The organism is Paracoccus broussonetiae (assembly GCF_031854425.1).
Classification (GTDB): domain Bacteria; phylum Pseudomonadota; class Alphaproteobacteria; order Rhodobacterales; family Rhodobacteraceae; genus Paracoccus; species Paracoccus broussonetiae.
Genome location: NZ_JAVRQI010000024.1, coordinates 1 through 49715 on the forward strand (window position 1 = coordinate 1; position 49715 = coordinate 49715).

49 protein-coding genes and 1 pseudogene are annotated in these 49715 nt (G+C 64.8%); 24 read left to right on the plus strand and 26 right to left on the minus strand.

Annotated elements, in window-relative coordinates:
• Positions 1–284 precede the first annotated feature (284 nt).
• Complete coding sequence (dusA, locus tag RM190_RS21645) at positions 285–1289, plus strand: tRNA dihydrouridine(20/20a) synthase DusA (RefSeq protein ID WP_311761560.1); 1005 nt, start codon at positions 285–287, stop codon at positions 1287–1289.
• 13 nt (positions 1290–1302) lie between these two features.
• On the opposite strand, the gene mazG is transcribed toward dusA, so the two are convergent.
• Positions 1303–2142, minus strand: a complete 840-nt coding sequence (mazG, locus tag RM190_RS21650) for a nucleoside triphosphate pyrophosphohydrolase (protein WP_311761561.1) — start codon at positions 2140–2142, stop codon at positions 1303–1305.
• Between the two features lie 201 nt (positions 2143–2343).
• On the opposite strand from mazG, the gene yajC reads away from it, so the two are divergent.
• The 11 genes from yajC (at position 2344) to RM190_RS21705 (ending at position 10605) form a co-directional block, all read left to right on the plus strand.
• Positions 2344–2676 (plus strand): preprotein translocase subunit YajC, encoded by a 333-nt coding sequence (gene yajC, locus RM190_RS21655; protein WP_311761562.1) that lies wholly within the window; start codon positions 2344–2346, stop codon positions 2674–2676.
• 13 nt (positions 2677–2689) lie between these two features.
• A complete protein-coding gene (gene secD / locus RM190_RS21660; RefSeq protein ID WP_311761563.1) occupies positions 2690–4354 on the plus strand; it encodes a protein translocase subunit SecD in 1665 nt (554 codons plus the stop codon).
• A 12-nt stretch (positions 4355–4366) separates the two neighbouring features.
• Positions 4367–5353, plus strand: a complete 987-nt coding sequence (secF, locus tag RM190_RS21665; RefSeq protein ID WP_311761564.1) for a protein translocase subunit SecF — start codon at positions 4367–4369, stop codon at positions 5351–5353.
• Entirely contained in the window at positions 5353–5709 is a 357-nt protein-coding gene (locus tag RM190_RS21670; RefSeq protein ID WP_311761565.1) for an Mth938-like domain-containing protein, read from the plus strand. The genes secF and RM190_RS21670 overlap by 1 nt, the downstream gene beginning before the upstream one ends.
• Positions 5706–6338, plus strand: coding sequence for a heme ABC exporter ATP-binding protein CcmA (ccmA, locus tag RM190_RS21675; RefSeq protein ID WP_311761566.1), 633 nt, complete (start codon positions 5706–5708; stop codon positions 6336–6338). The genes RM190_RS21670 and ccmA overlap by 4 nt, the downstream gene beginning before the upstream one ends.
• Complete coding sequence (gene ccmB, locus RM190_RS21680; RefSeq protein ID WP_311761567.1) at positions 6335–6991, plus strand: heme exporter protein CcmB; 657 nt, start codon at positions 6335–6337, stop codon at positions 6989–6991. Before ccmA ends, ccmB begins: the two co-directional genes overlap by 4 nt.
• Before the next feature lie 55 nt (positions 6992–7046).
• Complete coding sequence (locus RM190_RS21685) at positions 7047–7772, plus strand: heme ABC transporter permease (RefSeq protein WP_311761568.1); 726 nt, start codon at positions 7047–7049, stop codon at positions 7770–7772.
• On the plus strand, positions 7769–7912 hold the full coding sequence (gene ccmD / locus RM190_RS21690) for a heme exporter protein CcmD (RefSeq protein WP_311761569.1): 144 nt from the start codon (positions 7769–7771) through the stop codon (positions 7910–7912). The genes RM190_RS21685 and ccmD overlap by 4 nt, the downstream gene beginning before the upstream one ends.
• Before the next feature lie 13 nt (positions 7913–7925).
• Positions 7926–8444 (plus strand): DsbE family thiol:disulfide interchange protein, encoded by a 519-nt coding sequence (locus RM190_RS21695; protein WP_311761606.1) that lies wholly within the window; start codon positions 7926–7928, stop codon positions 8442–8444.
• A gap of 119 nt (positions 8445–8563) precedes the next feature.
• Positions 8564–9670 (plus strand): histidinol-phosphate transaminase, encoded by a 1107-nt coding sequence (gene hisC / locus RM190_RS21700; protein ID WP_311761570.1) that lies wholly within the window; start codon positions 8564–8566, stop codon positions 9668–9670.
• On the plus strand, positions 9667–10605 hold the full coding sequence (locus tag RM190_RS21705) for a prephenate/arogenate dehydrogenase family protein (RefSeq protein ID WP_311761571.1): 939 nt from the start codon (positions 9667–9669) through the stop codon (positions 10603–10605). The genes hisC and RM190_RS21705 overlap by 4 nt, the downstream gene beginning before the upstream one ends.
• On the opposite strand, the gene RM190_RS21710 is transcribed toward RM190_RS21705, so the two are convergent.
• Positions 10602–11636, minus strand: coding sequence for a DUF2125 domain-containing protein (locus RM190_RS21710; protein ID WP_311761572.1), 1035 nt, complete (start codon positions 11634–11636; stop codon positions 10602–10604). The genes RM190_RS21705 and RM190_RS21710 overlap by 4 nt on opposite strands.
• A gap of 90 nt (positions 11637–11726) precedes the next feature.
• Here RM190_RS21710 and RM190_RS21715 point away from each other — a divergent pair, with 90 nt between their 5' ends.
• The 3 genes and pseudogenes from RM190_RS21715 (at position 11727) to RM190_RS21725 (ending at position 15471) form a co-directional block, all read left to right on the plus strand.
• On the plus strand, positions 11727–12320 hold the full coding sequence (locus RM190_RS21715) for a gamma-glutamylcyclotransferase (protein WP_311761573.1): 594 nt from the start codon (positions 11727–11729) through the stop codon (positions 12318–12320).
• A 249-nt stretch (positions 12321–12569) separates the two neighbouring features.
• A pseudogene (locus tag RM190_RS23485) lies at positions 12570–13463 on the plus strand (hypothetical protein); the annotation flags it as partial.
• A gap of 595 nt (positions 13464–14058) precedes the next feature.
• The gene (locus RM190_RS21725; RefSeq protein WP_311761574.1) at positions 14059–15471 is read left to right on the plus strand and encodes a peptidoglycan -binding protein; all 1413 of its coding nucleotides are present in this window, start codon (positions 14059–14061) and stop codon (positions 15469–15471) included.
• On the opposite strand, the gene RM190_RS21730 is transcribed toward RM190_RS21725, so the two are convergent.
• Entirely contained in the window at positions 15468–16439 is a 972-nt protein-coding gene (locus RM190_RS21730) for a glycosyltransferase family 8 protein (protein ID WP_311761575.1), read from the minus strand. The genes RM190_RS21725 and RM190_RS21730 overlap by 4 nt on opposite strands.
• An 87-nt stretch (positions 16440–16526) precedes the next feature.
• Entirely contained in the window at positions 16527–17078 is a 552-nt protein-coding gene (locus RM190_RS21735; RefSeq protein ID WP_311761576.1) for a LabA-like NYN domain-containing protein, read from the minus strand.
• Positions 17079–17090: 12 nt separating this feature from the next.
• Here RM190_RS21735 and folK point away from each other — a divergent pair, with 12 nt between their 5' ends.
• The 3 genes from folK to RM190_RS21750 all read left to right on the plus strand — a co-directional run bounded on the left by folK (position 17091) and on the right by RM190_RS21750 (position 20258).
• Positions 17091–17684, plus strand: coding sequence for a 2-amino-4-hydroxy-6-hydroxymethyldihydropteridine diphosphokinase (folK, locus tag RM190_RS21740; protein WP_311761577.1), 594 nt, complete (start codon positions 17091–17093; stop codon positions 17682–17684).
• 68 nt (positions 17685–17752) lie between these two features.
• Positions 17753–18109, plus strand: coding sequence for a DNA-directed RNA polymerase subunit omega (gene rpoZ, locus RM190_RS21745; RefSeq protein WP_311761578.1), 357 nt, complete (start codon positions 17753–17755; stop codon positions 18107–18109).
• A gap of 31 nt (positions 18110–18140) precedes the next feature.
• Positions 18141–20258, plus strand: coding sequence for a RelA/SpoT family protein (locus tag RM190_RS21750; protein WP_311761579.1), 2118 nt, complete (start codon positions 18141–18143; stop codon positions 20256–20258).
• Between the two features lie 10 nt (positions 20259–20268).
• Here the strand turns inward: RM190_RS21750 and RM190_RS21755 are convergent, their stop codons facing one another.
• The 3 genes from RM190_RS21755 to RM190_RS21765 are packed head-to-tail and all read right to left on the minus strand — an operon-like array spanning position 20269 to position 23635.
• On the minus strand, positions 20269–21579 hold the full coding sequence (locus tag RM190_RS21755; RefSeq protein WP_311761580.1) for an NAD(P)/FAD-dependent oxidoreductase: 1311 nt from the start codon (positions 21577–21579) through the stop codon (positions 20269–20271).
• Entirely contained in the window at positions 21576–22934 is a 1359-nt protein-coding gene (locus tag RM190_RS21760) for a glutamine synthetase family protein (RefSeq protein ID WP_311761581.1), read from the minus strand. Before RM190_RS21760 ends, RM190_RS21755 begins: the two co-directional genes overlap by 4 nt.
• Complete coding sequence (locus tag RM190_RS21765) at positions 22931–23635, minus strand: type 1 glutamine amidotransferase (protein ID WP_311761582.1); 705 nt, start codon at positions 23633–23635, stop codon at positions 22931–22933. The genes RM190_RS21760 and RM190_RS21765 overlap by 4 nt, the downstream gene beginning before the upstream one ends.
• A 142-nt stretch (positions 23636–23777) precedes the next feature.
• Here RM190_RS21765 and RM190_RS21770 point away from each other — a divergent pair, with 142 nt between their 5' ends.
• Positions 23778–24905: an aminotransferase class V-fold PLP-dependent enzyme gene (locus RM190_RS21770; RefSeq protein ID WP_311761583.1), complete on the plus strand. Its 1128-nt coding sequence runs from the start codon at positions 23778–23780 to the stop codon at positions 24903–24905.
• A 17-nt stretch (positions 24906–24922) separates the two neighbouring features.
• On the opposite strand, the gene RM190_RS21775 is transcribed toward RM190_RS21770, so the two are convergent.
• The 14 genes from RM190_RS21775 to RM190_RS21840 all read right to left on the minus strand — a co-directional run bounded on the left by RM190_RS21775 (position 24923) and on the right by RM190_RS21840 (position 38614).
• Positions 24923–26056, minus strand: a complete 1134-nt coding sequence (locus RM190_RS21775; RefSeq protein ID WP_311761584.1) for an alcohol dehydrogenase family protein — start codon at positions 26054–26056, stop codon at positions 24923–24925.
• Positions 26057–26060: 4 nt separating this feature from the next.
• The gene (locus tag RM190_RS21780; protein WP_311761585.1) at positions 26061–27431 is read right to left on the minus strand and encodes an aspartate aminotransferase family protein; all 1371 of its coding nucleotides are present in this window, start codon (positions 27429–27431) and stop codon (positions 26061–26063) included.
• Positions 27431–28888 (minus strand): NAD-dependent succinate-semialdehyde dehydrogenase, encoded by a 1458-nt coding sequence (locus RM190_RS21785; protein WP_311761586.1) that lies wholly within the window; start codon positions 28886–28888, stop codon positions 27431–27433. The genes RM190_RS21780 and RM190_RS21785 overlap by 1 nt, the downstream gene beginning before the upstream one ends.
• On the minus strand, positions 28882–29907 hold the full coding sequence (gene doeB, locus RM190_RS21790) for a N(2)-acetyl-L-2,4-diaminobutanoate deacetylase DoeB (protein ID WP_311761587.1): 1026 nt from the start codon (positions 29905–29907) through the stop codon (positions 28882–28884). The genes RM190_RS21785 and doeB overlap by 7 nt, the downstream gene beginning before the upstream one ends.
• A gap of 4 nt (positions 29908–29911) precedes the next feature.
• Positions 29912–31093, minus strand: coding sequence for an ectoine hydrolase DoeA (doeA, locus tag RM190_RS21795; RefSeq protein WP_311761588.1), 1182 nt, complete (start codon positions 31091–31093; stop codon positions 29912–29914).
• 10 nt (positions 31094–31103) lie between these two features.
• Positions 31104–32081 carry a cyclodeaminase gene (locus tag RM190_RS21800; protein WP_311761589.1) on the minus strand — a complete coding sequence of 326 codons (978 nt, stop codon included), beginning with the start codon at positions 32079–32081 and terminating at the stop codon, positions 31104–31106.
• On the minus strand, positions 32078–33055 hold the full coding sequence (gene eutB, locus RM190_RS21805) for a hydroxyectoine utilization dehydratase EutB (protein ID WP_311761590.1): 978 nt from the start codon (positions 33053–33055) through the stop codon (positions 32078–32080). Before eutB ends, RM190_RS21800 begins: the two co-directional genes overlap by 4 nt.
• A complete protein-coding gene (locus tag RM190_RS21810) occupies positions 33052–33795 on the minus strand; it encodes an aspartate racemase/maleate isomerase family protein (protein ID WP_311761591.1) in 744 nt (247 codons plus the stop codon). Before RM190_RS21810 ends, eutB begins: the two co-directional genes overlap by 4 nt.
• Complete coding sequence (ehuD, locus tag RM190_RS21815) at positions 33792–34454, minus strand: ectoine/hydroxyectoine ABC transporter permease subunit EhuD (RefSeq protein WP_311761592.1); 663 nt, start codon at positions 34452–34454, stop codon at positions 33792–33794. The genes RM190_RS21810 and ehuD overlap by 4 nt, the downstream gene beginning before the upstream one ends.
• Positions 34455–35111 (minus strand): ectoine/hydroxyectoine ABC transporter permease subunit EhuC, encoded by a 657-nt coding sequence (ehuC, locus tag RM190_RS21820; protein WP_311761593.1) that lies wholly within the window; start codon positions 35109–35111, stop codon positions 34455–34457.
• A gap of 61 nt (positions 35112–35172) precedes the next feature.
• Entirely contained in the window at positions 35173–35991 is an 819-nt protein-coding gene (gene ehuB, locus RM190_RS21825) for an ectoine/hydroxyectoine ABC transporter substrate-binding protein EhuB (protein ID WP_311761594.1), read from the minus strand.
• Positions 35992–36013: 22 nt separating this feature from the next.
• Entirely contained in the window at positions 36014–36799 is a 786-nt protein-coding gene (ehuA, locus tag RM190_RS21830) for an ectoine/hydroxyectoine ABC transporter ATP-binding protein EhuA (RefSeq protein ID WP_311761607.1), read from the minus strand.
• A 99-nt stretch (positions 36800–36898) separates the two neighbouring features.
• Positions 36899–38284, minus strand: a complete 1386-nt coding sequence (gene ehuR, locus RM190_RS21835; protein ID WP_311761595.1) for a MocR-like ectoine utilization transcription factor EhuR — start codon at positions 38282–38284, stop codon at positions 36899–36901.
• A gap of 54 nt (positions 38285–38338) precedes the next feature.
• Positions 38339–38614 carry a hypothetical protein gene (locus RM190_RS21840; protein ID WP_311761596.1) on the minus strand — a complete coding sequence of 92 codons (276 nt, stop codon included), beginning with the start codon at positions 38612–38614 and terminating at the stop codon, positions 38339–38341.
• A 309-nt stretch (positions 38615–38923) separates the two neighbouring features.
• Here RM190_RS21840 and RM190_RS21845 point away from each other — a divergent pair, with 309 nt between their 5' ends.
• Entirely contained in the window at positions 38924–39745 is an 822-nt protein-coding gene (locus tag RM190_RS21845; RefSeq protein WP_311761597.1) for an alpha/beta fold hydrolase, read from the plus strand.
• Positions 39746–39976: 231 nt separating this feature from the next.
• Positions 39977–40588, plus strand: a complete 612-nt coding sequence (locus RM190_RS21850) for a response regulator transcription factor (protein WP_311761598.1) — start codon at positions 39977–39979, stop codon at positions 40586–40588.
• 16 nt (positions 40589–40604) lie between these two features.
• Here the strand turns inward: RM190_RS21850 and RM190_RS21855 are convergent, their stop codons facing one another.
• The 4 genes from RM190_RS21855 to RM190_RS21870 form a co-directional block, all read right to left on the minus strand.
• Positions 40605–42044: a mechanosensitive ion channel family protein gene (locus tag RM190_RS21855; protein ID WP_311761599.1), complete on the minus strand. Its 1440-nt coding sequence runs from the start codon at positions 42042–42044 to the stop codon at positions 40605–40607.
• 114 nt (positions 42045–42158) lie between these two features.
• Complete coding sequence (locus RM190_RS21860; protein WP_311761600.1) at positions 42159–42914, minus strand: SDR family oxidoreductase; 756 nt, start codon at positions 42912–42914, stop codon at positions 42159–42161.
• 45 nt (positions 42915–42959) lie between these two features.
• On the minus strand, positions 42960–43682 hold the full coding sequence (locus RM190_RS21865; RefSeq protein WP_311761601.1) for an alpha/beta fold hydrolase: 723 nt from the start codon (positions 43680–43682) through the stop codon (positions 42960–42962).
• 271 nt (positions 43683–43953) lie between these two features.
• Entirely contained in the window at positions 43954–44538 is a 585-nt protein-coding gene (locus RM190_RS21870; RefSeq protein WP_311761602.1) for a glutathione S-transferase C-terminal domain-containing protein, read from the minus strand.
• Positions 44539–44902: 364 nt separating this feature from the next.
• On the opposite strand from RM190_RS21870, the gene RM190_RS21875 reads away from it, so the two are divergent.
• From RM190_RS21875 to RM190_RS21885, 3 genes are all read left to right on the plus strand, one after another.
• Entirely contained in the window at positions 44903–45382 is a 480-nt protein-coding gene (locus RM190_RS21875) for a carboxymuconolactone decarboxylase family protein (protein WP_311761603.1), read from the plus strand.
• A gap of 201 nt (positions 45383–45583) precedes the next feature.
• Positions 45584–48793: a PAS domain-containing protein gene (locus tag RM190_RS21880; protein ID WP_311761604.1), complete on the plus strand. Its 3210-nt coding sequence runs from the start codon at positions 45584–45586 to the stop codon at positions 48791–48793.
• An 84-nt stretch (positions 48794–48877) separates the two neighbouring features.
• Positions 48878–49240: a response regulator gene (locus tag RM190_RS21885; protein ID WP_311761605.1), complete on the plus strand. Its 363-nt coding sequence runs from the start codon at positions 48878–48880 to the stop codon at positions 49238–49240.
• 321 nt (positions 49241–49561) lie between these two features.
• Here RM190_RS21885 and RM190_RS21890 read toward each other — a convergent pair whose 3' ends face one another.
• Positions 49562–49699, minus strand: a complete 138-nt coding sequence (locus RM190_RS21890) for an XdhC family protein (protein WP_311761608.1) — start codon at positions 49697–49699, stop codon at positions 49562–49564.
• Positions 49700–49715: the final 16 nt, after the last annotated feature.

Here is a 49715-nt window from a genome sequence, read left to right on the forward strand (position 1 = left end):
CAAAGGGCACCGACGTCGACCAGCCGCGAAACCTCGCTAAATCCGTTACCGTCGAGTAGCGGCCTTGCTCCCGCGGGCGCGGACCCCATTTTCCAGAGGTTCCCGCCGTCTCGCATTTCGCAAGGCCATGCTGTATAGACGCCGCGCGCCGCCCTTTCCGGGCGGTGTTCGCCATTGATCGATGCCCAGGTTCTCCTTTGATTCGGAGATCGCGGGATGGCGATGGAATCCGACGACAACCAGCAAGGGCAGGGCCAAGTCAGAGGCCGAAAACAGTGTTCAACATGGCCGATACAGTGAACTTCCCGACCCTGAACGACAGCGCCAGGTTGTCGGTTGCCCCGATGATGGACTGGACCGACAGGAATTGCCGGGTCGTTCATCGCACCCTGTCGCGGCGCGCCCTGCTTTATACCGAGATGGTGACCGCGCAGGCTGTGATCCACGGGGACCGTGGCAGACTTCTGGATTACTCGGCGGCCGAGCATCCTCTGGCGTTGCAGCTTGGCGGTTCCGAACCGATGCTGCTCGCGGAAGCCACGCGGATTGCGTCCGACTGGGGCTATGACGAGATCAACCTGAATGTCGGCTGTCCCAGTGATCGCGTGCAATCAGGCTGTTTCGGGGCGGTCCTGATGACCATGCCGCAACTCGTGGCTGATTGCGTGCAGGCGATGATGCGGGCGACCACGACCGAGATCACGGTGAAATGCCGTATCGGCGTCGACGACCAGATCCCCGAGGATGTGCTGCCCGCCTTTGTCGCGCTGATGCGCGACAGCGGGGTCCGACGCATCGCGATCCATGCCCGCAAGGCCTGGTTGAAGGGATTGTCCCCGCGCGAGAACCGCGAGATTCCTCCGCTCGACTATCCGCTGGTCCATCGCATGAAGGCAGAGTTTCCGGACCTGCATCTTTCCATCAATGGCGGCATCGCCTCGCTTGACGAGGTTCGTGGGCACCTGCAGGTCATGGATGGCGCGATGGTCGGGCGCGCGGCCTATCACCAGCCTTGGGACATTCTCGGCACTGCAGATGCGCTGTGGGAAGAGGAGCCCGCCTTCACCGATCCGCTCGATGCGGCTTTGGCTTTGCGACCGGTGATCGACCGCCATCTGGCCGAAGGGGGGCGCCTTCACCAGTTCGGCCGTCACATGCTGGGGTTGTTCCACGGCCGCCCCGGGGCGCGCAGCTGGCGGCGGCTTCTGTCCGAGGGCGCGTCACGTGCGACCGACCGAACCGAGGCGCTGGCGGTCTATGACGCCGCGCTGGCCGAGGTTCGGGGCTGAGACCGCCGGGCCGTCAGGCCCGTTCGGCCGCCTTGGCTTCGTTCCACAGCGCGTCCATCTCGGTCAGGTCACTGTCCTCGGGGCGACGACCGCTGGCAGCCAGGGCCGCCTCGACCGAGCCGAAGCGGCGGGTGAACTTGGCGTTCGCCAGGCGCAGCGCCTCTTCGGGGTCGATGTCCAGATGCCGGGCCAAATTCGCCATGACGAAAAGCAGGTCGCCGAATTCCTCGGTCAGATGGGCGTGATCGCCGCTGTCCCGTGCCTCGACCAGTTCCGCGGTCTCTTCCTGGATCTTTGCCAGAACCTCGGCCGGGCCGGGCCAGTCAAAGCCCACCCGCGCGGCGCGGTTCTGCAACTTCAGCGCGCGAGTCAGGGCGGGCAGTCCCAGCGCCACGCCGTCCAGCACGCCTTTTTCGGCTTTCGCCGCGCGTTCCTTGGCCTTGATCGCCTCCCAATCCTTAATCTGCTGTTCGGCAGACTTGTCGCGGGATTCGTCGCCGAACACATGCGGGTGACGCGAGATCAGCTTGTCCGACACCGCTGCGACCACGTCGGTGAAGTCGAACATCCCGGCTTCCTCGGCCATCTGGGCGTGGAAGACGACCTGAAGCAGCAGGTCGCCCAACTCTCCGGGCAGTTCGTCCCATGCTTCGCGGGCGATAGCATCGGCGACCTCGTGCCCTTCCTCGATGGTGTAGGGGGCGATGGTCGCGAATGTCTGCTCGACATCCCAGGGGCAGCCGGTCTCGGGATCGCGCAAAGCCGCCATGATCGCCAGAAGCCCGGCAATTCCCGTATCAGGGACCGCCGCGATCCGCTGTGCCAATGCGCCAAGCGCAGCATCCTGAGCCATGGTTCATCCCTTTCTGGTCCGCTTTGCCCTGACCTGCCACAACGGCGGCGGGCTGTCCACGCAAACACCGGTGACAAACCTTTCGGCAACTGGCGCACACGTTATCCCGCAGTTTCTTGCCAACCCACCGGCACATGGCTACGGTGCGCGCCAATTCCGCCGGGGGATCTCCCGGAGAATGATCAGAGAAGGGATCAACCCATGTTCGTGACCCCCGCCTATGCACAAGCGGCTGCCGCTCCGTCGGGCGCTGCCAGCCTTGCTTCTTTCCTGCCGCTGATCCTGATCTTCGTGATCATGTATTTCCTGATGATCCGCCCGCAGCAAAAGCGCGCGAAAGAGCATCGTGCCATGGTCGAGGCGGTGAAGAAGGGCGACGAAGTCATTACCCAGGGCGGCCTGATCGGCAAGGTCACCGCGGTCCGCGAGAACGAGCTTGAGGTCGAGATCGCCCCCGGCGTCAAGACGCGCGTCGTCCGTTCGTCGATCACCGGCGTGGTGAACCGCACCGCCCCCGCCACCGCGAACAGCTGAGGCCGACTGCCCGATGCTTCACATCCCTGCCTGGAAACGCGTGCTGATTCTGGGGCTGATTGCCCTGGGTCTGCTTTATGCGATGCCGAACCTGTTCTACTCGCGGGTCGAATCGCATAACGATGCCATCGCCAACATGGAACGCACGGGTGTCGAGGCACCCGAAGACCTGGCCGCCCGCGCGGGCTGGCCAAGCTGGCTGCCCTCGGGGCTGGTCAACCTTGGCCTCGACCTTCGCGGCGGCGCCCATCTTTTGGGCGAGGTTCATGTCGCCGATGTCTACAAGGCACGGATGGATGGCCTTTGGCCGGAACTGCGCGACGCCCTTGCGGCGCAACGCGACACCTTGGGCTCGATCCGCCGCGTCGCGGGCGCGCCCGATCAGCTGACGGTCGAGATCGGCAATGCCGACCAGATTGCGCGCGCGGTCGAAATCGCGCGCGGCATGGCGACGCCCGTCACCTCGATCAGCGGGGCAGGGCATACCGACCTTGACGTCAAGGGCAGCGGCAACCGACTGGTCGTCCAGCTGTCAGATGCCGAAAAGGCCGCCAGCGATGACCGCACGGTCCAGCAAAGCCTTGAGATCATCCGCCGCCGTATCGATGAGGTCGGGACGCGCGAGCCGACGATCATGCGCCAGGGCAAGGACCGCATCCTGATCCAGGTGCCCGGCATCGGTTCGGCCGAGGAACTGAAGCAGCTAATCGGCACCACCGCCAAACTGACCTTCAACCCGGTCGTGGGACGTGGCACCGATGCCAATGCCCGCACCGCCGCGGGGCAGGTCGTGCTGCCGTCGATGGATGAGCCGGGTGTCTATTACACGCTGGAACAAAGCCCAGTCGTCACCGGCGAGGATCTGACCGACGCGCGGCCCAGCTTCGACCAGAACGGCCAGCCCGCGGTCGATTTCCGGTTTGGTCCCTCGGGCGCCAAGCGGTTCGGGGCCTATACCTCGTCGAACATCGGCCAGCCCTTCGCCATCGTCCTGGACAACCAGGTGATTTCGGCCCCGGTCATCCGGCAGGCGATCACCACCGGCTCCGGGCAGATCTCGGGCTCGATGAACGTCGATGCGTCGACCCGCCTTGCGGTGTTGCTGCGCGCGGGCGCGCTGCCGGCCGAGATGACCTTCCTGGAAGAACGGACCATCGGGCCGGAGCTGGGGCAGGATTCGATCGACGCCGGGCGGCTTTCGTCGATCATCGCGACGGTCGCGGTCGTGGCCTACATGATCGCAAGCTATGGCCTGTTCGGCGTTTTCGCCTCGATCGCGGTGACAATCAACGTGATCCTGATCCTGTCGGTCATGTCCATGATGGGGGCGACGCTGACATTGCCTGGCATCGCAGGGATCGTGCTGACGGTCGGGACCGCGGTCGACGCGAACGTCATCATCTATGAACGCATCCGCGAGGAATTGCGCCGCGGCAAGCGCGTGATGAAGGCGATCGACGATGGCTTCAACGAGGCGATGAGCGCGATCATCGACGCGAACGTCACCTCGTTCATCGCAGCCATGGTAATGTTCTTCCTGGGCTCTGGCCCGGTCAAGGGCTTCGCTGTCACGCTGACCATCGGTCTTGTCACCTCGGTCTTCACCGCGATCTTCCTAACGCGCCTGATGATCGTGTTCTGGCTTGAACTGCGCAAACCCAAAGAACTCATTCTGTAAGGGGGCAGAAATATGGCATTCCGTCTGAAACTGGTCCCTGACGAGACCCACTTCAACTTCTTCCGCTGGCAATGGCTGACTTTCGGCGTGTCGGCGGCGGCCATGGTCGCCTCGGTCATCATCACGCTGGTGATGGGCCTTAACTTTGGCATCGACTTCAAGGGCGGCACCACGATCCGGACCGAAAGCCCGACCGCGTTCGAGGTCGGCGACTATCGGCAGGCGCTGGAGAAGCTTGACCTTGGCGACGTGCTGATCACCGAGGTCTTCGACCCCAGCTTCGGCACGACCAAGCATGTGGCGATGATCCGCATCGGGACAACGGACCAGACCGGCTCGGTCACGCCAGAGCAGCTGAACGAGGTCCACAGCGCGCTGCAGACCGTCGATCCGCAGATCGCTTTCGCCGCCGTGGAATCGGTCGGTCCCAAAGTCTCGGGAGAACTGATCCTGACCGCGTTCTACGCGGTGGGTGCCGCCACGATCGCGATCATGTTCTATATCTGGCTGCGGTTCGAATGGCAGTTCGCACTGGGCGCCGTGGTCTCGATCCTGCATGACGTGCTGCTGACGGTCGGCATCTTCTCGCTTCTGCAGCTGAAGTTCGACCTGACGACCATCGCGGCCTTGCTGACGACGCTGGGCTATTCGGTGAACGACACGGTCGTCGTCTTCGACCGGCTGCGCGAGAACCTGATCAAGTTCAAGACCATGCCACTGATCGACGTCATGAACCTGACCGTCAACGAAACGCTGTCGCGCACGGTGATGACCGCCGTGACGACTGCGCTTGCCCTGACGGCCATGTATGTCTTCGGCGGTGACGTGATCCGCGGCTTCGTCTTCGCGATGCTGTGGGGCGTGTTCGTCGGTGCCTATTCGACGGTCTATGTCGCCAAGAACATCGTGCTGTGGCTGGGCGTCAAGCGTGACTGGTCCAAGCCGGACCGCAAGGAGGCCAAGGACGAGATCCCGGCCGCCTTCAGGGACGCGCCCTGATGTCGGCGATGACGCCCACGGAATTTCTTGGGGTCGTGCCGGTCGACGGCTATGGCCCCGGATTCTTCCGGGTCGGTGGCGTGGTCCATCACGGCGCGATCCTGGTCACGGCTGAGGGCGTGACGCCCTGGGCCGGGCTGGAGGATACGGCACCGCTTCTGGCTTTGGCCGGCAAGGTCGATGTCCTGTTCATGGGAATGGGCACGGACGTGGCCTTTCCGCCCGCCGCGCTGCGCGATGCGCTGGACGCGGTCGGGATCATGGCCGAGCCGATGAACTCTCCTTCGGCTGCGCGCAGCTATAACGTCACGCTGGCCGAGGGCCGGCGCGTCGCCTGCGCGCTGCTTCCCGTATGAGCCTGCTGGCAGTCCGTGACCTTGCAATAGCTCGGGGCGGGCTCTCAGTGATCGAGGGGCTGGACTTCACCCTTGCCCCGGGCGAGGCGCTGGTCCTGCGCGGCCCGAACGGCGCGGGCAAGACCACGTTGCTGCGCACCTTGGCGGGCCTGCAGCCGCCGCTTTCGGGTCAGATCGACTGCGAGCCGGACCAGATCGCCTACGCCGGGCATTCGGACGGGTTGAAGCCCGCCCTGACGGTCGCGGAAAACCTGAACTTCTGGAGCGCGGTTTTCGGCGGTTCCGCGATTGGCCCCGCGCTCGCCGCAATGAACCTTGCCGAACTGGCCCCGCGGCCCGCGCATCGCCTGTCCGCCGGGCAGAAACGGCGGCTGGGGCTGGCCCGGCTGATGGTCACTGGCCGGTCGATCTGGCTTCTGGACGAACCGACGGTCTCGCTGGACACGGCCTCGGTCGCGCTGTTCGCGGCGATGCTTCGCGGGCATCTGGCCAACGGCGGAGCGGCTCTGGTCGCAACACATATCGACCTGGGCCTTGTCGAGGCGCGTGTGCTGGACCTGTCCGGCTTTCGCGCGGATCCTGGTCGCAAGGCTGCGCGGCCTGCGGGCTTCAACGAGGCCTTCGCATGAACGCGCTTCTGTGGCGGGATCTGCGGCTTGCGATGCGCGCGGGTGGCGGGTTCGGTCTGGGCGTCGCCTTTTTCCTGATCGTCTGCACGCTGGTCCCATTCGGCGTTGGTCCTCAGGGCGGGACGCTTGCACTGATCGCCCCCGGCATCCTGTGGGTCGGCGCGCTGCTTGCCTGCCTGCTGTCGCTGGACCGCATCTTTGCGCTGGATCACGAAGATGGCAGCCTTGACCTGCTGGCCACCGCGCCCCTGCCGCTTGAGGGAGTCGTCGCGATCAAGGCGCTGGCCCATTGGCTGACCACGGGACTGCCGCTGGTGGTCTTCGCACCCGTCCTGGGGGTTTTGCTGCATTTGCCGGGAACGGCGCAGGGTTGGCTTCTGCTGTCGCTGCTGCTGGGAACACCCGCGCTGTCCATGCTGGGGGCTTTTGGCGCAGCGGTGACGGTCGGGCTGCGCCGGGGCGGCCTGCTGCTGTCGCTGCTGGTCCTGCCGCTTTACATTCCCACCCTGATCTTCGGGGCCGAGGCGGTGCGACGTGGTGCCACCGGCGCGGATCCCGTGACACCCCTGGTCTTTCTGGCCGGGATCACCCTTGCCACGCTGGCCGTGATACCCTTTGCTGCTGCCGCAGCGCTGCGGGTCAACCTGCGTTAGGCACGAAGCAAAGCAGAAGAGGGGGGCGGGACGCCCCGGAAGCAGGAAATCAGCCATGTCGATCTGGGAATACGCAAATCCCGTCAAGTTCATGCGAAGCTCTGCCGCGCTGCTGCCATGGGTCGTGGCGGGGGCGGCGATCTGCACGACCGTCGGTCTGGTCTGGGGCTTCCTGACGCCGCAGGATTACCGGCAGGGCGCGACCGTGAAGATCGTCTTCCTGCATGTGCCGGCCGCGCTGATGGCGATCAATATCTGGCTGATGATGCTGGTCGCCTCGATCATCTGGATCGTGCGCCGCCACCATGTCAGCGCCTTGGCCGCCAAGGCCGCCGCGCCGGTCGGCGCGGTGATGACCCTGATCGCGCTGATCACCGGGGCGATCTGGGGGCAACCGATGTGGGGGACATGGTGGGAATGGGATCCGCGCCTGACCTCGTTCCTGATCCTGTTCCTGTTCTATCTGGGCTATATCGCGCTCTGGGAGGCGGTCGAGGATCCTGACAGCGCCGCAGACCTGACCGGTGTGCTTTGCCTTGTCGGCTCGGTCTTTGCCCTGCTGTCGCGCTATGCCGTCAACTTCTGGAACCAGGGGCTGCATCAGGGCGCGTCCCTGTCCGTCGCGCCGGGCGAACGGATGTCCGCTGTCTATCGCTATCCGCTTTACCTTTCGATGCTGGGATTTTTCCTGCTGTTCCTGGCGCTGCTGCTGATCCGCACCCGGACCGAAATCCGCCGCCGCCGTCTTGCGGCCCTTCTGGCACGGGAGAACCGGACATGATCGACTTCGGCAAGTATACCGCCACTGTGCTTGCGGCCTATGGCATCAGCCTTGTGCTGCTGCTGGGCATCATTCTGCAAACCTTGCGTGCCAATGCGCGCGCGCGCCGCGAACTTGAGGAGCATGAGCGCCGTGGCTAAGATCTCCCCCTTGATGGTTCTTCCGCCGCTGGTCTTTGCGGGGCTGGCAGGCATGTTCCTGTGGGGCATGGGCCGCGACAACCCCGAAGAGGTTCCCTCGGCGCTGATCGGGCGAGAGGCGCCGCCGGTCGGCGTGGAAACCCTGCCGGGCAAGACCCAACTGACGGATGAGATGCTGCGCCAGCCGGGCGTGAAGCTGGTGAATTTCTGGGCCAGCTGGTGCCCGCCCTGCCGGGCCGAGCATCCGACCCTGACCGAGCTGTCGAAGGACATTCCCGTCTATGGCATCGACCTGAAGGACCCCGAGGCGAACGCCTCGACCTTCCTGGCCGAGCATGGCGACCCCTTTCATGCGCTGGCGACTGATCCCCGAGGTCGGATCGCCATCGACTGGGGCGTGACCGCGCCGCCCGAAACCTTCATCATCGATGGAGAAGGGCGGATCCTTTACCGCCATGCCGGCCCGCTGGTGCGCGAGGATTACACCAACCGCTTCCTGCCCCAGCTGGAAAAGGCGCGCGCGGCGCAGTAGCGGCCAGAAATGGCCGGGAAATGACGGTTGCAGGGGCGCCAAGCCGCCCCTGCCGCGCGTTCTGTCTTTCCAAGCTTCGTTGCCGGGGCTAATACGTCGGGGCTTGCAAGAGGCCAGACATGTCGCAGAACCAATCGACCATCGCTCCGCAACCCGGGATCATGGAGATCGCGCTTTACCAAAGCGGAGCCGCCCATGTGGCGGGGATCGAGAACGTCATCAAGCTTTCCTCGAACGAAAATCCGTTCGGGCCATCGGACAAGGCGCGTGAAGCGGTCGTGCGCGCGGCGCATTCGCTGCATCGCTATCCTAATACCGACCATGCCAGCCTGCGGGCCGCGATCGGCGACGTCCACGGTCTGGACCCCGACCGGATCATCTGCGGCGTCGGCTCGGACGAGATCATCCACTTCCTGTGCCAGGCCTATGCCGGGCCGGGGGATGAGGTCCTGTTCACCGAACACGGCTTCCTGATGTATCGGATCAGCACCAATGTTGCCGGAGCAACTCCGGTCCAGGTGGCCGAGCGTGACCGCGTGACCGATGTCGATGCCCTGATCGCAGGCGCGACCGAGCGCACGCGGCTGATCTTTGTCGCGAACCCGAACAACCCGACCGGCACCATGGTCGGTCTGCCCGAACTTGAGCGCTTGGCCCGTGCCGTACCGCACGCCATCCTGGTCGTCGATGCCGCCTATGCCGAATATGTCGAGAATTACGACGGCGGTGCCGATCTTGCGACGCGGCTGCCCAATGTCGTGATGACGCGCACCTTCTCGAAGATTTACGGGCTGGGCGGGCTGCGCATCGGCTGGGGCTATGGCCCGCGCGAAATCATCGACGTGTTGAACCGCGTCCGCGGTCCGTTCAACCTGTCGGCGGCGGCGCTTGACGCGGCCGAGGCTGCCGTGCGCGACCGCGATCACATCGCCCGCTGTCAGGCCGAAAACGCCAGGATGCGGGCGTGGCTCGCCGAGGCTCTGGCGGAAAAAGGTGTTGCGTCAGATACTTCCTGCGGCAACTTCATCCTTGCGCGCTTTGCGGATACTGCGACGGCGCAAGCCTGCGATGCTGCCTTGAAAGCCGAAGGGCTGATCGTTCGCACGGTCGAAGGCTATGGCCTTCCTCATTGCCTGCGCATCACAGTCGGCGACGAGGCCTCGTGCCGGCGCGTGGCCCATGTCATCGGCAGGTTCATGGCCGAGCGGGCCGGGGTTCCCGCATGACGCCAATCTATGACCGCGTCGCGCTGATCGGGCTGGGCCTGATCGCGGGCTCGATGGCCATTGCCATGCGCGAGCAAGGGCTGGCGCGGGAGATCGTCGGCCATGCCCGCAGCGCAGAAACGCGCCGGGTAGCGTTGGAGATCGGGCTGGTCGATCAGGTTTTCGAAACCGCAGCCGAGGCGGTTGCGGACGCCGACCTGATCGTTCTGGCGGTTCCGGTTGGAGCGATGGCGGCCGTGGCCGAAGAGATCGCCCCGCATCTGAAACCCGGCGCGACCGTGACCGATGTCGGCTCTGTCAAGCAAGCGGTGGTCAGCGCGGTTGCCCCCCATATTCCCGAAGGGGTCCATTTCATACCCGGCCATCCCTTGGCCGGGACCGAACATTCCGGCCCGCGCTCAGGCTTTGCCACGCTTTTCCGCAACCGCTGGTGGCTGTTTGCGCCCTTTCCGGGTGCCGACGAAGTCGCGATCCGGCGGCTTGAAGGTCTGGTCGAGGCGATGGGCGCCAAGACCGAGCGGATGGATGCCGCCCATCACGATCTGGTTCTGGCCGTCACCAGCCACACGCCCCACCTGATCGCTTATACGATGGTCGGTGTCGCCGATCACCTGAAGCGCGTCACGGAAAGCGAGGTCGTGCAATATTCCGCGGCGGGCTTCCGCGACTTTACCCGTATCGCGGCCTCGGACCCAACGATGTGGCGCGATGTGTTCCTGCAGAACAAGGACGCCGTTCTCGACATCCTCGGCCGGTTCACCGAAGAGCTTTTCGTGCTGCAACGCGCGATCCGCATGGGCGACGGCGACCATCTGTTCGACTATTTCACCCGGACACGCGCGATCCGCCGCGGGATCATCGAGGCCGGGCAGGATACCTCGGCCCCCGATTTCGGCCGCAGCCAGACCGGGGCCGAGCAGAAGGCTGAAGGCTAGGGGCGCAGGCGCGGGGCGGCGCCAAGCGGGATCGGGCCAAGGCTCATCCTGCCCTCGGAAAAGGTCAGGGGCAGGCGCAGCTCGCCTTCTTCGGCATCGGGAACGGGGGCTCCGGCTTGATCCGACAGTGCGACCGGCATGGCCGAAACCCGGCGCATCATGGCTTGCGCCAGCGGCACCGCGCGCTTCGGGATCATCCCGGCTTCTGCCGCAGCATCAAGCATCGGGATGGCGTCGCTGGTATAGATGGCCAGTGCCCCTTGGGCACGGCCCTGCGAGTCCGCGTCCAACCTGCCCAAGACCCGCGCGGACAGGGCGCCGACATGCAACTCGGCCCGGTCAATGCGCAGTCCCGTCATCATTGGGGAAGGCAGCGCGGCCATGGCGCGTGGCGTCGGCACCTTGTCCAGCCAGAACCGGCCTTGCCCCTCGAACGAGATCCGGTCCTCTGGCTCCAGCGCTCCGGTCAGGGTGGCCAGCACGGGCAGCGCCTTTGGATCCAGCCCTTCCAGCTTCCAGTTGACGTCATATCCGGCTTGGCTGCTTGCGGGAGCGCTGGGGTCAACGGGAACCGCATTCGCGGCAATATTCGCGGATTGGGCAAACGGCGCGCCATCCAGCACAAGGTTCGACGTCGCGACGTTCACCTCGCCGGGGGCCAGCCCCGCCAACGGCTGGAACCGGGCCGTGACGCTGGGGGGATCGAAGGTCAGTTCATGCGTGCCATCCGGCTGCTCGATGGTCGCCTTTCCGGGCAGACCGATGCGTGCGGTAAAGGGGGATAGCGGCTCGATCCACAAATCCGCCGAATCGAGCCTGACCGCACCATTGGAGATAGCGGCGACGGGGCCGGTGACATGGGCCCCGATCCGCAGCGGTTGGGGCGGCGTGTCGATGCGCTCCGCCGAAAACGCCTGTCCCTGTGCCTCCAGCCTGCGCAGCTCGCCCACGATCAGGTTTTCGGCAACCACGCCAGCGCCCGCCAGCATCACGACGACAAGGACCAGCCAGATCAGGGATTTGCGCATCATTTGCCTTTCCATTCGGACCGCTTGGATCGGCGGGCATCCTGCCCTAAGTTCTTGGTCAGAGAAAGAGAGGCGGCGCAAGCTGGCGGATGCGTGAAGGAACGGCTGGAATACTGGGTCTTTGCCTATGGGTCGCTGATGTGGGATCCGGGTTTTCCCGTCGCCGAGGCGGTCGGCGCGCGGCTTGCGGGCTTTGCCCGCCGATTCTGCCTGCGCTCGGTCGTCTATCGCGGGACCGAGGAGGCGCCGGGGCTGGTGCTGGGGCTGGACGCCGATATTGCGGCCAGCTGTCAGGGCTTGGCGCTGCGCGTGGCCGCTCCAGATTGGCCCGAGGCGTTGCAGGGGCTGCGCGCCCGCGAGCTGACGACCAACGCCTATGAGGAGCGCATGCTGGCCGTGACGCTTCAGGATGGGCGCGAGGTAGAGGCGGTGGCCTATGTCACCCGGCCGGATCACGTCCAGTATGCCGGCGCATTGAAGCTTGAGGAACAGGCCCGCATCATCGCCGTTGCGCGTGGCGGCCGTGGGCCGAATGCGGATTACCTGTTCAACACCACGTTGCATCTGGCGCAGATGGGGGTCGAGGATATCGATCTTGACGCGCTGTCCCGGCAGGTCCGCTGCCTGATCGGGCCGCGGGAAGATGCCGGGGACGACGCGGAAAACGACGCGGAACCGCCTGCTTAAGTCTTTACGGGCAAACGCTTCTGAACCGCTTGCATCGTGCCGCGCCGCCCTTACACTTGGCCGCGGATGAGCGAGAAGGGGGCGGCATTGTCGCAGGCAGAGACCGAAGACAGGAACAGTGCCGCCGAGCCCCCGGGCGGTGGGCGCAAGGACCGCGCGACCCGGCTTTCGGCCACGCGTGCGGCCCGCGGCGATGGGCGCAACGCGGCCGAGCCCTATTTCTCGCAGCCCGTGCGACAGGTCGTGCTGATGCTGATCGTGCTGGCGCTGGTGACGGTGGGCGCGTGGTTCGCCTATGCCCAGATCAAGCCGGTATTCGCCGCGAATCCGTGGCTTAACGGGGCAATCCTGTTCGTCTTTGCGCTTGGCGTTCTGACCTGCTTCTGGCAGGTGGCCCAGTTGATCAACTCGGTCAGCTGGATCGAGAGTTTTGCCGCAGGCAAGCTGGGCTATGCCCGGCAGGATCAGGCCCAGACGCAAGGCTATGCCGCCCCCCGCCTGTTGGCCCCGCTGGCGGCGCTGCTTGGATCGCGCGGTCCCATCGGGACCACGATCTCGACCGAGTCGGCACGCTCGATCCAGGATTCGGTCGCGACCCGTATCGACGAAGCCCGCGACATCACGAGATATCTTGGAAATCTTCTTATTTTCCTAGGTCTTCTGGGCACTTTCTACGGTCTTGCGACAACAGTGCCCGCCATTGTGGAAACCATCCGCACCCTCGCCCCGGAACAGGGCGAATCCGGGGTCGAAGTCTTCGACAAGCTGATGCACGGGCTGGAAACCCAGTTGGGCGGCATGGCGACCGCGTTCTCCAGCTCTCTGTTGGGGCTTGCCGGGTCTCTGGTCGTGGGCCTGCTGGAACTGTTTGCCAGCCATGGCCAGAACCGCTTCTATCGTGAGCTTGAGGAATGGCTTTCCTCGTTCACGCGCATCGGAATGGCGGGTGGCGAACAAGGCTTGGACCAGGCTGCGCTGGCAGAGTTCCTGGGCGCGATGGGCCTGCGCGTGACCGACCTGCAGGAATATTACCTTGAACGCGATACTCTGCGCGATCAGGAGGCCTCGGATGCCGATACCCGGTCGATGGCGCTGGCGGCAGGGGTCGAACGCCTGACCGCGCTGATCCAGTCGGACCGCGATGCGCTTGGCAGCGAACTTGCGGCCGAACGACGGGCGCAAGCGGACAGCCACCGCCGCCTGAGCGAGATCCTTGAGCGTCTTGCGGACGGGCAGGAGCGGCTGACCGATGCGACCACGGCCGTTGTCTCGGAGAGCACGCGGGTCGAGAACCTGACAGTGGGGCTGGACCGGGCCTTCGATCGACTGGCGGATGGACAGGAACAGCTTGTGGCGCTGGCGCGGAACGGCACCCATGCCCGTCTGCCTGATGAATTCTATGATATCGTTGCCCGCATGGCTGAGGGACAGCAGCAGGTCGCCTCGCTGATGTCACAACAGCAGCCGCCGGGCGATCGCGACCTTGACGGTGCCCATCTCGCTGCGCTGACCCGCGCACTGTCGCGGCTGACGGACGGGCAGGCGCGGCTGGTCGAACTGGCCGAAACCAAACCGGCCCAGCATGACGACCCCGAGGCGCGGATGCGCCTGCGGTCCATCGACGTACAACTGGGGCGGCTGGTCGAGGAAGCGGCAAGCGGACGCGACGGGCTGATCGCCGAACTGCGCGACGATATGGCCGCGCTGACCCGTGCCATCCGTGCGCTGGAGGGCCGGGATGGGGCTTAGCCGTCACGGGCGCGAGCGGTTCTCGGCCAATATCTGGCCGGGCTTCGTCGATGCGATGTCGACGCTGCTGTTGGTCCTGATCTTTGCGCTGACGATCTTCATGGTGCTGCAGTCCGTGCTGCGTGAACGCATCACCTCGCAGGACAGCGAATTGGAGCAGCTTGGCGACCGAGTGGCCAATCTCAGCGAGGCGCTGTCGACGTCGCAGGAACAGGGCGTTTCACTGGGGCGTGATCTTGCAGCGGAGCAGGCGCGATTGCGCGCCTCGGAGCAGGCGGTTTCCTCTGCGAGGGCCGAGATCGATGCCCAAGCCGAGGCGGCGAGGCTGGCGGCGGCACGGCGCGAAGCGCTGGATGCGCTGATCGCCGATTTGCGGCAACGAAACGAACAGGCAGGCACCTCGCTGACCCAGACGCAGGCGCAGCTTTCCGATGCCGAGGCCGCGCGGATCGCCGACGCCGCCGCTGCCAAGGCCCTGCAAGAGCGGCTGGACAAGTCGGATGCCGAATTGACGGCGACCACGCTTGCTCTGGACGATGCTCGCAAGAAGGCCGAGGAGACGTTGACCCTGCTGGCCGCCGCGGATGCCGCCAAGAAGGAATTGGGCGACAAGGCCCAGACCAACGCGACCGAAGCCGAGCGCCAGGCCGGCCTTTTGGCCCTGGCCCAGCAGAAGCTGGCCGACCAGCAGGCCCTGTCGACCGAGGATCAGCGCCGCGTCGCGCTGCTGAACCAGCAGGTCGCGCAACTGAACGACCAGCTTGGCAATCTGCACTCGGTCCTTGAAGGTGCGAACCAGGACCAGAAAGAAACCGACTTGAAGGTTGAGGATCTGGGTCGCCAGTTGAATGTCGCGCTGATCCGCGCCGCGGATGAAGAGCGCAAGCGCCGCGCGCTTGAGGAAGACGCGCGTAGCAAGGCCGAGGCCGAGGCCAAGGACCTCGCCCGCTATCGTTCGGAATTCTTCGGCCGTCTGTCGCAAATCCTTGAAGGGCGCGAAGGCGTGCGTGTGGTCGGGGACCGCTTCGTCTTTTCCTCGGAAGTGCTGTTTCCGACCGGAGAGGCGACCCTTTCGACCGAGGGCATGTCCCAGATCGCCCGCGTGACCGAGCAGTTGAAGCAGATCTCCGGCGAGATCCCCTCGCAGATCGACTGGATCATTCGCGTCGACGGCCATACCGACAGCCAGCCGCTGTCGGGGCAGGGCCGCTATCGCGACAACTGGGAGTTGAGCCAAGCGCGTGCGCTGTCAGTCGTGCGCTACATGATCGACGATCTGGGTTTTCCCGCGAACCGATTGCTGCCCGCAGGTTTTGCCGATACCCGCCCGGTCGCCAGCGGCGACAGCCCCGAGGCGCATGCCCAGAACCGCCGGATCGAGCTGAAACTGACCGAGCGTTAGACCCGCGGATCGATCAGCGTATATTGGTCGGGAAAGCGGTTCAGGTAGCGGATCATCGGTCCTGCCGCCCGCCATTGGCGGAACAGGGCGGTGCGCAGCGCCCCGGCTTCGGGCCAGTGCCGCCGAGTCGAGCGGCTGACCTGCGGTGCCGTCGGGAAGTGCCGCGCCAGCACCCGGCCGAAAGCATCGCGCATTCGCATGGGCACGATCCCCTGCGAGCTGTCGAGCCACGGTTTCCGGGTGCCGATGAAATGGACCAGGCACGGATCGACCATGCTGGTCAGATGTGCCGAAGCCGAGGTGAACTGCCAGTTCCACAGCGGGCTGATCTCGGCCCAGTCGCCTTTCAGGATCCCGTTCATCAGCGCCTGGTCGCGGCCCAGCCCGGCCAGATGTTCGCGCGCGAAGTCGGCAGCCCGATTGGCAAGATCCTGTGTCGCAAATGCCTCGGTGTCGATCATGACCACGCCAGCGTTGAAATAGGGATGGGCCGGTTCGCCCAGCTTCTTGAATTCGGACACCTTGCGGCCGGGCGTGCGCCATTGCCGGTTATCGCGCACCGCGGCGACGGCGCGCCCCAGCATGTCGGCCGAAAGAAGTTGCGCCGGGTCGCCGCGTTCGTAAAGGATGTCCGCGTCGATCACCAGGATGCGCCGGTAATGCCCGCGCAGCGCGTTGCCCAGAAACAGCTCCATATAGGTTGCAAGCGAGCGGCGCGCGTCCAAGGGCAGGGCGTTCAGCAGCGCGTCGTCGCGCGCGGCGACGTGGTGGATCCCCGCCTGCATCAGTGCCTGCGGCATCTCGACCGGCTCGGGCCCGCCGATCAGCACGTCATGCGCATTCCCCGCCGCCGCAAGGGCCAACGCAGGTGTCGCCGCATAGGGCAGATAATTCGCATCGCAGGCCGCGATGACCGCAAGGTCCGAGCGTGGCTGGAAGCCGGGACTGAAGATCGGCGTCAGCGCCATGGGCGGTCCGCAGAAGTCATGGCTGGTCCTTTGATCCAGACGGTTCAGTCCAGTATTACGACTGCCGTCCGGGATTTCGCAATGGCATCAGGTCTCTTGTGGCGCAGGTTCGCGCGGGGGACGGCCGATCACCTCGCGAAGCGCGTCGAGTTCGATGAAGTTGTCGGCCTGCCGGCGCAGTTCGTCCGCGATCATCGGGGGCTGGCTGCGCATGGTGGACACGACCGACACGCGGACGCCTTGGCGTTGCAACGCCTCGACCAGCGGACGAAAGTCGCCATCGCCCGAGAAGAGGACGGCATGGTCCAGGCGCGGGGCCAGTTCCATCGCGTTCACCACAAGCTCGACATCCATATTGCCCTTGACCTTGCGGCGCCCAAGCGCGTCAGTGTATTCCCGTGCCGGCTTCGTCACCATCGAGAAGCCATTGTAATGCAACCAATCGACCAGGGGCCGGATGGGTGAGTAATCCTCGTTTTCGAGCAGCGCCGTATAGTAATAGGCGCGGATCAGTTTTCCCCTGCGTTCGAATTCCTGGCGGAGCAGCTTATAGTCGATGTCGAATCCCAACGACTTTGCCGCTGCGTAAAGGTTCGAACCGTCAATGAACAAAGCTAGCCGATCGTCTTTGTAAAACACGATAACCTCGATATGACTCAGAATAGATTGCCTTCGGCGAACCTAGCCCTGGTCGCAATTGGCGGGAACCTGCCTAGTTTGGCAGGTCCTCCCGAGGCCACAATTCGCGCAGCGGTTGAGCAAATCATACAGTTGCCGGGAGTGGTTCTGTCGTCATTAAGCAGGTTCTGGAAAACGCCGGCATTTCCTGCCGGATCTGGCCCTGATTATGTGAATGCGGCGCTTTCCTTGCAAACGGTAAATTCTCCGGATGAGCTTCTTTCCGCGCTTCACCGGATCGAACACGATCTGGGGCGGGTGCGCGAGGGGGCGCGCTGGCAGGCGCGGGGGATCGACCTGGACTTGATCGCCTATGGCGACCTTGTCCTGCCCGATCTTGCGACCCATGACGCCTGGCGCGGATTGCCGCCCGAACGCCAGGCCGAGACCGCGCCCGAAACGCTGATCCTGCCCCATGCCCGGATGCAGGACCGGGGCTTTGTCCTGGTGCCGCTGGCCGAGGTCGCGCCGGGTTGGCGCCACCCGCGCCTGGGGCGAAGTGTGGCCGAGATGTTGGCCGCCTTGCCAGCAGATGCGCGGGCGGATATACGAGCCCTGACAACTTGACATTCCTCGGGCGAAGCGCCAAATATTCGGCTTCGCCCTGCATCCCGTATTCAAGCCAAAGGTGACCGATGGCCCGTGTGACAGTCGAAGATTGCGTCGACAAGGTTCCGAACCGTTTCGATCTCGTGATGCTGGCCTCGCATCGCGCCCGTGAGATCACGGCCGGCAGCCAACTGACCATCGACCGCGACAACGACAAGAACCCGGTTGTCGCCCTGCGTGAAATCGCTGACGAAACCCAACCGGTTGACGAACTGCGCGAACGCATGATCGAGGCGACCCAGACCCAGATCGAGGTCGACGAGCCGGAAGAGGACGCGATGGCCCTGTTGCTGGGTGCCGAAGTTGATCGTCCGAAACCCGCCGACGAGGAATCGGAAGAGCGCATGCTTCGCATGATGCTGGAAGCCCAGGGCCGCAACTAAGCCAGGGCTGACACGGGGTCTTCGCCAGAACATGATCGACGTCGAAGACCTTATCGCGCTGGTTCGAAACTATAATCCGCGCACCAATGCCGATCTGATTCGCGACGCCTATGAATATGGGCGTCGCATGCATGAAGGGCAGTTCCGCCATTCAGGCGAGCCCTATTTCACCCATCCGGTCGCCGTCGCCGCCATCCTGACCGAGATGCGGCTGGACGACGCCACCATCATCACCGCATTGCTGCACGACACGATCGAGGACACGCGCTCGACCTGGGCCGAGGTCGCGCAGATGTTCGGGCGCGAGATCGCGGATCTTGTCGATGGCGTGACCAAGCTGACCAACCTGCAGCTGTCGGGCGCGCATTCCAAGCAGGCCGAGAATTTCCGCAAGCTTTTCATGGCGATGTCGCGCGATCTTCGCGTGATTCTGGTGAAGCTGGCTGACCGTCTGCACAATATGCGCACGATCAAGTCGATGCGTCCCGACAAGCAGGCCCAGAAGGCGCGCGAAACCATGGACATCTATGCGCCGCTCGCCGGGCGCATGGGCATGCAATGGATGCGCGAAGAGCTTGAGGATCTTGCCTTCAAGGTCATCAACCCCGAGGCGCACAACTCGATCATCCGTCGCTTTGTCAGCCTGCAGCGCGAATCCGGCGATGTGATCCCAAAGATCACCGCCGACATCCGCTCGGAACTGGAGCGCGAGGGGATCGAGGCCGACGTCTATGGCCGCGCGAAAAAGCCGTTCAGCATCTGGCGCAAGATGCAGGAAAAGCAGCTTTCCTTTTCGCGCCTGTCCGACATCTACGGTTTCCGCATCATCACTCGCAGTGAGGCCGACTGTTATCGTACGCTGGGCGTGATCCACCACCGCTGGCGCGCCGTGCCCGGTCGGTTCAAGGATTACATCAGCCAGCCCAAGGCCAACGGCTACCGCTCGATCCACACCACGGTTTCGGGGCGCGATGGCAAGCGGGTCGAGGTGCAGATCCGCACCCGTCAGATGCACGAGGTCGCGGAATCCGGCGTGGCTGCGCATTGGGCCTATCGTGACGGCGCACGGACCGAGAACCCGTTTGCCGTCGATCCGGGCGAATGGATCGCCAGCCTCACCGAGCGTTTCGGCGAAGAGGATCACGATGAGTTCCTCGAGCATGTGAAGCTCGAGATGTATTCCGATCAGGTGTTCTGCTTTTCGCCAAAGGGCGACGTGATCCCGCTGCCCAAGGGCGCGACGCCGATCGACTTCGCCTATGCGATCCACACCCGGCTGGGAAATTCCTGTGTCGGCGCCAAGGTCGATGGCATTCGTGTGCCGCTGTGGACGCGGTTGAAGAATGGGCAGTCGGTCGAGATCATCGCGGCCTCCGGGCAAAGGCCGCAGCCGACATGGCTGGACATTGTCGTGACCGGCCGGGCCAAGGCCGCGATCCGGCGAAGCCTGCGGCAAGAGGACCGCTCGCGCTTCATCCGGCTGGGGTCTGAACTGATCCGCGTCGCGTTCGAGCATGTGGGCCGCCGCGTCACCGACAAGGCGCTGCGGACCGCCGCGCGGACCATGGCCCTGCCGGATACGGATGAACTTCTGGCCCGGATCGGCAGTGCCGAAATCTCGGCGCATGAAGTCTTGTCCGCACTATACCCCGAACTTGCGGCCAAGCGCAGCGAGATTGACGCGAAGCGCGCGGTTGCCGGGCTTGAGGCCGATCAGGAATTCACCCGCGCCCCGTGCTGCAATCCTTTGCCGGGCGAACGGATCGTGGGCATCACCTATCGTGGCAAGGGCGTGGTGATCCATGCCATCGACTGCCCCGTCCTGGCCGAATTCGAAGACAGTCCCGACCGCTGGGTCGACCTGCATTGGCGCGAGGGTCAGCATCCTGCCGCCTATTCGGCGAACCTGTCGCTGACGATCCGCCACGACGCGGGGGTGCTGGGTCGGATCTGCACGTTGATCGGCGGGCAGGGCGCGAATATCTCGGATCTGGTTTTCCTTGACCGCAAGCCGGATTTCTATCGCCTGCGGGTCGAGGTGGAGTTGCGCGACAGCGAGCATCTGCATGCCCTGCTGACCGCACTTGAGGCGGAAAGCGACGTGGCCCAGATTGCAAGGATCCGCGACCCGCTGGCGCATCTCGACTGAACGCCGGCCGTCAGGCGCCCAACCGGTCCCGCAGCGAATACCAGGACATGCCCGCGACGAGCAGGGGCCAACGCAGCAGCGTGCCTCCGGGGAAGGGATGGACCGGCAACGCGGACATCGTGTCGAAACCTTCCGACTGGCCTTGAACCGCCTGCGCCATCAGCTTGCCCGCCAGCGTCGCCAGCGCCAGCCCGTGACCGGAATAGCCGCTGGCCGACAGGCAGTTCGGGGCCGGACGGATGAAACAGGGCATACGCGTCATGGTGATCGCCAGCGTCCCGCCCCAGGCATAAGCCAGCCTGACGTCCGCAAGGCCGGGATAGATTTCCAGCAATGGTTTTCGAACCTTGGCGGCTATATCCGCGGGGAAGCGGTAGCTGACATTCTCGCCCCCGCCGAAGATCAGCCGGCTGTCGGAATCCAGCCGCCAGTAATTGACGACGAATTTCGTGTCATGGACGCCGATATTGCGAGTCAGGACTTCGGCCGCGCGCGCGCCCAACGGCTCGGTCGCGACGATGAAGTTGTTGATCGGCATGACCCGCGCGGCGACCTTGGGCTCAAGTGTGCCCAGATAGCCATTCGCGGCCAGGATCAGGTGATCGCAACAGACCTGACCATCCGCCGTTGTCACAGTGGTCTTGCCCCCGGCTTGCCGGGCGTGGTCGATCCCCGTCACTTCCGAGCGTTCATGAATGACCGCGCCCGCGGCATCGGCAAGCCGCGCCATGCCAAGGGAAAGGTTCAGCGGGTGCAGGTGTCCGGCGCCGTGATCCAACTCTCCCGCGACATAGGCGTCCGAGGGCAGGATCGCGCGAAAGGCGTCGCGATCCAGCGCCTCGATCCGGTCATAGTCATAGTCGCGTGCAAGTCGTTCGATCAGCGCAGTCGCGTGATCGAATTCGGCGCGCGTACGGAATGCATGGGCGATCCCGTCCGCGACCGGAACGCCGGCACGGGCGGCAATGTCGCGGGTCAGGCGCTTTGCGTCCTCGGCCAGATCCCACAGCCTGCGCGCGGCGTCGCGACCCGCCATCTTTTCTAGGTCGTCGACCTCAAGCCGCTGCCCCGATCCAAGCTGTCCACCATTGCGCCCCGACGCGCCGAAACCCACGCGATGCGCCTCAAGCAGGATGACGCGGCGCCCGGCCTCGGCCAGATGCAGCGCCGCGGAAAGGCCGGTATAGCCGCCGCCGATGACGACGACATCGGCCTGCGCCTTGCCCCGCAAAGGGGGAAAGGCGCGAAGTTCCGTCCGTGTCGCGGCGTAAAGGCTGGGCGGATATTCCCCGTCGCGATCATTCGAATGCAGCAGGTTCATACGTTCAGCAGCAGGTGCTCCCGCTCCCATGGGCTGATGACTTGCAGGAACTCTTTGTATTCGTTGCGCTTGACCGCTTGATAGACGGCGATGAACTCGGCCCCCAGAACCTCGCGCATCGGGGCGCTTTCGTCCATCAGGTCCAGCGCATCGCCCAGGTTATAGGGCAGTTCATCCTGCGACATATAGGCGTCGCCCAGGCATTCGGCGCGGGGACTTTCCTGCTCAATCAATCCCAGATAGCCGCAGGCCAGGCTGGCGGCCAGCCCCAGATAGGGGTTGCAGTCCATTCCGGCAAGACGGTTTTCGATCCGCCGCGCCTCTGGCCCCGAGATCGGCACACGCAGCCCGGTGGTGCGGTTGTCACGCCCCCATTCAAGGTTGATAGGTGCTGCAAAATCAGGGACATAGCGACGATAGCTGTTGACGTATGGAGCCAGTAGCGCCACCGCGGCGGGCAGGTGCTTCTGCATCCCGGCGATGAAATGCATGAAGGCGGGGGTCTCGTGGCCCTTCTCGTCCGAGAAGATGTTCCGCCCCGTTTCGATTCCGACCACAGAATGGTGGATATGCATCGCGCTGCCCGGCTCGCCCTCGATCGGCTTGGCCATGAAGGTCGCGAAACAGTCGTGGCGCAGCGCCGCCTCGCGGATCAGGCGCTTGAAATAGAAGATCTGGTCGGCCAGATGCACCGGGTCGCCGTGGTTCAGGTTGATCTCGACCTGGCCGGCGCCACCTTCCTGCAGGATGCCGTCGATCTCGAAGCCCTGCGCCTCGGCGAAATCATAGATGTCGTCGATGACCTTGCCGTATTCGTCCACGGCCGACATCGAATAGGCCTGCTTGGCCGCGGCGCGGCGGCCAGAGCGGCCCATCGGCGGCATGATCGGCTGGTTCGGGTCGATGTTGCGCGCGACCAGAAAGAACTCCATCTCGGGCGCGACGATCGGTTTCCAGCCCTTTTCCCGGTAAAGGTCGACGACCCGCTTCAGCACGTTGCGCGGCGCCGTCGGCACCGGCTCTCCGGTCTGGGTCGAGACGTCGTGGATAACCTGCAAGGTCACGTCCGCAGTCCAGGGCGCGGCCGTCGCGGTCGAGAAATCCGGCGTCAGGATCATGTCCGGCTCGGTGAACGCGCCCGAGGGGTTGTCGGCCCAGTCCCCCGTGATCGTCTGAAGGAAGATCGAGTTCGGCAAATAGAACCGTTCCTGATGCGCGAATTTCGATGCCGGCATGGCCTTGCCACGGGCGACGCCCGCGATGTCGGCGACGATGCATTCGACCTCGTCCAGCCGGCGGCCGGCGACAAAATCCTGGGCGGCTTGCGGGGTCTCTTCGATCCAGCGCGCCTTCATGCGGCACCCTGTTCGCGCTGGGTGGCGCGGGGCGCCTTGAAGAAAGTCTCGATCCGGTCGGCCATGACCGAGGACTGGCGCGGCCCCCCCATCCGGGCGCGGGCGCGGTCCAGCAGGGGTTCGGGGACGACGCCCTTTGCCCTTGTCTCGATCAGGCCCTGGATGAAGGCATCGGGGAATTCGGGATGGGCCTGGACCGTAAAGGCGCGGTCATCATAGATCAGCGCCGCGTTCTCGCAAAAACCGTTGGTCGCGGCGACCTGCGCGCCCTCGGGGCGGGTCACGACCTGATCCTGGTGCCAGGCGTTCAGTGTCACCGGTTCGCCGCCGAAATCGTAATCCTGCGCGCCGACCGACCAGCCTCCGCCGAATTTCTCGACCTTGCCGCCAAGTGCCTGTGCGATGATCTGGTGGCCAAAGCAGATCCCGACCATCGGAACATGCGCCGCATATGCATCGCGGATAAAGGCCTCAAGCGGGCGGATGAAGGGATGATCCTCATAGGCGCCGTGGCGCGAGCCGGTCAGCAGCCAGCCGTCAGCGTCGTGCACGCTGGCTGGGAACTGCATGTTCTCGACGTGATAGCTGGTGAATTCGAATCCCCGTCCGTCCAGAAGCTGTTCGAACATGGTGTCATAGTCGCCCAGTTCGCCGCGAAGAAGTTCGGGCGACTGGCCGCATTTCAGGATGCCGATGCGCATGATTGGCCTGTTGATTGTTCCCGGCAAAGGTAGTCGGCGCAGGGGAACGCGGCAAGGCCCTCCCTCACTCCTTGGTGGGGCTGGCCCTGCCGCGGCGGCCGCGCTAGGGTCGGGCCAACCCGTTCGCAGGAAAGGAAATCCAATGCCCGGTCTTCGCCCTGATGTCGATCCAGACGGCCTGCAGGAATTCTCGGTCGTCTTCACCGACCGGTCGCTGAACCACATGTCGCAGAAATACCAGGGCGTCATGCGCGATATTTCCGCGACCCTGCGCGAAGTCTATCACGCCGAAGCCGTGGCCCTTGTCCCCGGTGGCGGCACCTGCGCGATGGAGGCGGTGGCCCGCCAGTTCGGCCGCGACGCCCATGCGCTGATCGTGCGCAATGGTTTCTTCAGCTTTCGGTGGAGCCAGATTTTCGACATGGGCGGGTTTGCCCGCGAAACGACAGTGATGATGGCGCGTCCGGCGGGGAATGAGCCGCGCGCGCCCTTTGCCCCCGCTCCGGTCGAGGAGGTTGTCTCCAAGATCCGCGAGACGCGGCCCGATGCCGTCTTCGCCCCGCATGTCGAGACGGCTGCCGGGATGATCCTGCCCGACGACTATATCCGTGCCATCGCCGATGCCGCGCATGAGGTCGGGGCGATCATGGTGCTGGACTGCATCGCCTCGGGCGCGATCTGGGTCGACATGCAGGCGACCGGCGTCGACGTCCTGATCTCGGCCCCGCAAAAGGGGTGGTCGGCCTCTCCTTCGGCGGGGATGGTCATGCTGTCGGCGCGCGGCGTCGAACGGCTTGAGGCGACGACCTCGAACAGCTTCGCGCTGGACCTGAAGAAGTGGCGCGCGATCATGAAGGCCTATGAGGATGGCGGGCACGCTTATCACGCCACCATGCCGACCGACGCGTTGCTGGGCCTGCGCGAGGCGATGGAAGAAACGCGCGCGCTTGGGTTCGAAACGGCGCGGGACGCGCAGTGGAAGCTGGGCAATGCCGTTCGTGCGGAGTTGGCCAAGCGTGGCCTGCGTTCCGTCGCGGCCGAAGGGTTCGCCGCCCCCGGCGTGGTCGTCTGCTATACCGATGACGCCGAGATCCAGACCGGCCGCAAATTCTTGGCGCAAGGCTTTCAGATCGCTGCGGGCGTTCCCCTGCAGGTGGGCGAGGGGGAAAGCTTCCGCACCTTCCGCATCGGGCTTTTCGGGCTCGACAAGCTGAACGATGTTGACGGCACGCTGGCGCGTCTGGTCCCGGCCTTCGACGCAGTGCTTTGACCCGCGCGAACCGGCCGTCAGGACGCGACGGCCGGTTCCAGCACCTTGTCCGGGACGATGACCAGCTTGCCGATGAAATCGCGGCTGCGTTCGGCAAAGACGCGCTCTGCCTCGTGCAGGCGCGACAGGGGCATGGTCCCGGCCAGCACCGGCTTCAACCGCCCCTCGCGGATCCAGTCGATCAACTGTCGCGCCTCGTCCCGCGTGCCATGCGAGACGCCGAAGATCTGCACCTGGTTCAGATAGATCAGGGTCCAGGGCAGGGCGGTCACATTGCCACCGCTGGCCCCCGCGATCGAGATCCGGGGGGCCGTGCGGCGGGCGCGCAGGTCCCGGCACATCACCTCGATCAGCGGGATGGTCATCTCGCCCCCGACAAGATCCATCACCGCGTCGATGATGACGCCCCCCGTGGCGGCGTCGATCGCGGTCCCCCAGTCCGACACCGCGCTGCGATCGATGACCGATGCCGCCCCCAGTCTCCGCAGTGCCTCGGCCTTGCCGGCGCTGGCGATGGCATGGGGGATCGCCCCGATGACCCGGCAAAGCTGGATCAGGGCGGTGCCGACCCCGCCCGACGCGCCGGTCACGATCACATGCTCGCCCGCCCGAACCCCGGCCGAGGTCAGCATGTGAAAACCCGTCTGCCATGAACACATGCCCAGAGTCGCCAGTTCGGCATCACTCAGTTCCGGGTTCGGGATCGCGTGGAACTGGTCCGAGGGGAAGACGCCATATTCCGCGAACCCGCCATCGGCCCCGTGTCCGAAGTAATCGGGGGCAAGGTTCAGGTCGCCGCGCCCGTCGGGATAGATGTTGAAGTCCAGCAGGCCTCGCTCTCCGATCCGGTTGGGCGCGACGCCCGCGCCCACGGCCACGACATGCCCGACGGTGTCCGCGCCTTGGATGCGCGGAAAACCAAGGCTGGGACCGGCCATCGCGAATGACGTGACCGCGCCGTCATCGGCGGTTGAATACAGCCCTTCGCGAACCTTGCGGTCGGTGTTGTTCTTGGCGCAGGCGGTGATGCGGACCAGAACCTCGCCAGCACCGGGGCGGGGTACGGGCCAATCCGTGCGCCATTCCAGGCGGTCCAATCCGCCATGACCCGTCAGGACCATGGCGGACATGCTGCGCGGCAGGTCGGTCATCGCCTCAGCCCAACACTTCGCTGACGGATTCCACCGTGGCCCCGACGATCACGTCGGCCTCGGCCTCGGTCAGGCAAAGCGGCGGGGCCAGACCAATGATGTCGCCTTGCGGCATGGCCCGCGCGATGACGCCCCGCCGCAGCATGGCTGCGACGACCTTGCCGCCAACGCCCTCGGACGGGTCGAAGAAGGCGCGCGTTTCCCGGTCGCGGACCAGCTCGACGGCGCAAAGCATGCCTTCACCCCGGATCTCGCCCACATGGGCGTGCCCGCCCAGCGCCGCTTGCATCCGTTGGTTCAGATAGGCCCCGGTCCTGCCTGCATTCGCGACCAGCCCCAGTTCATCGATCAGCTTCAGGTTCGCGATCCCCGCTGCCGCGCCGATCGGGTGGGCGGAATAGGTCCAGCCGTGGCCGAAGACGCCGAATTCGTCGCTGCCCTGCATCAGCACCTCCCAGACCCGCTCACCGACGATGCTGCCCGACAGCGGCGCATAGGCCGAGGTCAGGCCCTTGGCGCAGGTAATGATGTCGGGGCTGAGGCCATAATGATCGCTGCCGAACATGCTGCCCAGCCGCCCGAACCCCGTCACGACCTCATCCGCGATCAGCAGGATGTCGTGGCGTGCCAGAACCTTCTGGATCGCCTGCCAATAGCCTTTCGGCGGGGGAACGATGCCGCCGGTGCCCAGCACGGGTTCACCGATGAAGGCCGCGATGGTGTCGGCACCTTCGGCCGCGATCAGCTTTTCCAGCTCCTCGGCGCAATGGGCACTGAACTGCTCCTCGGTCATGCCCGCGTCCTTGCGGCGGAAATAATACGGCGCTTCGGTATGGATCACCTGCGCCAGCGGCAGATCGAATTTCTTGTGGAAGAGTTCGAGGCCGGTCAGCGAGCCGGTCATCAGCCCCGACCCGTGATAGCCCCGCCAGCGCGAGATGATCTTCTTCTTCTGCGGCAGGCCGCGGATATTGTTGTAATACCAGACCAGCTTGACGTTGGTTTCATTGGCGTCCGAGCCGCCCAGCCCGAAATAGACCCGCGCCATGCCCTTGGGCGCGCGATCCATGACCATCTTCGCCAGCGTGATCGAGGCTTCCGAGCCGTGCCCGGCATAGGAATGGTAATAGGCCAGCTCCTGCGCCTGCTTCGCGATAGCGTCAGCGATCTCGGTCCGGCCATAGCCTACGTTCACGCAGTAAAGCCCGGCAAACCCATCCAGGAGGCGATGGCCGTCGCGGTCGATGATGTGGACGCCTTCGGCCGTCCGGATGATCCGTTGCGCACCCTCGCCCCGTGCAAACTGACCGATATTGGTCGAGGGGTGGAAGAAGCTCTCGCGGTCCCATTTGGACAGCTCGTCATTGGTCAGCATCACGCTCTCCTGTCATGCTCTGCCCAGTCGCGGCAGACGTATTTGATCTCGGTGAAGGCCTCGAGCCCGTGACGCGAGCCTTCTCGGCCAAGGCCGGATTGCTTCATGCCCCCGAAAGGGATCGGCGCGCCCGTCACCTTGGTGCGGTTGACGGCGACCATGCCGAACTCCAGCGCGCGGGACAGGCGATAGATGCGGCGCGGATCCTGCGTGTGCAGATAGGCGACAAGGCCGTATTCCGTGGCATTGGCGATGCTGATCGCCTCGGCCTCGGTCGCAAAGGCGGCCAGCGCGGCGATGGGGCCAAAGGTTTCCTCGCGGAAAATCCGGGCGTCCGGTGGCACCTCGGCCAAAACCGTCGGCTGGAAGAACAGCGGCCCCTGCGGATCGCGGGCGCCGCCGGTCATCAGCCTCGCGCCCCGGTCAAGGGCGTCGCGGATCTGATCCTCCTGCTTCCTGACAGCGTTCTCGTTCATCAACGGGCCCAGATCGCGGTCCAGCTTTCCCGGTCCCAGCGTCAGCGCCGCCGTGGCATTGGCGAAGCGGCGGCAGAATTCGTCATAGATCGGCCGTTCGATCAGGAAGCGGTTCGCGCCAAGGCAATCCTGACCCGAGGTTGCGAACTTCGCCTTGATCGCCTCGTCCACCGCCAGTTCAAGGTCGCAATCGGCGAAGACGATGAAGGGGGCGTGGCCACCCAGTTCCAGGACCAGCCGCTTTACGGTGTCCGAGGATTGCCGATAGAGCAGCTTGCCGATCTCGGTCGAGCCGGTGAAGCTCAGCACCCGAACGCGGGGATCGGCGCACCATTCCGCGACGATCTCGGGTGCGGCGCCGGTGACGACATTGAAGACGCCCGCAGGCAGCCCCGCGCGGTGGGCCAGTTCCGCCAGCGCCGTCGCGGACAGCGGGGTTTCGGCCGAGGGGTGGACGACCACCGTGCAGCCCGCCGCCAGCGCGGCGGCAGCCTTGCGGGTAATCATGGCGCAGGGAAAGTTCCAGGGCGTGACCAGCGCGGCGACGCCCAGCGGTTCGCGCCAAAGCTCCATCTCGGCGGTGGAAAGATGCGAGGTGATGCTTTCGATATTCGGACGCTTGGCTTCCTCGGCATAAAATTCGACGAAGCTTGCCGCATAGTCGATCTCGCCCCGCGCCTCGGACAGGGGCTTGCCCTGTTCGGCGGTCATCAGTTGCGCCAGATCCTCGCGATTGTCGCGGATCAGCTGGAACCAGCGGTTAAGCAGCGTCGAGCGGTCCTGCGGCAGCATCATTGCCCATGCCGGAAAGGCGGCATGGGCGGCATCGACCGCCTTGCACGCGCCCTTTGCGTCGATCTTTGCAACGCCGGCGATCACGTCCCCGGTTGCGGGGTCGGTGACGCCAAAGCGCGGATCGGCCGCAATCCAGCGCCCCCCGACATAGGCGTCTTCGCGCATCAGAGCAGGGTCGTTCAGCATGGTTCATCCTCGATCTCGACGCCGATCACGGCCACGCAGTCGCCGGGCTTCACAAGGCCGGGGAAATGCCGGGCCATCATCACGCCGTCGCGCCGGGCGCGGATGATGACGGCGGGCAGGCCGGTGCGGGCGACAGGAAAGATGCGGGCGACCGGCTGGTCGCGCCGGACCGGGTCGCCAAGGTCCACCAGGAACTCGATCAACCCGCCGTCCTCGGCAAAGGCGAAGCAATCGGCGTCGGGCATGTCCAGCCACTGGGTTGGTGTGGGCGCAGGATCGCCCCGCATCGCGCCGGCCGCGATCAGCAGGTTGCGCAGCCCACGCCGGGCGATGCCCGCGGTGCGGGCGCTGGCGGTGCCGCCGCCGCCCAGCTCGGTCGTGACGAAGACCTTGCCCATGTCCTCGGCCGCGGTGTCGTACATGCCGACCGCGTCGATTTCCAGCATCCGGACCGACCAGGGCGCGGCAAATGCGCGGACCAGATCGAAGCTTTGTTCCTGCTGGCGCTTGTCTGGCAGGATATGCGCGGCGCAATAGGGCAGGAAATCCAGCGTCTTGCCGCCCGAATGGAAATCCAGAACCACATCGGCCATCGGCAGCAGCACGCGCTGGAAGTAATCCGCGATCTTCTGCGTGACCGTTCCGTCGGGCCTGCCCGGAAAGCTGCGGTTCAGGTTGCCCCGATCGATGGGCGAGGTGCGAGTCCCCGCAAGGAAGGCCGGGTGGTTCATCGCCGGAATGATGATGATGCGTCCGGTGACATCCTCGGCCCGGATGGCCGAGGCCAGATCGAACAGCGCGATCGGCCCCTCGTATTCGTCGCCGTGGTTCGCCCCGGTCAGCAGGACCGTCGGCCCCGCGCCATTATTGACGACGCTAAGCGGGATCATCACCGAACCCCATGCTGCATCGTCTCGGGAATAGGGCAGGCGCAGGAAGCCGTGGTTCACACCCGGCGCCTCGAAATCCACCGTCGCCGATATGGGCGAGGGGGCAAGCTGGATCTGGGTCTGAAGCATGGCCTCAGTCCTTCACGAACAGCTTGCGGGGCACGTTCGCCAGGCATTCGACGCCGGTTTCGGTGATCAGGATCGACTCGGTGATCTCAAGCCCCATATCCTCCAGCCACAGGCCGGTCATGAAATGGAAGGTCATGCCGGGTTCCAGCACGGTCTTGTCGCCTGGTCGCAGCGACATGGTGCGCTCGCCCCAGTCCGGGGGATAGCTGACGCCGATGGGATAGCCGGTGCGGTTGTCCTTCTTGATGCCGTATTTTGCCAGCACGTCGAAGAAGCCCTTGGCGATATCCTCGCAGGTATTGCCGGGCTTCGCGGCGGCAAGCCCCGCCTCCATCCCTTCCAGCGTGGCCTTTTCGGCGTCCAGAAAGGCTTGCGTCGGCTTGCCCAGAAACACCGTGCGGGACAGCGGGCAATGATAGCGGTTGAAGCAACCCGCGATCTCGAAGAACGTGCCTTCGCCCGATTTCATGGGCTTGTCGTCCCAGGTCAGGTGCGGCGCCGAGGCGTCGCGCCCCGAGGGCAGCAGCGGCACGATCGCGGGATAATCGCCGCCGATCCCATCCACCCCGCGCGTGCCCGCGTCATAGATCTCGGCCACGAGATCGCATTTGCGCATCCCGACCTCGATCCGGTCCACGATACGGGCATGCATCGCCTCGACGATGCGGGCGGCGTTGCGCATATAGGCGATTTCCTGCGGCGACTTGACCGCCCGCTGCCAGTTCACCAGCGCCGTGCAATCGCTGAAGCGCGCGTCGGGCAGGTTCTTCGTCAAGCTGGCAAAGGCGGCGGCGGTGAACCAGTAATTGTCCATCTCGACGCCGATGCGCTTCGCAACCCAACCCTTATCACGCAGGATGCCCGACAGGTAATCCATCGGGTGCCTTTCGGGATTCTGCACGTAATGGTCTGGATAGCCGATGATATTTTCGTGGCGCAGATAGGCCGTCAGCTTCGCCCCGTTCGCGTCCTGCCCGCGTCCGAACCAGATCGGCTCGCCATCGGGCGGGACGACGACGCATTGGTGGACATAGAAGGACCAGCCGTCATAGCCGGTCAGCCAGTTCATGTTCGAGGGGTCGGTGACGATCAGCAGATCGACCCCTTTCGCGTCCATGGCCTTGCGCGTTTTTGCTAGGCGGGCTGCATATTCCTGCCGGGTGAATTTCAATGAGACGTCTGTCATGGTGATGCTCTCAAAGGGAAAACTGCGCGCCGGCCCCGGCGGCTTGCGCGCGGGACAGGGCAAGGGCTGCGATGGCGGTGTCCTGGATGCCGGTGCCGGTCAGGTCGGCCAGGGTGATCTGGTCGGGGCTGGTGCGACCGGCGGCGAGGCGGGCGATGATCTGCCCAAGCTCGTGAAAGTCGCGATGGACAAGCGCGGAATGATGCAACTCGCCCAGCCGTCGGGTCTGCGACAGCCGGTCGGCGACGTAATAGGCCGCATCGATCAGGTCGGGTGCGATCTCGTTCTTGTGCTCGGCATCCGATCCCATGGCGGTGACATGGGTTCCGGGCCGGACATCGGCAGCTGACAGGATTGGCTTGTCGGCGGGGGTCGTGGTGACGATCGCGTCGGCATCGCGTGTCGCCTCGGCGACAGTGCCCGCGGAAGAGACGGCGATGCCAAGCCGCGCACCCATCTCGGCCGCAAATGCATCTGCCCGCTTCGGATCGCGTGCCCAGACTGCGGCGCTTCTGATCGGGCGCACCAGCGTCAGCGCCTGCAACTGCATCCGCGCCTGCATGCCCGCACCCAGCACGGCGGCACGCTCTGCGTCCTCGCGCGCCAGATGGCGTGCGGCGACGGCACCGGCGGCTGCGGTGCGGATGTCGGTCAGATAGCCATTGTCCAGAAGCAGCGCCTCGACCAGCCCGGTGCGTGCCGAAAGGACGACCATCATCCCGTTGGTCGAAGGCAGGCCCAGCTTGGGATTGTCGAAGAAGCCGGGGCTGATCTTGATCGCGAAATGGTCAAGGCCGGGAATATAGGCGGTCTTCACATCCACCTCTCCGCGATGCTCGGGAATGTCGAGGCGCAGGATTGGCGGCATCGCGACGGGCTGGGTCGCCAGCGCGCGGAAGGCATCCTCGATGCAATCGACGGCGGCAAGGTCCAAGGGCACCAATCGGCGCAGGTCGGCTTCGGTCAGGATGGTGACGGGGTTTCTCATGCCGGCTCCACGCGATTTGCGCCCGCCATGATGCGGGCATGAAGGCCGGGGTCGATATTCGCCCCGGACAGCAGCGCGACAGTGGGACCCGACGGGCGAAACGCGCCCGACAGCAGGGCGGCGATGCCGACGGCGGCCGCGCCCTCGACAACATGGCCCAAGCGGCCCAGATGACGCAGGCCGTCCGCGATCCGGTCTTCGGGGACAAGGATCACTTCATCCAGCAGGTCGCGGCACAGTGCAAAGGTGACGCGGTTGCCAAGGCCGATGCCCCCGCCAAGCGAGTCGGCAAGGCTGGCCGTCTCGGCCAGTTCGACCGGGTGGCCGGCGGCTATGCTGGCCGCCATGACCGCGCCGCCTTCCATGCTGAGGCCGACGATACGCGCCTGCGGCGCCAGCGCCCTGACCGCCAGCGCGATCCCCGCCGCCAGGCCGCCACCAGACAGCGGCACCAGCACGGCATCAAGATCGGCGACTTGTTCGACGATTTCGATCCCCAGCGTGCCCTGGCCCGCGACGATTGCGGGATCGTCAAAGGGCGGGATCTGCGTCATGCCCTTGTCGCGGACCAGGCGCGCGACCTCGGCCATCGCCTCGTCCTGACTTTCACCGATGATGCGGACCTCGGCGCCAAGCTGGCGCACCGCCGCGACCTTGTTCGCGGGAACCAGCCGCGACAGGCAGACCGTCGCCGGAACGCCAAGCGCATGGGCGGCATGGGCCAGCGCGCGGCCGTGATTGCCCGTCGATGCCGTGACCACGCCCCGCGCCAATGCCTCGGGCGGCAGCGACAGCAGCGCGTTCGTCGCGCCCCGCAACTTGAACGATCCCGTGTCCTGCAGATGTTCGCATTTCAGCAGGACCGGGGTCCCAAGGCCCGCCGACAGCATTTCGTCCCGCAGCATCGGGGTCTGGCGGATCCGGCCCCGGATGCGCTGGCGGGCCGCGCGGATATCGTCGATCCCAAGGTTCATGCCAGCCTCATCAACTGGCCGGGACCGCCGATGCCCGCATGACCGCAGGCCCGAAGCGCCGCCCAAAGCGTTGCCGAATTGGCCGAGACCACTGGAACGCCAAGCGCATCCTCGATCCGGTCGATGATCCCGGCGGCACGGACCGCGGTGCAGGCGATGAACAGGGCCTGGCTGTCCGGGGCCAGTGCCGCCCGCGCGGCGTCGATGATCGTTTCATGCGACAGGCGGGCCATGGCGCGGTCATCCGTCAGGTTCAGGCAGGAGACGCCCTGCAACCCAAACCCGCCCATCTCGAAACATTGCGCCATGGGGGCGGTCGTCTGCGGGGTATAGGGGGTCAGCAGGCTGATACGGTCCGCGCCCAACGCGCGCAGGGCCGCAAATCCGGCCGAGATCGGGGTGATCGCCTGTGTTCCGGGCTTGCCCTGCCGGATCGCGTCGCACACCTGCGCGTCGCCGATCACGACCGAGGCCGAGGTGCAGCTATAGACGACCGCCTCCAGCGTCTCGTCCGGCAGGATCAGCGCGGCGGCGGCGGTCACGTCCCCCGCCATAGCGGCCAGGGTCTCGGGCGTGACCGGGTTCGCAAAGGGGATGCGCGTCGCATAAACCCCGATCCCCCGCGCCGGCAGGACCGAAAAGTCGACCTCGGTCGTATGGTCGGTGGCCAGCGTCACCAGTCCGATCCGGGCGCTAAGCGGGCGGTCGTCCAGCCGGATGGGTTGGGTCAGGATGTTCATTGGCGCGGGATCCTTCCAAAGCGGCGTTCCAGCCAGCGCAACGCGATGACCGAGATCACGCTGACGATCAGGAACATCACGCCCACCAGCGTCATCGGCTCGACATAGCGATAGGACGAATTCGCGACCGATTTCGCCTGGTTCATCAGCTCGACCACGGTGATGGCCGACAGCAGCGGCGTTTCCTTGAACATGGCGAGCAGATAGTTGGCCATCGCGGGGATCATCGGCGGCACCGCCTGCGGCAGCACGACATGGGTCCAGGTCTGGCGCGTGGTCAGGTTGGTTGCGCGCGCCGCCTCCCACTGGCCACGGGGCACGGCCTCGATCCCGCCGCGATAGACCTCGGCGGCATAGGTCGCGTAATGCAGCCCCATGCCGATGACCCCAGCCGTCAGCGCGGGCAGGCTGATCCCGATATCGGGCAGGACGTAGAAGATGAAGTAAAGCTGCACCAGCAGCGGCGTGCCGCGGATGAATTCGACGACGAAGCCGGTGATCCGCGCCAGCCAGCGGTTCGGCGACCGGCGCAGGATTGCAAAGACCAGCCCCAGTACCGCCGCGACGATCGCGCCAAGGAAGGTGGCCAGCAGCGTGATCCGAAAGCCCTGAAGCAGCGTGGGCAGGATCGAGCGCGCGAATTCCCAGTCCCATTCCATCTAGCGCACCCCGTCCAGCCCGCGCGTCACGCGGCGCTCCAGCCTGCGCATCCCGAATGAGATCGCAGACGACATCGCGAAATACAGCAGCAGGATCGTGGCAAAGGGCAGAAGCGTGCTGCCGGTCTGCGACCGCACCACCTGCGCCTGAAACGTCATGTCCGACAGAGAGATCAGCGACACGACCGAGGTGGCCTTCAACAATTCGATGGCGTTGTTGCCGAAGGTCGGCAGCATCAATGGCAGGGCCTGCGGCAGGATGACATGCCGCATCCGCTGGAATCGCGTCAGGTTGCAGGCGACGCAGGCCTCGGACTGGTCGCGGGGAACGGCCAGGATCGCGCCCCGCACCACTTCGGCCCCATAGGCGCCGACATTCAGCCCCAGCGCCATGACCCCGGCCTGCATCGGTGAAAGCTGGATGCCGGTCATCGGCAGCACGAAATAGATCCAGAACAGCTGGACGAAGATCGAGGTGCCGCGGAAGAACTCGATATAGATCGTGGCAATCCAGCGCAGAGCGGCCGAGCCCGATACCCGCGCCAGTCCCGCGGCAAAGGCCACGACCAGCGCCAGCGCCGATCCCATCACCGTCAGCTTGACCGTGATCCACGCCCCCTGAAGGATGAGTGCAAGATATCCTGCCCAGTCGCCCATGCGCTGATGCCTGCCTTCCTTGTCCGGTTGATCGGGGCGGAGCTTCGGTCCGCCCCCGCCTTCACTCGCCGCAAAGCTTCGCGCGCGAGGTCGAGATCGCGGCCGCCGCCGAGAAGCCGTAGGGCTCGACGATCTTGGCGAATTCGCCCGATTCCTTCATCTTCGCCAGTTCGACATCGAAGGCGTCCCGCAGCGCGGTGTCCTTTTTGTTGAAGGCCGCGCCGTCGCAATAGACGGGCGCGCCCTCGACCGGGGCAAAGACCTCAAGCTTGGCGTCGCCGGATTTGGCCAGCAGGTCGTTCAGCGACAGGACCGGCAGCGAATAGGCGTCGATGCGGCCGTCCTGCACCATCTTCAGTCCCGATTGCGGGTCGGGCACCACGATCAGGCGGTCGCGGGGAACGCCGGCATCCAGCGCCAGCTTTTCCTCGGTCCCGCCGCCGGGGGCACCCAGCTTGGCCGAGGCGTCGCTCGCGAAATCGGCATAGGACTTAAAGCCCTTGGGATTGCCCTTGGGCACCAGCAGCGCCTCGGCATCGCAAAGGATCGGTTCGGAATAGGCGACGGCCTGGCACCGTTCGGGCTTCATGAACAGCCCTGCGGTGATGGCGTCGACGCGGCCCGCCTGCAGGCTGGGGATCATCGCGCCATATTCGGCGATCGAGGCCTCAAGATCCTTGACGCCCAGCTTTTCAAAGACGGCGCGCGCGACATCCGGGGCCGCGCCCGAGACCTTGCCGTCCGACGCGACCGCCGTATAGGGCGGCTCGTTGCCGATGGCGATGCGCACGAAGCCCTGCTCTTTCAGGTCTTCCAGCTTGTCGGCCAGTGCGGGCAGTGGCGCTGTCAGAAGCAGCGCGGCAATCAGGCATTTCCTCATCATTCTCTCCTGTCGGTTGGCATCACACGCGCTGTCCGGCGGCGATGATCTTGCGCAGGAAGGACTTCGTGCGGTCCTCTTGCGGCGCGGTGAAGATCTGGGCGGGCGGGCCCTGTTCGACGATGCGGCCCTTGTCGAAGAACAGGACGCGGTCGGCGAAGTCATGGGCGAAGCCCATCTCATGGGTGACAAGCAGCATGGTCATGTCGGATTCGGCGGCCAGGCGCTTCATGACCTCCAGCACCTCCTCGACCAGTTCGGGGTCAAGCGCCGATGTCACCTCGTCGAACAGCATGATCTGGGGTTGCAGCGCCAACGCCCGCGCGATGGCGACCCGTTGCTTCTGCCCTCCCGACAGTTGCGAAGGCATGTAATCCGCCTTGTCGGACAGCCCGACCATCTCCAGCAGGTCGCGCGCGCGCTTTTCGGCGCTGGCGCGGCCTTCGCCCTTGGTCAGCATCGGGGCCAGCGTGATGTTCTGCAGGACGCTCTTGTGGGGGAACAGGTTGAAGTGCTGGAAGACCATGCCGATATGGCGGCGCATCTTGTGCAGATGCGCTTCGTCGGCTGGGACCTCTGCGCCGTTTCGCGCCATGTGGTAAAGCGGCTCGCCGCAAACTTCGATCCGCCCCCCCGAGATGCTTTCCAGTGTCATCAGAATGCGCAGGATGGTGGTCTTGCCCGAACCGGACGGTCCGATCAGGGCCAGCTTCTCGCCCTTTTTTACGTCGAAGTTCAGCCCGTCGATGACGGTCAGCTTGCCAAAGGACTTTCGCAAATCCTGGATGCGGATGATCGGCTGGTCCAAGGTCGGTTCCCCCGTCGTCATGAAGGGAACTTTGCAACGCTATTAAATCAGGTCAATGATTAAATAATATCATGACAATTTTACGCCAATGGTTGCCTGTCAAACAAGCGGCAGAAGCGGTTCGGCGTTGCTGCCCAGGGTTTCCGCGACCAGCGTCAGGCCGCGCCGCAATTCCTCGGTCCCGGTTGAGCCAAGCGCGATCCGCACGGCCTCGCGCCGGTCCCGCTCGCCCAGACGAAAGGCGCGGCCCGAGGCGATGGCGACTCCGCGCTGGCGGGCCTGGGCGACGAATTCCTCTTCGTCGCGGCCGGGGGGCAGTTCCAACCAGACATGCAGGCTTTGCGGATGTGCGCGGAAGGCCCCGGCACCCAACACTTCGCGCGCGATCCGGTGGCGGATCCCCAGGGCCTCGCGCTGCCATTCGATCAGTTGGTCGACGGTGCCGTCCAGGATCCAGTGACTCAGCAGCTCGACCATGGCGGGGGTAGCCATCCAGTTCGTCACCAGGTGGCGGTTCGCGGTCCCAGCGGCCAGGCGCGGCGGCGACACCAGCCAGGCGATCCGCAAGCCGGGCAGGGTGGTCTTGGTAAAGCCGTTGATATGCAGGGTGCGTTCCGGTGCCAGCGCGGCCATAGGCGGCGGCCTGTCGACGATCATCTGGTTCAGCATGTCGTTCTCGACGATCAGCAGGTCGTGGCGACGCGCGATCTCGGCCAAGGCGGCGCGGCGGTTTTCGCCGGTCATGATCGCCATCGGGTTGATCGCGGCGGGCTGCATATAGACCGCACGCAGGTTGCCCTTACGCGCCAGCGCATCCAGTGCCTCGGGCAGGATTCCGTCATCGTCGATGGGCAGCGCTTCCAGATGCAGGCCCAGATATTTGCACAGCGGCATCAGCAGGTGATGGGTCAGCGCCGCCGCCGCCAGCGTCCCGCCGGGGGGAACCGCGCTCATCACCGCGGTGGTGATGGCCGAGGTCGCACCGTCCGCGATTGTGATGCAGTCCGGCGCGGTGTCGATCCCCCCGCGCCGCAGCCAATCCGCGGCGATCTGGCGGTGCCGCGGCAGGACCGAGTTCGGGCGAAAGGACAGTGCGGCTGCCCCCGTCAGGTTGTCCGCGATCCAGTGCAGCCCTTCGCGGAAACGCTCGACATGCATGCGGTCGGTGACGGGTTTCAGGATCGACAGGTCAATCAGCTCTCCCGGCCGCTCTGCCAGATAGGGGGGGCTGTTTTCCGCCCCCGCCGGCAGCACGAAAGACCCGCGTCCCACCTCTCCCACGATCAGGCCGCGGCGGATAAGCTCATCATAGGCGCGCGAGACGGTCTGCACCGACAGGCCCAGGTCGTCGGCCAGCTTGCGCTGCGGCGGCAGCCGGGTTCCGGCGGGCAGATGGCCTTCGCCGATCGCGCGGGCATATTGGTCCGCAAGCGAAAGATAGGCGGGGCGGCGCAGCATTGCGGGATCGGGATGCCATATTGTCATGGAACGAAATTAGATAAATCGTGACAATTGGCAAGGGCATCCAGGTCAATATGGCTACGCGTCGGGATGTGAATAGCCCAGCACCCGACCCGAGGCATCGACATCGCAAAGATGCCGCCGGCTGCCATCGATTGCCTCGACCTTGGCGATGCCGCCGGTTTCTGACAGCCAATGCGACGTGACCTCGATCTGCGGGCGTCCGACATGCGCGGCGATGGTCGCGGTGCAGGCCGCCTCCTGCCGGACGTGAAGATCGCCGCCGTCCGGTGCCTTTTCGGCCGCCGCGCAGGCCGCCAGCAGGACCGGGCAAAGGATCAGCAGGCGCAGCATGGCAAACCCCTTGGAGAACGCGAGGACGGGACGAGGATAGCATGGGCCGGGGATTGGCGCATCCTGTTCCGCGGTCGCGCCGGAACCACCTGGCGCGCGCCGCGGGGATTGCAGTCCGGTCGGGTTTTCCGGCCTGCGGGCAGACCGGCGAAGGCGTGGACTGTACGACCGTGTGGCCACCGTCCGCCATGGATCTATGGACCCCATCCCCCGGCATGGCCGGACATGTGCCCAAGGTGAATATGCGAGCTGGCCCGGGGGCGGCATTCTTTTGCCGCAAACCATTCAGCATCGAAAGGTAACAAGGACATGGGCCGCTTCAGCACCAAAGATGGCACCTCGATCTATTACAAGGATTGGGGCGCCGGGCCGGTCGTCACATTCTCGCATGGCTGGCCGTTGAATGCCGATGCCTGGGACAGCCAGATGCTGTTTATGGCGCAGAACGGCTTTCGGGTCATCGCCCATGATCGCCGCGGACATGGCCGCTCCAGCCAGCCGTCGACGGGCAACGACATGAATGGCTATGCCGACGATCTTGCCCAGTTGATCGAGACGCTGGACCTGCGCGACATCACCATGATCGGGCATTCCACCGGCGGTGGAGAGGTCGTGCGCTATTTGGGGCGGCATGGTGCCGAAAGGGTGGCACGCGCGGTTCTGATCGGGGCCGTGCCGCCGATCATGGTGAAGACACCTGCCAATCCCGAGGGGCTGGCGCCGGACGTGTTCGACGGGCTGCGCAGCAGCCTGCTGACCGACCGATCGCAGTTCTATCGCGACTTCGCCCAACCCTTCTATGGCGCGAACCGGCCCGGCAGCGACATTTCCCAGGCGGTGCTGGATCAGTTCTGGCTTTCGAGCATGCAGGCGGGCCTGTTGAACGCCCATGACTGCATCAAGGCATTCTCGGAAACCGATTTTACCGAGGATCTGGCAAAGATCGAACTGCCGGTCCTGCTGATCCATGGCGAGGATGACCAGATCGTGCCCGTGGACGATTCGGCACGCAAGGCGGTGCGTCTGCTGCGCGATGGCCGTGCGATCTTTTACCCGGACGCGCCCCACGGCCTGACGTCGACCCATCGCGATCAGGTCAATGCGGATCTTCTTGCGTTCCTGAGAACCTAGTCCGAGCGCCGGATCGGGGAACAGCCGCCCGCCGATGATGCGGGCGGTCAACCTTGCATGCCCGGCCCCGGCGAAGGTCGGGACTTCCCCAACTGGTCGGGCGGGACTAACATGTCCCACGGAATCAGGTCGTTTTATCCTTGGGTTAGCGGCCAAGTCGGCAAGAAGCGCCTGCACTGGGAGGTGCCGCGAATGAAGGCGACCAATTCAGAAGATCCGCAGCGCCCTTTCGTGACCCTGGTCGATGATGATGTGAATGTCCGCGAAGCGATGGGGGCATTGCTGGAATCGGTCGGGATCGAGTCTTTCGCCTTCGCCTCGGCTCGCGACATGCTGAACGCGACCCTTCCCGATCGTCCGGGCTGCTTCCTGCTTGATGTCCGCATGCCGGGGCTGAGCGGGCTGGACCTGCAGCAGCACCTTGCCAGCAAGGGGATGAACATGCCGGTCGTCTTCCTGACCGGACATGGCGATATCGCCATGAGCGTCGAGGCGATGAAGGCGGGCGCGCTGGATTTCCTGACGAAGCCGGTCCGCGACCAGACCTTGCTTGACGCGGTGCTGAAGGCCATCGCCATCGATGTCGACCGGCGCGAGGCCGCTGCCGAAACGCGCTTGCATTCGGGCCATTTCAGGACGCTGACATCGCGCGAACGCCAGGTGCTGAAGCTGGTGGTGGGCGGCGCCATGAACAAGCAGATCGCCTTTCAGCTGGGAATAAGCGAGGTCACGGTCAAGCTTCACCGCAGCAGCATGATGCGGAAGATGCAGGCAAGCTCGGTCCCGCAGCTTCTTAACGCATGGCAGGCGATCCCCGACAGCCTTCGCGCAGCCGACAACTGAGGTTGCTCGCGCAGATCTAGCGGCGCAGCATGTCGTGAAGCGTGCGCAGGAATATCCCCGTATTCGCGCTGGCTTGTCCCGGTGCTGACGCCACGTTGGCCGCGTTGGCTGTGCTGCGCTGGCGGTCCAGGATTTCGGTGCGGAATGCCGGGTGATCGCGCAGCATCGCCTGACAGGCGTGATGGTCAAGTTCATAGACCTCAAGCGCAGTCAGCGCCCTGACTGTCGACGGATCATCGGCCGCAAGTTCGCCGATGATGTCCCCCGCTGACAGCCTCCGGATTTCCGTTTCGGCCAGCGACCTGACGGCCGCCCCCGAACGGATGATCATGAGGCCCGGAACGCCGCCCGTGGGCAAAAGTTCGTCGCGCGGGAAATGTCGCAGGCGGGCGTCCTGGGCCATCGCCGTGATCTGGTCATCCGACAGGCAATCGGCTGCCGGGTTGGAGCGCAGAAGCTCTTGCGCCGATTGGGGCTTGGCTGCGGGGATTGCGGCCTCACTCCACAGGATCGTCGCCGATTTCGGCGGTGCCAACGCGATACCGCTGGCCCTGCATTGGCGATAGACCAGATCGGCAACCTCGTTCCTGGCGCCAATGCGTTCGGCTGGGTGGCTGACATAGAAAAGCAGGTCGATATCCATCGCCAGCGCGTCCAGCCCCTTGAGGGAAACCAGCGGCGCATGGCCATGATGCGAGTGGTTCGAGGCCAGCATGGCCTGTCGGATGGTCTCAAGCACGACTTGGGGGCTGTGGGTCGGGGTGACGCGCAGTTGCAGGGCGACCTGATGTGCTTCGTCGGGGCGGCTGACATTGGTCAGCCCGATCTTGGCCAGAAAGCTGTTTGGCAGGACCACGATATTGTTCGTCGCCGTCAGCAGGTGGGTCGAGCGCCATGTGTTTTCCACGACGCGGCCCTCGGTGCCGTCCGCAAGCAGGATCCAGTCTCCGATCCCATATGGACGGCCCAGGGTCAGGGCCAGTCCCGAAAAGACGTCGTTCAACGTGCTTTGCAGCGCAAGGCCCAGGATGATGGCGATGATCCCCGATGTTGCCACCAGTGTCCCGATCGCAATGCCGAACACATAGGCGAGGGCGGAAAGCGTGACGCCAAGATAGATGGTCGCAACGATCAGATCCTGCAGCAGCCTTGCCTCGCGCGGGCGACCGTCAAGAACGACATAGATGCGCACGAAGCCGATTGTCGCCCAGGCCAGATGGACCCACCAAAGCAGCTTGGCCGCCACCAGCAAGGTGCCGTTGCCATTGGAAAGGGGCTCGTAACGTGTCGGCGCGATACCCTGAGCGACCAGAATCGCGGTCATGGCGGCAAAGAACGCGATTTGTGTTATCAGCCGGGCATTGGGGCGATTGCGGCCCTGCAGGTGCCAGATGACGATGCCGGCAATACCCAACAGCACGATCTGCATGAGCGGGGAAATGGGAAGTTCGGGCATGATCCGGGATCTCCGAAGGCAGTGAGCGCGGATCGCGACGGGCGCGTCCGCGGTTCGTCCTTGCACGGGCTGTTCGTGTAACCGGGGAGGGCTGATGCCCCCCCGGTCGGTGGGTCACGCCCTGGCGAGCTGCGGGGCAAGCCAGTCTTCGAAATCGATCCGCCCGATCCGCGCCTTGCCTGCAGGGACCAACGAGGCGTCGTTCAGCTCGACCCCGAAATAACGAGCCTGGGGATCCGCCACCACCTGGTGCGGATCGTTGGTCAGTTTAAGGAAATGGGCGACGATCTCGTTCAGGCGCAGCTTTTCCGGGCCGGCAATCTCGATCGTGCCATTCACGGGTTGCGCCAATGCGGTTTCGGCCATGACATCTGCGACATCGTCCGAGGCGATGGGCTGAATGAAGGCCGGCGACAGGCGGATGCTGTCTCCGACCGCAGCGGATTTCGCGATCGCGCCCATGAACTCGAAGAACTGCGTCGAATGAACGATGGTGAAGGGGATGCCAGATGCCTGGATAAGCTGTTCCTGCGCCAGCTTCGCACGGAAATAGCCGCTGTCCTGCAGACGTTCGGTTCCGACGACCGACAGGGCGATGTGATGACCGACCCCCGCTTCGATCCCGGCCTTCAGAAGGTTGTGGCCGGCGGTGCGGAAGAATTCCATGGCGGCGTCGTCCTCGAACGAGGGCGAGTTGGCCAGATCGATCACGACGCTTGCGCCGGAAAGCGCCTCGGCCAGACCCTGTCCGGTGATCGTGTCGACCCCGGAATTCGGCGAGGCGGCGATCACCTCGTGGCCCTTGTCGCGCAGCCTGCTGACGGTTTTCGAACCGATCAGGCCGGTTCCTCCGATGACGACGATCTTCATTGCAATCTCCTTTGGGTGCGGAACGGGAACGGGGGGAAGCGGTGTCTATTGCGCCAAGGCGGCATCGGCGATCAGGTCGGCGACTTCGTCGGGATGGGACACCATGACGGCGTGCGATGCGCCGTCGATCACCACAGTTTTCACGGCCTTGGCGCGATCGGCCATGAAATGAAGGACATCCGGCGGGATATTGAGGTCGCGCGATCCATAGATGACGTAGGTCGGAAGCACCTTCCAGGAAGCGGTGCCCGAAGGCTCTGCCAGCGCGGCCTGCGCCACCGGGCGCTGGGTAAAGGCCATCAGGTCCGCCTGCTCGTCCGGGACGTCGGCGGCGAACTGGGCGTGGAACTTGGCCGGATCGATGTAAAGGTCGGTCTCGCCCTGCGGCAGGTTGGCGGGAACAAGCGCGGCGGCCAGCGTGCTGCCCGGAAACTTCGATGAAAGTGTCAGGCTGGATTCGCCCGGTTCGGGCAGAAAGCCCGCGACATAAACCAGTGCCTTGACATTGGGATGGCCATTCGCCGCCTCGGTGATGACAGGACCGCCATACGAATGGCCGACCAGAACCACCGGGCCATCGATCGCCGAAATCGCGGCCCCGACCGATGCCGCATCGGACACGACACCACGAAGCGGGTTCGCAGCGGCAATCGCGCGATAACCCTTGGCGGCTAGGCGGGTGATGACTGCGTTCCAGCTTGCGGACTCTGCGAAGGCGCCGTGCACCAGCACGATCGTCGGCTTTACGCTGTCAGCGGGTTGCGCCATGGCGCCCAGGGGTTGGGCAAGGATCGCGCCTAGCGCAAGGAGTTGCGGGATAGGGTGCATGTGTGCCTCCGGTCGGCCCGTCCTGGGCGATTGGCCAGAGCATGCGCCCGGCAGCCGGCGGCTAGCTATCCTACTGGGGTGTCTGTCACCCTATGCCTGAGTATGAGGCGTGATGCGCAGATCGGTCGGGGCGGCTGGCCGGAAAGCGGAACGAACGCGGGCCGGGTGACACGGCACCCGGCCCGAAGATCATGGACGGGTATTGTCTCGGTCAGGCCAGCCCCTCGGCCCGCAGCGCCGTTCTTACGGCGGGCCGGTCCCGCATGGCATCGCGCAGCGCGGCAAGACGGGGTGGAACCTCGACCCCGAAACGCTCGGCCCAAAGCAGCATGACGAAAAGATAGAAATCGGCCACCGTGGGATCATCCCCGAACAGATAGACCGAGGTCGCACCGTCTTCGATCAGCCGGAAATGCGCCGCGATGCCGGGTCGTGCGTCGTTCCGGTCGGCCTCGGACGCGGCATGCCACATGGGCTTGAAGCTTCGGTGCAGCTCGGTCGAGATGAAAGCCAGCGCCTCAAGCAGTCGCGTGCGGGCAAATGCTCCGGCGCCGCCCAGCTTGGGATACTGCGCCGCCAGCCAATCGAGGATCGCGATGTTTTCGGTCAGTGTCTCGCCGTTGTCGAGGATCAGCACCGGCACATAGGCCTTTGGCGTGATCTGCGCGAAGTCGCGGCCAGCGAGCGTGCGCTTGGTTTGCAGATCGACCTGCTCCAGATCGAAGACCGCGCCTGCTTCCCGCAGCGCGATGTGATCGGCAAGACTGCAGGCGAGGGGGCTGTAATACAGTTTCATGGGTGGCGTCCTTGTGGGTTCGGGCATGCCCTTTGGCATGCAAAGTCGCCTTGCCCTTTGTGGCGCGGCTCAGCGTGATCCTGACCCATCCCCGAAGTCCGCGGCATCATCCCTGACGACAGGGTGACCCATGCCCGAAGCTGGGGTTCCCGCGCCTTGCGATGGCAGCGGGCTGACCCCGGGGGCGGTCGCGCCCATGACTGCGCAGAGGTGGCACCAGCCTTTCCCGCCCGCGGTCCCGCTGGCGTCTCCGATGGATCAGGTCAGGCCGCACTTAGGCATGGTGGATGGCACCGACCCCGGACCGCCATGCTTGAAGCCGATCCTGATTGACGGATTGTTCAACCAAACCAAAGGAACGGCCATGACCCCGCGCGTAAACTATGCCCAGCAATCTCCTGAACTGTTGAAGAAATTCTCGGAGTTTCTTGCAGCAACCCGCGAAAGCTCGATCGAAGAGTCCATTCGCGATCTGGTCGCGATCCGTGCAGCGCAGCTGAATGGATGCACCTTCTGTCTGGACATGCATGTCAAGCAGGCCAAAATCCACGGCGAGCGCGAATTGCGCCTGTATCACCTGGCCTCGTGGCGGGATTCGACGTTGTTTGCCCCGCGAGAGCGCGCCGCGCTGGCCTGGACCGAGATCCTGACCAGGCTGCCCGAGCAGGGTGTTCCCGACGAGATCTATGACCGCGTGCGCACGCAGTTGTCGGAAAAGGAAATCTCGGATCTCAGCTTCATCGTGATGGTCGTCAATTCGTGGAACAGACTGAATATCGGCCTGAAACCCGAACCCGGTTCGGTCGACGGAAAATTCGGTCTGGACAAGGCCGGGCTGAACTGAACGCATCCCGCATCGCTGGAACCGGCGGACTTCGTCGGTTCCCTTGCCTGCCAGCCGCGCGGGCTGTCGCGCGGATGATAGGACGCCCAGCGTCCGCGTCACCTATCCCTTGGAACAGATGACTTTGCCGGTGCCCTCCAGATACGATCCCAGACCAGATGACTGGAACCACCATGCCTTCCTGCCCGGATGGAGCAAAACATGAAGCATCTTCTGCGGCACCGTCCTCCGCTGTGGCATCTTGGGATATTCATCGCCGCCTATGTGATGGCCAGCGGGTTTGCCCATCTGCTGGCGATCGTCCCCGGCACGGGCATTTCCATCTGGCCCTCCAGCGGGTTGTTCATGGCGGTGCTGATCTTTGCCCCCCGTACGGGCTGGTCCTGGTGGTGGTTGGGCGGGTTGCTGGCGGAGTTGCTTGGAAATGCCCTTTGGTTTCACAATCCGCTTGCCATCGCGGCCCTGATCTATGCCGGGAACGCGCTTGAGGCGACGGTAGGGGCGTGGCTTGTCATCCGGTTCTGTGGGCGGCCGGTTCATCTTGAGACACTGAAAGAGGTGCTGGCCCTGGTCCTGCTGGGGGCTGGGCTGGCCCCGGTCATCAGTGCCACGGTGGGCAGCGCGACGCTTGCATGGTTCGGGTTGCAACCCTTTGCGACCGCCTGGCCCCTTTGGTGGATCGGAGATGCGACCGGCGTTCTGATTGTCGCGCCGCTGGCGCTGGTCGTGTTTCACAACTGGCGCGGCAACGCGCGGTTTTCAGCCGCGAGATGGGCCGAGGCCGGCGTGCTTGCCCTGATCTTCTTCAGCATAGCCGCCCTGTCTCTCAGCGGGTATCTGCCCTTTGCCTATATCATCATGCCGCCGCTTCTGTGGGCGGCCGTGCGGTTCGAATTCAAGGGAGCCGCCGTCACGCTGGCCGTGCTTGCGCTGATAACGGGCGTCTTCACCCTGTCCGGGACCAGCGAGTTTGCGGGGGATCCCGAATCCCAGCGTCACCGGCAGATCATGCTGCAACTGTTTCTGGTGATTTCGGCATTCTCTGCCCTGATCGTCGCCGCGCTATCGCGCCAGCATCAGTTCGCGGAACTCACGTTGCGCAGAAGTGAGCATTCCCTGCGCGAGCTGATCGAAACCGTTCCCGCTCTGCTGTGGCGTCTGGCGCCCGATGGCGAGCCGACCTTCTTCAACAAGCGCATGGCAGAGTTTCTGGGTTTCGACATTGCCGAGATCCGGGGAAAGGATGCCCGCAGCCCCAGCGCCATCGAGCAGGCGGTGCATCCCGAAGATGCCGCCGAGTTGTCCGAGACCCTGCGGACCTGCCTTGTCTCGGGCGTCAGCTTCGCCATGCGATACCGGCTGCGCCGCGCTGACGGGCATTACCGATGGATGTCGAGCCGGGCCGAGCCCTTGCGCGACGAGGATGGGCAGATCGTCCAGTGGTACGGGCTGTGCCACGACATCGACGACCAAGTCTCGGCCGAAGAGGCGCTGGGGCGCCGCGAGCGAGAATTCTCGCAGATCGTGAACATGGTGCCGGTCCATATCCGGCGACTGACGGCAGCGGGCGAGCCGGCCTTCTTCAACCAGCGGCTTCTGGACTTCTTCGGTCTTGGGACCGTGTCCGAATTGGACAAGCCGGGGATGAGCCGGTTGGCTGCGGCCATCGGGACGCTGACGCATCCCGAAGACGCCGCGACCCTGCTGGAGACGGTTCGCCATTCCGTGGCGTGCGGGGAACCCTATTCGATGAAATACCGGATGCTGCGCGCCGACGGGACATGGCGCTGGGTCGATGGCCGTGCCGAGCCCTTGCGTGACCAAGCCGGCAATATCGAGCACTGGTACGCGATCTCTATCGATATCGACGACGAGACGCGGGCGCTGGAGGCCTTGCGCGAACGCGAGCGGGAATTGTCCCAACTGGTCGACATGGTTCCAAGCCTGCTGTGGCGTCTTAGCCCGACGGGTGAGCCGGTCTTCTTCAGCCGGCGCATGGTCGAGTTCCTGGGGGTGGATATCGGTGACTACGACACTGCGGAAATCAACGGGTTGGCCGCGGCCATCGCCGCGATCGTTCACCCCGAGGATGCGGCAAGGTTGTCGGACGCGCTGAACCACGCGTTGGCGACCGGGGAAAGCTTCTCGATGAACTACCGGTTGCGCCGGGTCGATGGCGCCTATCGCTGGATGTCGGGAAGGGGCGAGCCGTTGCGGGACGAGGAGGGGCATATCGTCCAATGGTACGGCCTTTGCCATGACATCGACGATCAACTGCGTGTCGAGGAAGCGCTGCGTGAACGCGAACGCGCCCTGTGGCAGTTGGTGGAAACCTTGCCCGCGATGATTGACTGCGCCGCACCGGATGGCGAGCCGATCTATCGAAGCCAGCAATTGCGAGAATTCCTGGGCTATGAACTGGAAGAGCTGGACAGGGCCGGAACGCCCCGGCTGGCAGGCACGCTGGATGCCGGGGTGCATCCCGACGACGTGGCAGGGGTCAAGGACAACTTTGGCCGGTCATTGACGAATGGTGAGCCTTATGCCCTGCGTCACCGGCTGCGCCGCTTCGACGGGGAATATCGCTGGGTGGAAACGCGCGCCGCCCCGATGCGCGATGCCGGGGGCAATGTCGTGCAGTGGAATGTGATCTATCTTGATATCGATGCCGAGGTGAGGGCGCAGGAAAAGCTGCGCTCGGCCCAGGACAGTCTTGCGCGTTCGACCCAGGCGGCCAGCCTTGCAGAACTTTCCGCGTCGATCGCGCATGAGGTCAACCAGCCGCTGACCGCAGTCGTGACCTATTCAGGCGCACTTCAGCGCTGGCTTTCCTGTGACCCGCCCAATCTTGAGCGGGCGCAGAACACGGTCGACCGCATCATCCGCAGCGCCGATGCCGCGGCCGATGTGGTTGGCCGCATCCGCGCGCTGTTCCGGCAATCCATGGAAACAAGGGACTGCACCCCGCTATCCGGCATCATCGCCGAGGCGCGCGACCTGATGGCGGAAGAGGCGGTGCGCCGGCGCGTTCGCGTCGCCCTGAACGTGGACGAGCAGCTTCCCGTCGTCGCGCTGGACCGGGTGCAGATCCAGCAGGTTCTGGTCAATCTGATGCGCAATGGAATGGACGCCATGAACGCGGTCAGGGACGAGCGTGTGCTGGAGATCCGGGCCCGGGAACTGTTCGGGATGGTGCAGGTCGAAGTCAACGATCAGGGATCGGGAGTCGAGTTCCCGGACCGCGTCTTCGAGCCATTCTACACCACGAAAGAGCAGGGCATGGGCATGGGCCTGGCAATCTGTCGATCCATCGTCGAGTCGCATGGCGGGCGCCTGTGGGTCGAGGAAGGCAGGCCTAGAGGCTCGACCTTCATTTTCACGTTGCCCGTCAGGGCGAAGACGGCGGCATGACCGGGGGGATGCGGACCCCCTGTCGCCGCGCGACCGATCAAGGTCACGGTGCTCGCGATCGCGCCGTGCGGAAGGAGGCATGAAGTGAACACGCGCAGGCCGATCGTGGCAGTCGTCGATGACGATCCCCGGGTTCTGGAATCGCTTGGCGAGTTGCTTGAGGCGTCGGATTACGGGGTCCGCAGTTTCCTGTCCGCGGATTCGCTGTTGGCCGAGGGACTGACGGGCGTGGACGTGCTTATCACGGACATAGGGTTGCCCGGCACGGATGGTTTCGAACTGCGCGAAATCGTGCGGCATTTGCATCCCGACCTGCCGGTTTTCCTGATCACCGGCCGACACGAGATTGCGGATCAGGAACGCGCCAAAGGAATTGGCGGGCTTTTCCGCAAGCCGTTCGACGCGCTCGCCCTGCTGTCCGCGCTTGGAGACGTGCTGAAAGAATAACGGCCCGCACGTCCGGCTGAAATTCGTCGGTCAAAGGGCGCTGCCGAAGCCCGCGACGAGCGATGGCCGCCATGGTAACGTGTCGGCGTCCGAACCCCGAACAGTCGATCAACGGCGGCGCGTTGTAGCGGAGCTTCACCATGACATCCACCCAGGACGATCCTTTCACCACCGTCCCGTTGCACCCCGAGGAAATCAAATCCACCTTCGATCTGCGGGTAGGAAGACATGTCTCCTTGCACGGCAGCGCCCGCATAACCCCGGCGGGCGTGATCAGTGCCGGAATTGCCGTCGCAGCAATGACCTTTGCATTGGGCTACGTCATATCGTCGATACAGCGCCGCAGGAGCTAGCCTGCGTCTCACCGCGTGCGAGCATTTGCCGGGCGCGGTCGATTGCCATGTATTCGAGCTGCCCGCCGCCGATGGTTCCTTGGATGGCTTTGGGCGTCACGATCATGATGGCGCCGGTTTCG

Coding starts and splice junctions, on each gene's coding strand:
- doeB (WP_311761587.1), bottom strand. CDS start 29,907: ATGCTTCAGACCCAGATCCAGCTTGCCCCCTCGCCCATATCGGCGACG.
- rpoZ (WP_311761578.1), top strand. CDS start 17,753: ATGGCCCGTGTGACAGTCGAAGATTGCGTCGACAAGGTTCCGAACCGT.
- RM190_RS21860 (WP_311761600.1), bottom strand. CDS start 42,914: ATGAAGATCGTCGTCATCGGAGGAACCGGCCTGATCGGTTCGAAAACC.
- ehuD (WP_311761592.1), bottom strand. CDS start 34,454: ATGGAATGGGACTGGGAATTCGCGCGCTCGATCCTGCCCACGCTGCTT.
- eutB (WP_311761590.1), bottom strand. CDS start 33,055: ATGAACCTTGGGATCGACGATATCCGCGCGGCCCGCCAGCGCATCCGG.
- ccmA (WP_311761566.1), top strand. CDS start 5,706: ATGAGCCTGCTGGCAGTCCGTGACCTTGCAATAGCTCGGGGCGGGCTC.
- ehuR (WP_311761595.1), bottom strand. CDS start 38,284: ATGACAATATGGCATCCCGATCCCGCAATGCTGCGCCGCCCCGCCTAT.
- RM190_RS21840 (WP_311761596.1), bottom strand. CDS start 38,614: ATGCTGCGCCTGCTGATCCTTTGCCCGGTCCTGCTGGCGGCCTGCGCG.
- yajC (WP_311761562.1), top strand. CDS start 2,344: ATGTTCGTGACCCCCGCCTATGCACAAGCGGCTGCCGCTCCGTCGGGC.
- ccmD (WP_311761569.1), top strand. CDS start 7,769: ATGATCGACTTCGGCAAGTATACCGCCACTGTGCTTGCGGCCTATGGC.
- RM190_RS21810 (WP_311761591.1), bottom strand. CDS start 33,795: ATGAACATCCTGACCCAACCCATCCGGCTGGACGACCGCCCGCTTAGC.
- RM190_RS21865 (WP_311761601.1), bottom strand. CDS start 43,682: ATGGCGCAACCCGCTGACAGCGTAAAGCCGACGATCGTGCTGGTGCAC.
- ehuB (WP_311761594.1), bottom strand. CDS start 35,991: ATGAGGAAATGCCTGATTGCCGCGCTGCTTCTGACAGCGCCACTGCCC.
- folK (WP_311761577.1), top strand. CDS start 17,091: ATGACTCAGAATAGATTGCCTTCGGCGAACCTAGCCCTGGTCGCAATT.
- dusA (WP_311761560.1), top strand. CDS start 285: ATGGCCGATACAGTGAACTTCCCGACCCTGAACGACAGCGCCAGGTTG.
- hisC (WP_311761570.1), top strand. CDS start 8,564: ATGTCGCAGAACCAATCGACCATCGCTCCGCAACCCGGGATCATGGAG.
- RM190_RS21750 (WP_311761579.1), top strand. CDS start 18,141: ATGATCGACGTCGAAGACCTTATCGCGCTGGTTCGAAACTATAATCCG.
- doeA (WP_311761588.1), bottom strand. CDS start 31,093: ATGACAGACGTCTCATTGAAATTCACCCGGCAGGAATATGCAGCCCGC.
- RM190_RS21760 (WP_311761581.1), bottom strand. CDS start 22,934: ATGAAGGCGCGCTGGATCGAAGAGACCCCGCAAGCCGCCCAGGATTTT.
- RM190_RS21855 (WP_311761599.1), bottom strand. CDS start 42,044: ATGCCCGAACTTCCCATTTCCCCGCTCATGCAGATCGTGCTGTTGGGT.
- RM190_RS21705 (WP_311761571.1), top strand. CDS start 9,667: ATGACGCCAATCTATGACCGCGTCGCGCTGATCGGGCTGGGCCTGATC.
- ehuC (WP_311761593.1), bottom strand. CDS start 35,111: ATGGGCGACTGGGCAGGATATCTTGCACTCATCCTTCAGGGGGCGTGG.
- RM190_RS21730 (WP_311761575.1), bottom strand. CDS start 16,439: ATGGCGCTGACGCCGATCTTCAGTCCCGGCTTCCAGCCACGCTCGGAC.
- secD (WP_311761563.1), top strand. CDS start 2,690: ATGCTTCACATCCCTGCCTGGAAACGCGTGCTGATTCTGGGGCTGATT.
- RM190_RS21695 (WP_311761606.1), top strand. CDS start 7,926: ATGGTTCTTCCGCCGCTGGTCTTTGCGGGGCTGGCAGGCATGTTCCTG.
- RM190_RS21755 (WP_311761580.1), bottom strand. CDS start 21,579: ATGAACCTGCTGCATTCGAATGATCGCGACGGGGAATATCCGCCCAGC.
- RM190_RS21845 (WP_311761597.1), top strand. CDS start 38,924: ATGGGCCGCTTCAGCACCAAAGATGGCACCTCGATCTATTACAAGGAT.
- RM190_RS21775 (WP_311761584.1), bottom strand. CDS start 26,056: ATGACCGACCTGCCGCGCAGCATGTCCGCCATGGTCCTGACGGGTCAT.
- RM190_RS21710 (WP_311761572.1), bottom strand. CDS start 11,636: ATGATGCGCAAATCCCTGATCTGGCTGGTCCTTGTCGTCGTGATGCTG.
- RM190_RS21770 (WP_311761583.1), top strand. CDS start 23,778: ATGCCCGGTCTTCGCCCTGATGTCGATCCAGACGGCCTGCAGGAATTC.
- RM190_RS21890 (WP_311761608.1), bottom strand. CDS start 49,699: ATGATCGTGACGCCCAAAGCCATCCAAGGAACCATCGGCGGCGGGCAG.
- RM190_RS21875 (WP_311761603.1), top strand. CDS start 44,903: ATGACCCCGCGCGTAAACTATGCCCAGCAATCTCCTGAACTGTTGAAG.
- RM190_RS21870 (WP_311761602.1), bottom strand. CDS start 44,538: ATGAAACTGTATTACAGCCCCCTCGCCTGCAGTCTTGCCGATCACATC.
- RM190_RS21880 (WP_311761604.1), top strand. CDS start 45,584: ATGAAGCATCTTCTGCGGCACCGTCCTCCGCTGTGGCATCTTGGGATA.
- RM190_RS21800 (WP_311761589.1), bottom strand. CDS start 32,081: ATGAGAAACCCCGTCACCATCCTGACCGAAGCCGACCTGCGCCGATTG.
- RM190_RS21785 (WP_311761586.1), bottom strand. CDS start 28,888: ATGCTGAACGACCCTGCTCTGATGCGCGAAGACGCCTATGTCGGGGGG.
- RM190_RS21780 (WP_311761585.1), bottom strand. CDS start 27,431: ATGCTGACCAATGACGAGCTGTCCAAATGGGACCGCGAGAGCTTCTTC.
- ccmB (WP_311761567.1), top strand. CDS start 6,335: ATGAACGCGCTTCTGTGGCGGGATCTGCGGCTTGCGATGCGCGCGGGT.
- secF (WP_311761564.1), top strand. CDS start 4,367: ATGGCATTCCGTCTGAAACTGGTCCCTGACGAGACCCACTTCAACTTC.
- RM190_RS21670 (WP_311761565.1), top strand. CDS start 5,353: ATGTCGGCGATGACGCCCACGGAATTTCTTGGGGTCGTGCCGGTCGAC.
- mazG (WP_311761561.1), bottom strand. CDS start 2,142: ATGGCTCAGGATGCTGCGCTTGGCGCATTGGCACAGCGGATCGCGGCG.
- RM190_RS21725 (WP_311761574.1), top strand. CDS start 14,059: ATGGGGCTTAGCCGTCACGGGCGCGAGCGGTTCTCGGCCAATATCTGG.
- RM190_RS21685 (WP_311761568.1), top strand. CDS start 7,047: ATGTCGATCTGGGAATACGCAAATCCCGTCAAGTTCATGCGAAGCTCT.
- RM190_RS21765 (WP_311761582.1), bottom strand. CDS start 23,635: ATGCGCATCGGCATCCTGAAATGCGGCCAGTCGCCCGAACTTCTTCGC.